Genomic DNA, 57,671 nt, shown 5'->3' on the forward strand with positions numbered 1-57,671 from the left:
GTTATGGAGGCGCAGGCGCTGGTGGCGCTCGGCGCGGTGCCGGTGTGGGACGCAACCGGGCGGCCGTCGTCGATCAGGCTGCTCGGCCCGGCCGAGCTGGGCCGGCCGCGCGTGGACGTGCTGCTGTCCATCACCGGCTCCTACCGCGACCAGTTCCCGGCCTTGATGAAGCTGCTCGACCAGGCGGTGGCCGCGGCGGCCGAGGCCGAGCCGGACAACGCCATCGCCAGCAACAACCGCGCGGTCGCGGCCGAGCTGCGCAAGGCCGGGCTCAAGCCGGCGCAGGCGCAGGCGCTGGCGCAGGCCCGCGTCTTCGGCAATCCGGCCGGCGACTACGGCACCGGCATCGCCGACGCGGTGCAGGACAACGGGCTCAAGGGCCAGGACGGCCAGACCGATCCGCGTCTGGGCCAGCTGTTCCTGACCACGATGAGCCAGCCCTATGTCGACGGCGAGCCGGTCAGCGTGCCGGCGGCGCAGGCGCGCGAGGCGCTGGGCGCGCACCTGCGCCACACCGACGCGGCGCTGATGTCGCGCAGCAGCCATCTCTACGCGATGGTCAGCAGCGACGATCCGTTCCAGTACCTGGGCGGGCTGGCGGCGGCGGCGAAGGTGGCCGGCAACACGCGCGGCGTGGCGCTGCACGTCAGCCAGCTGCAGGACGCCGCCGAGCAGCACACCGAGACCGCCTCGCAGGCGATCGCGCTGGAGATGCAGAGCCGCTACCTGCACCCGGGCTGGCTGCAGGCGCAGAAGGCCGAGGGCTGGGCGGGCGCGCTGCAGGTGCTCAAGGCGGTGCAATACAGCTTCGGCTGGCAGCACATCGCGCCGGGCACGGTGCGGGCGGATCACTGGCAGAGCTTCTTCGACGTGCTGGTCAAGGACAAGCACAGGCTCGGCCTGCCGGAGTGGCTCAAGCAGAACCCGCAGGCCTACGCGCAGGCGCTGGAGCGGCTGGTGCAAGCCGACCGGATGGGCTACTGGAAGCCGGACGCGTCCACGAGGCAGGAGCTGGCGACGCTGTACCGCGAGCTGACCGCGGCCGCGCCGCTCAGCAACGAGCTGGCCGCGGTGCGGCGCTGGACGGCGGACCAGTTGCCGTCGGCCGTGCCGGCGATGCGGCCCGCGGCGCCTGCCGCGGCAGCGCGTCCGTCGGCGAAGGCGCCGGCCCGCGCGACGCCGGCGACCCCGCCGGTGCCGACCGTGCGCGGTCTCGCGCTGCAGCGCGTGCCGGAGGCGCCCAAGCCGCCGCCGATCGCGATGTCGCCGCGCTCGCTCGAACAGGCGCTCGCCTGGGTCGCGATGGCGCTGCTGATGTGCGGCGGCGCGATGTGGCAGTCGCGTCGCGCGCCTTCCGATCAGAACAACAACAAGGACCTCGCCCTCGCTCAGGGAACCGCATGACCTCGAAGAACTCGAACGACACGAACCGCCGCAGGACCGCCCGCATCGGGCAGGTGCCGTCGCGCCTCGCCGCCATCGCCGGAGCGATGACGGTGTTCGCCGGCGCGGTCCAAGCCCAAGCCCAAGCACAGGCCCAAGCACAAGGACAGCCGCAGGCGCAGGCGCAGGACGCGCCCTCCGCGTCGGCCGACCCGGCGTCGTCCCGCACGCTCGACACCGTGCGCGTCAGCAGCCGCGCCCAGCTGGGCGAGGCCGCCAGCGCCTCCGAGGGCGAGGTCGGCGTCGAGCGCCTGGCGCTGCGTCCGCTGCTGCGCCCGGCCGAGCTGCTCGAGGCGATGCCCGGCATGACCGTCACGCAGCACAGCGGCGACGGCAAGGCCAACCAGTACTTCCTGCGCGGCTACAACCTCGACCACGGCAGCGACTTCGCGACCTTCGTGCTCGGCATGCCGGTCAACATGGCCAGCCACGCGCATGGCCAGGGCTACATGGACCTGAACTTCCTGGTCCCCGAGCTGGTCGACAGCCTGCGCTACCGCAAGGGCGCATTCGCGGCCGAGGACGGCGACTTCGCGACGACCGGCGCCTCGCGCATCGGCTACGCGAGCGAGATCGACCGGCCCTACGCGCAGTTGACCGCCGGCCCCTACGGCTACCAGCGCGCGCTGGCCGCGGGCAGCGTGAAGGTCGGCGCCGGCTGGACGCTGCTGGGCGCGGTCGAGGGCAGCCGCTACGACGGCCCCTGGGACCAGCCCGAGGACCTGCACCGCCGCAACGCGGTGCTGCGCCTGACGCGCGGCGACGAGCGCAACGGCGCGCACGTCGACCTGCTGAGCTACAGCGCCGGCTGGCGCGCCAGCGAGCATGTGCCCCAACGCGCGATCGACAGCGGCGAGATCGGCCGCTACGGCACGCTGTCGCCCAACGACGGCGGCCGCACGCACCGGCATTCGCTCAGCGGCGGCCTCGCCTACAACCAGGGCAGCGGCCAGTGGACGGCGGACGCCTGGGTGATCGACTACGCGCTGAACCTGTTCTCCGCGCCGTCGGGTTTCATCAACGGCCCGGGCGGCGACCAGCACGAGCAGGCCGACCACCGCACGCTGTGGGGCGGCTCGCTCAAGCACCAGCTGCCGGCCGCCTGGCTGCCGGCCGGCCAGCAACTCAGCTGGGGCCTGCAGTGGCGCCATGACCGCATCGGCACGCTCGGCCTGTACGACACCGTCGACCGCGTCCGCACCCACGCCGTGCGCGAGGACCGCGTCACGCAGGACAGCGCCGGCCTCTTCGTCGAGCTGGGCAGCCGCTGGACCGACTGGCTGCGCAGCACCGTCGGCGGGCGCTGGGACACGATGCGCGCCACGATCACGCCCACCGGCGGCGAGTTCAACCTGGACAACGGCGGCAAGGCGCGGCAATCGCAGTTCAGCCCGAAGCTGGGCCTGATCGCGCGCGTGGCGGCCGACACCGAGGTCTACCTGCACTGGGCGCGGGCCTTCCGCTCCAACGACGCGCGCGGCGCGACGACGAAGGTCAACCCGGCCGACGGCGGCGCCACCGATCCGCTGCCGCTGCTGGCGCGGACCAAGAGCGCGGAGCTGGGCCTGCGCACCAAGCCCGCGTCGAACTGGACGACCAGCCTGGCGCTGTGGCAGGCCAACCTGGCGTCGGAGCTGGTCTTCGTCGGCGACGAGGGCGTGACCGAGGCGCGCGGCGCGTCCCGGCGCGTCGGGCTGGAGTGGTCCAACGACGTGCAGGCCGGCCGCGACTGGCTGATCGACGCCGATGTCGCCTGGTCCCGCGCGCGCTTCGTCGACACGACGACCAACGACTTCGGCAGCGGCCGGCGCGTGCCCAACGCGGTGCCGCTGTCGGCGTCGATGTCGGCCAACTGGGCGCCGGCCGGGCGGTGGTCCAGCGGTTTCAAGCTGCGCTACCTCGGCGCCTACGCGCTCGAGGAGACCGGCACGCAGCAGTCCAAGGCCGTCTTCACCGCCAACTGGCGGCTGGGCTACCAGGTCAACGACCGCTGGCAGCTCGGCCTGGACGTGCTCAACGTCTTCGACACCAAGGCCAACGACATCGAGTACTGGGGAGCCGCCTGCACGCGCGCCGAGGGCGCGGGCTGCAACGGCGGCGCCGGCATCGACGGGCGGCTGGTCCACCCGATGGAACCGCGCACCTTCCGCCTCAGCCTGCGCGCGCGGATCTGAACCTGCTTCCGGAGCCAAGACATGGAAATCGAACAACCGCCCGTCGACCGCGAACGCATCATCCCCAGCGGCGAGCGCCGCGGCCTGGTGCTGGTGCACACCGGCAACGGCAAGGGCAAGAGCACGGCCGCCTTCGGGCTGGCGCTGCGCGCGCATGGGCGCGGCAAGAAGGTCCACATCTACCAGTTCATGAAGGTGCCCAGCGCGCGCTTCGGCGAGCACCGGCTGTTCGAGCAGATCGGCGTGCCGATCGAGGGGCTCGGGGACGGGTTCTCGTGGAAGAGCAAGGACCTGGAGGTGTCGGCGCAACTGGCCCGCGACGGCTGGGAGCGCGCGAGGGCCACGATCATGGGCGGGGAGCACTTCCTCGTCGTGCTCGATGAAATCATGTATCCGCTGCGGTACGGCTGGCTGTCGCTGGAGCCGGTGCTGGACACGCTGCGCGACCGGCCGCCGCACGTGCATGTCTGCCTCACCGGCCGCGGCGCGCCCCAGGAACTGATCGACCTGGCCGACACCGTGACCGAAATGACGATGGTGAAACACCACTTCAAAGCCGGTGTCCCAGCACAACGAGGAATCGAAGACTGACGCGGCCGCTCATGACGGCAGAATCCGCCCACTCGTCGTTGCAAATGCTCGCCGTAGCCCCGCTACGGCTGCGCTTTGCGCCTAGATTGGACGGATCCTGCCGCCCTGCTCGACCACGTCAGGTGGCTCACTTTTTCGCGCGATGACTCCCCTTTCCTGGCTCCCCGCCCTCGCGATTCCCGTCGCGCTGCTGCTCGATCGCCATTGCGGCGAGCCGCCAGCCGCCATGCATCCGGTCGTCGGCATGGGGCGCTTCCTGGCCCTCTTCGGGGATCGGCTGTGCGCGATGTCGGCCAAGGCCGCTTTTCTCGGCGGCGCGCTCGCGTGGACGCTGGGTGTCGTGCTCGTCGGCGCGGTCGCGGTGGCGATCGAACTGGCGGTGATCCATGGCGTCGAGCCCTGGCTCGGCGGCTGGCATCTCGCCGTCGCGGCGCTGCTGATGGGCGCGGCGCTCAAGCCGATGCTCGCGTGGCGCATGCTGCGCGACGAGGTCGGCGCCGTGGAGACCGCGCTCGCGCGCTCGCTCGACGACGGGCGCCAGCGCCTGTCCCGCCTCGTCAGCCGCGACACCCGCGCGCTCTCCGCCACCGAGGTCCGCGAGACCGCGATCGAAACGCTCGCCGAGAACCTCAACGATTCCGTCGTCGCGCCGCTGCTCTGGTTCATGGTGGCCGGCCTGCCAGGCGCGGCGATCTACCGCTTCGCCAACACCGCCGACGCGATGTGGGGCTACCGCGGCCGCTGGGAATGGGCCGGCAAGTGGGCCGCCCGCGCCGACGACGTGCTGTCCTGGATCCCGGCGCGGCTCACCGCCCTCGCGCTGCTGGCCATGCGGCCGGCCCTGCTCGCCCGGCTGCCGCGCGAAGCGGCGCGCACGCCCTCGCCCAACGGCGGCTGGCCGATGGGCGCGATGGCCCTGCGCCTGGACCGCGCGCTGAGCAAGCCCGGCGTCTACCGCCTGCACACGACGGGCGGCGAGGTCGTCGCCGGCGACATCGCCACCGCGCAACGCCTGGCCGGCAGCGCGCTGTTCGGCCTGGCCGTGCTGATCGCGCTCGGCGCCGCGGCCCTGCGCGGCGGATTCGCCGGCACGCTCGGCCTGCTGGGCGCGAGCCTCGGCCACGCGGTCGACCTGGCGCTCGCTCCCGCGCTGGCTGTCGGTCCCGGAGCCTCGCGATGAACCGCTTCCCTCACCTCCTGCCCCTGACCCACGGCGGCACCGACGCGGGACTGCCGGTGCGCCACGACTTCTCCACCAACGCGCACCCGCTGGGCCCGCCGCCGGCGGCGCTGGACGCGGTGCTGCGCGCCGACCGGCTGCGTTATCCCGATCCCGCCTACACGGCGCTGCGCGCGCGCCTGGGCGCCTGGCACGGCGTCGAGGCCGACCGCGTGCTGCCGGCCTCCGGCGGCTCCGAGGCGATCCGCCGGCTGACGCTGGCGGCGATGCTGTCCGGCGTCACCCGCGTGTGCGTGCCGCGGCCCGGCTTCGGCGACTACGCCGCCGCCGCGCACGCGCTCGGCCTGCAGGTGACCGGCTACGAGGACGCGTTCCAGCTGGCCGACGCGCTGACGCTGCCCTCGCTGGTCTGGGTCTGCGATCCCAACAACCCGACCGGCGGCAGCTTCGACCAGGCCGAATGGACCGCGGTGGCGCTGGCGCTCGGCCAGAGCGGCTCGCAGCTGGTCGTCGACCAGGCCTACGGCGCGATGCGGCTGGCCGGCGGCTGCGCGCTGCCGCGGCCGATCGCCGACGGCGCCTGGCGGCTCGTCTGCCCCAACAAGGCCTTCGGCCTGACCGGCGTGCGCGGCGCCTACCTGATCGGCCCGCGCGACGGCCTGTGGATCGACCGCGTCGCGGAACTCGCGCCGAGCTGGGTGCTGGCCGCCGAGGGCCAGGCCTTGCTCGAGGCCTGGACCACGCCGTCGATCCGCGACGAGCTCGACGCCTCGCTGCCGCTGCTGCGGGAATGGCGCGGCCGGCAGTGGGACCGCATGGCGGCGATGGGCTTCGACCAGATCGACGGCGGCGTCGCCAACTTCTGGCTGGCCGCCCTGCCGGCGCCGTGGCAATCGACGCCGGAACCGCTGCTCGAGGGCCTGCGCGCGCTGGGCATCAAGCTGCGCGACGCCACCTCCTTCGGCCTGCCGGGCCTGGTACGGGTGTCGGTGCAGGCGCCCGACGCGGTCGACGCGCTGGAGGCGGCGATGCGCACCTTCGGCGGCCGCGCGCCGATGCCGCCGCTGCCGTCGGCCCACGGCGCCTTCGACACCACCCATGCGCTGGGAGACACGCGATGACCCGCACGACCACCGGCCGCGGCAAGGCCGTCATGGTGCTCGGCACCACCAGCGGCGCGGGCAAGAGCTTCCTGACCACGGCGCTGTGCCGCTGGTACGCGCGCCAGGGGCTGCGCGTGGCGCCGTACAAGGCGCAGAACATGAGCAACAACGCGCGGGTCGTGCCCGGCCTGGCCGGGCGCCAGGGCGAGATCGGCTCCGCGCAGTACTTCCAGGCGCTGGCCGCGCGCGCGCGGCCGGAGGTGCGGATGAACCCGGTGCTGCTCAAGCCGGAGAAGGACACCGCGTCGCAGGTGGTGGTGCTGGGCGAGGTCGACGAGGCGCTCAGCCGCGCGCCGTGGCGCGAGCGCAGCGAGACGCTGTGGCAGCGCGCGCGGTTGGCGCTGCATGAGCTGCTGGACGAGAACGACGTCGTCGTCATCGAGGGCGCGGGCTCGCCGGCCGAGATCAACCTGCACAGCAGCGACTACGTGAACATGCGCACCGCGCGCGAGGCCGGCGCGGCCTGCCTGCTGGTCACCGACATCGACCGCGGCGGCGCCTTCGCGCACCTGTTCGGCACGCACCAGCTGCTGCCGGCGGACGAGCGCGCGCTGATCCGAGGCTTCGTGCTGAACCGCTTCCGCGGCGACGCGTCGCTGCTGGCGCCGGGGCCGGAGATGCTGGCCCGCATGACCGGCGTGCCGACGCTGGCGACGCTGCCGATGTGGCGCGGCCACGGCCTGCCCGAGGAGGACGGCGTCTTCGACGACCGCGCCAGCGGCGGCCTGGGCGCCGCGGGCGGCCTGACGCGGATCGCGATCGTCGCGTATCCGCGGCTGTCCAACCTCGACGAGTTCCAGCCGCTGCGCAACCTGCCGGGCGTGCGGCTGAGCTGGGCGCGCACGCCGGCGGAACTCGACGGCGTCGACTGGGTGGTGCTGCCGGGTTCGAAGGCGGTGGCGGCGGACCTGGCCTGGCTGCGCGCGCAGCGGATGGATGTCGCGATCGCGGCGCACGCGGCCGCGGGCCGGCCGGTGCTGGGCATCTGCGGCGGGCTGCAGATGCTGGGCGAGGCGCTGGTCGATCCGCATGGGCTGGACGGCAACGCGCCGGGCCTGGGCCTGCTGCCGCTGGTGACGCTGTTCGAGCGCGAGAAGCTGCTGCGCGCGGCCGAATGCCGCTTCGCGCCGACGCTGGACGCGCCGTGGTCGGCGCTGGGCGGCCGGCCGGGGCGCGGCTACGAGATCCACCACGGCCGCACCGCGCAGCATCCGGGGCTGCCGGCGGCGCGGCCGGTGCTGTTCGACGGCCTGGGCGAACCGCTGGGCTGGCAGCACGGGCCGGTGCTCGGCCATTACCTGCACGGCCTGTTCGAGGACGATCGCGTGCTGTCCGCGCTGTTCGACCGGCCGGTGCGTCCGCTGGACCAGGTCTTCGACGACCTGGCCGACTACATCGATCGTCATTTCGCGCCGGGCGCGCTGGCGGGGCTGCTGTCGCCGGCGGCGGCGCGCTGATTCACCCAACGCCTGCCCGACGGCCGCGAATCCCCTGTTCATCGCCCGCTCACCTCCGTAGTTCTCCGGCACGCTCCGGCCCGGTCCCTCCCCTCTTCCTTTTCACCCCTCTCCTTCCTTCCCGCAGTCCCCGTCCGAGACGTCCACCATGACCACCCAAGACCTGATCCCCGAGATCCCCTCGCTGCACGACGACACCCTGGCGGCGGCGCTGCGCCACCGCATCGACCGCAAGACCAAGCCGCTGGGGTCGCTCGGCCGGCTCGAGGGGCTGATGCTGCGGCTGGGACTGATCCAGGGCACGGAGCGTCCCCAGCTGATCGACGCGCAGATGATGGTCTTCGCGGCCGACCACGGGCTGGCGGCGCACGGCGTGTCGGCGTTCCCGTCGGACGTGACCTGGCAGATGGTCGAGAACTTCCTGGCCGGCGGCGCGGCGGTGTCGGTGCTGGCGCGCCAGCACGGCCTGACGCTGAGCGTCGTGGACGCCGGCGTGCGCCACAGCTTCGAGCCGCGTCCGGGGCTGCTGATCGCCAAGATCGCGATGGGCAGCCGCGACATGCTGGACGGTCCGGCGATGACGGTGGACGAATGCGCGACGGCGGTGGCCGCGGGCAAGACGCTGCTGCAACGGCGGCCGGGCAACGCGCTGCTGCTGGGCGAGATGGGCATCGGCAACACCTCGTCGGCGGCGCTGCTGCTGTCGCGGCTGGGCGGGCTGCCGCTGAAGGACTGCGTGGGCCGCGGCACCGGGCTGGACGACGCGCAGCTGCGTCACAAGCTGGACGTGCTGTCGCGGGCGCTGGACAAGCATCCGCGCGCGACGGAGCCGTTGTCGGCGCTGGCCGCGCTGGGCGGGCTGGAGATCGCGATGATGGTCGGCGCGGTGCTGCAGGCGGCGCTGGAGCGCCGGGTGATCGTCGTGGACGGTTTCATCACCGGCGCGGCGGTGCTGGTGGCGGCGCGGCTGCAGCCGGCGGTGCTGGAGCGCTGCGTCTTCGCGCACCGCTCCAACGAGCAGGGTCACCGGCTGATGCTGGACGCGCTGCAGGCGGAGCCGCTGCTGGACCTGGGCCTGCGGCTGGGCGAGGGCTCGGGCGCGGCGCTGGCGTGGCCGCTGCTGGAATCGGCCTGCCGGGTGCTCAACGAGATGGCGAGCTTCGATTCGGCCGGGGTGAGCGACAAGCATTGACGCGGCGTGGGCGGACGCGCGGCTGGCTATGCTCGCGGGTCCGCCTTCAGGGACCCGTCATGACCGATACCGATCGATCGCTGCTCGACACGCTCCGCGCGCTGGAAGTCGAGCTCCATCACCCCGGCGTGCGCTGCAGCGCCGAGCGCCTGTCGCAGCTGCTGCATCCCGACTTCCACGAGGTCGGCCGCTCGGGGCGGCAGTACGACCGCGAGACCATCATCCGTTGGCTCGCCGACGACCACGAGCCGCCGAAGGTGGTGCCGGACGATTTCCGCATCGCGCCGATCGCGCCGGACGCGGCGCTGCTGACCTACCGCTCGGCGCATCGGCAACAGGACGGGACGCTGGCGCATCACACGCTGCGCTCGTCGCTCTGGCTGAAGACGGCCGAGGGCTGGCAGATGCGTTACCACCAGGGCACGGCCGCCGCGCAGCCATGGTGAGGGGACATCGGGCCCCGACTGGACGAAGGTCACGTTGCCGTCACGCCGGTGAGCGCTAGATTGCCGCCGGCTCCGCCGCCGCGGGGCTGGCCGGGGTCCAGCCGGCCGGTGTCCTTGTTCCGCTCCTCCGATGATCGATCCGACCGACTACGCCGCCGTGTTCGGCGGCCTGCCCGTGCCTGCGCCGCTGCAGGCGTTGATGCGCTTCCAGAACGAACGCGGCGATGAGCCGTATTCGTCCGCGCTGCGGCTGGCCCGCTGCGACCGCGCCGGCCTGGCGCGCGGCTGGTGCAGCGACCAGGAATTCCTGTCACGCCTGATCCCGATCGCGCGAGCGGGCGCGTCGGCCTCGTTCTACGCGTTGTGGGATCCCGATCCGTCGCGGGAGCCGGCACCCGAGCGCTGGCCGGTGGTGGCCTTCGGCGAGGAAGGCGGCGAATGGGTGGTGGCGCGCGACGTGCGCGAACTGCTGCGGCTGAGCAGCTGCGATCTCGCGCCGCGCATTGACTTCGACCGCGTCCACTACGACCGCAGCGAGCATCACCATCGCAAGAGCGCGGGGCTGGAGGCGTATGTCGACTGGCTGCGGGTACAGCAGCAGCTGGCGCCGGTGGAGGACGCGGATCCGATCCTCAAGGCCGCGCAACTGCAATGGCAAAGCGACTTCGAGGCGTGGATTCATCGGTTCCTGCAAGGGTGAGGGTCGTCGCCCAAACCGGCGACTGACTCAGGCCCGCCGGTTGCTAGGCTTCGCTGTCCTGTCGCCGGAGCTTTCCTGATGCCGACCCGCCCGATCGCCGTCCTTGCCGCCTCGTTGTCCGTCGCCGGAGGGCTGACCGCCGCGTGGCCGGCCTGGGCGCAGCAGGAGGCGGCCGTGCCGATGTTCCAGACGCAGGTGGCCAAGAGCGTGCTCGACGCCACCGCGCGCGCCTTCCTCGATCCGGCGGCCGAGCGCCGCGAGACCACCGCGCCCGCCGGCGCGCCACTGCAGACCGCCTTCCGCCCCTCGCCAGAGATCACGCGCAAGATCCAGGGCCTGTTCGCCGACTTCGTCGCCAAGCGCGCCAGCGACGCCGACATCGCCAAGGTCGGCGCCGCGGTGACGCATGGCGACCCGGCCAAGGACTGGGCGCGCATCGCCGCCGTCCAGGGCCTCAAGCCCCACGACACGGCCGACGCGCTCGCCGCCTATTGGGTGCTGAGCTGGCAGGTCGCCAACGGCGCCGAGGCCACGCGCGCGCAGTCGCTCGGCGTGCGCGAGCAGGTGCTGGGCGTGCTCGCCCGCAATCCGGCCTATGGGCGTCTGGACGACGCGGGCCGGCAGGACTTCGCCGAGACGCTGATGCTCAACTTCCTGCTGCAGCACGGCGCCTTCGTCGACGCGACCCAACGCAAGGACGCGGCGGCGCTGCGCCCACTCGGCGACGCGGCGGCGACGCGGTTCAAGGCGGAAACCGGCGTCGACCTGCGCGCGCTCGCGCTGACGGACAAGGGGCTGGTGCCCAAGCGCTGAAGCGTCGCTCCGACAGGCTTCGCGCCGACAGGGCCGGCCGTCACCCACGGCCCCTAAGATCCGCGCCGATCGCGCGATCGAGACCGGCGGCATCGGGTCGTCGGCCGCGTCGCGGTCCAGAGGGAGCCTTCATGAACTTCAAACGCATCGCGACCGCCGCGGTCGCCAGCCTGGCGCTGGTCGCCTCGACCGCCCACGCCAACTACAGCTGCGGCGGCCCGGTCACCTACCTCGGCATCGACATGCTCGGCGACGTCACCGTCAGCATCGGCAGCTACCCGATCCACAAGATCTGCAACTTCAATGGCACCAACGGCCGCGCGTCCGCCGCGACCTGCAAGTCCGTCTACGCGACGCTGCTGACCGCCCGCGCCACGGGCAAGACCGCGGCCATCTACTACGACGAGAACGGCTACACCTGCAGCACGCTGCCGGGCTGGCAGTTCGTCCCGTCCGTCTACTTCGTCCAGGGCCCCGACAACTGATCGCCGCGGATCGGGCCGGGTCGGCTCGATAGAATCCCGCACCGTGTCACGCTGGCTCCGCCTCCTCGTCCTGACGATCCTCCTCCCCGCCTACGGCTTCGCGGCCGTCGGGGTGCCGATGCTCGCCACGGGCGTCGCGCAGGCGCAGCCGGCGGCGGTCGACGTCCCGTCGACCGCGCCCGCCATCGACACCTCCCACGACGAGCACGAGGCGGACATCGCCTCGCTGCTCCTCGAGCTCGGCGATACCTCGGACGACATGTCCGACCACTGCAAGCCTGACGCCGCGCCGATGCGGCTGGCCTCGCCCCGCTGCGCGCCGCTGCCGGCACCGCGCAGCCTCGAGCCGCAGAGATCGCCGCAGCCGCCGTTGCGGCCGCCGCGCGGCTGACGCGTCCACGCCCCTCCCAGCCTTCTCATCTCCGCCGCACGCCGCGCCTCGCGCCCGCGTGCGTCCGCGCCGTCCCTCGCCGGGACCGGTGCTCCCTTGACGTCGTCATCATGGAAATCGCCATACTCTTCGCCCTCATCCTACTCAACGGCCTCTTCGCCATGTCCGAGATCGGACTGGTGACCGCGCGCCGCGCGCGCCTGCAGAAGCTCATCGACGACGGCGACAGCGCCGCCGCCGCGGCCGTCAAGCTCGGCGAGGATCCGACCCGCTTCCTGTCCACCATCCAGATCGGCATCACGTCGATCGGCGTGCTCAACGGCATCGTCGGCGAGGCGGCGCTGGCCGGCCCGCTGGCGGTCTGGCTGACCACGAACGGCGTGCCCGCCGAGTACGCCAGCGCCGGCGCCACCGGGCTGGTGGTGCTGCTGATCACCTATTTCTCGATCGTGCTGGGCGAGCTCGTGCCCAAGCGGCTGGGCCAGTCCAACCCGGAGGCGGTGGCGCGGCTCGTCGCGCGTCCGATCGCGGCGCTGGCGGTGGCGACGAAGCCCTTCGTGCGGCTGCTCTCGGGATCGACGAACGCGCTGCTGCGCTTGCTCGGCGTGAAGCCGGGGGCCGCGTTCAACGTGACCGAGGAAGAGATCCACGCGGTGCTCGCCGAGGGCACCAGCGCCGGCGTGATCGAGTCCCACGAGCACGCGATGGTGCGCAACGTGTTCCGCCTGGACGATCGGCAGATCGGATCGCTGATGGTGCCGCGCGGCGACGTGGTGTGGCTCGACGTGAACGACCCGATGGAGACGACGCTGGCGCGCATCGAGGCATCGGACCACGTGTTGTTCCCGGTGGTGCGCGGCGGGCTGCACGACATCGTCGGCGTGGTGAACGCGCGGCAACTGCTGTCGGAGCTGCTGCGCCAGCGCCAGCCGCGGCTGGATGAGCGCCTGGCGCCGCCGCTGTACGTGCCGGAGACGATCACCGGCATGGAGTTGCTGGCCAACTTCCGCTCGTCGGCGGTGCACATGGCGTTCGTGATCGACGAGTACGGCGAGGTGCAGGGGCTGGTGACGCTGCATGACCTGGTGGAGGCGATCACCGGCGAATTCCAGCCGAGGGACCCGGCGTCGGCGTGGGCGGTGAAGCGCGAGGACGGGTCGTGGCTGCTGGACGGGCATATCCCGGTGCCGGAGCTGAAGGACAGCCTGGGGCTGGACGCGGTGCCCGAGGAGGACCGCGGCCGGTATCACACGCTGAGCGGAATGATGATGCTGCTCACCGGCCGGCTGCCGCGGGAGGCGGACAAGGTCGATTGGGAGGGGTGGCGGTTCGAGATCGTCGACATGGACGGGAAGACGATCGACAAGGTGCTGGTGTCGCGGATCCGGGAGGCGGGCGATGCGGTGGCGTGAGGCGGTCGTGCTGGTCGCGGTCGCGGGGGTGCTGGCGGGGTGCTCGGAGGGGTATCCCGGGGAGGACCGGGCGATCGTCAGCCCGTTCGACATGGGGAATGCGGAGCGGGTGGCGGAGTTGAACGTCGTCGGGAAGGACGCGCCGGGGGAGCGGTGGCGGTATGCGCTGAAGGACGGCTGCAGGCTGGAGGTGGAGCAAGGCAGCGGGAAGGAGAAGCGACGGATCGCGGTGACGCTCGCGCGGTCGATGGACGCGGAGGTGGTCTTCGACAACGCGACGAAGACCTATGACGTGGCGGTGATCGATCGATCCGGGGATACCGCGAGGCCGGTGGCCACGGTGCTCAAGAGCGACAAGTGGACGTATGCGACGCAGGGGGCGTTGTTGGTGGATTTGTTGATCCGCGACTGTGGAGTAAGTCGCCCCTAGCCTGGATCGCCCTGCCCTCACTCGGGCCAGTTGCGGCTGCCCTTATCGCTTGCGCGAACTGCTGCTGGCCAAGGCTTCGAGAACAGCCTTCGGGGCGGAGACGTTCCTGGCGTACTCCAGCGCGTCGGCCCCCCAATCGTTCTTGTGCCGCGGATCCGCACCGTGCTTGATCAGAAGCCTGATCACATCGGGATTCTTTCCGATCACCGCATTGATCAGCACCGAGCTCCCGTGATCTCCAACCGCGTGCAGGTCGGCTCCGTTGTCGATGAGCACGGCCACCGGCTCCAGTTCTCCCCAAGATGACACCGTGTGCAAAGGCGTGTCATTCATGAAGTTCCTTTGGGAGAGGTCGCTGATCAGTTCCCCATCCCAAGCGGCCGTCTTGCTGCATCGAAGCAGCACTTCTTCCAGTGTCATTCGGGAATCCCGCCCCATCTCGCTAGCCGAGTCACCCAGCACTCCGAGGTCTATGCCTCTCGGTGACGTTGAAGGAGATCTGCGATCTCCTTTGCCACGCCGCGGCAGTACCGCCGCGCACATGCCGCTTTTCCGACTATCCCATATGCATTTGGAGCACAAACGGCAGATATGGGGGTATTTTTGTTGGCACCCCAAGGTAGTTATTCTTGAAGCACTGCGCTTTCAAGCTATTCCACGCTTGAAATCGCGCGCTCAATGACGGCAAACTTCTCACCTTTCGAATGTGTGATGACGAGCATCAGGTCAACAGGCTCAGGTGATATCTGGTAGCAGCCGCCCTTTTCATCCAGATGAAAATGATTGTTGAACTGGGCGAATTCAACGGCATATGTTTGATATTCCGAACTATCTCTGCGCTTCAGCCAAATGGCTTCAGCATCAGCATAAAGCAGTGGCAGATCAGCCGCAAAGCTCACAACGGAAAACAAAAGGACAAGAAATAGTGACGCCTTAATCCGCATGGTTTAGCCTCCGTTTCAAATCAACCAAAGCATCCTCAACGGCAGCAGCGTCAAGCCACTCCAATCGCTTGATTCGACGCAGCCCGCGGTTCTGACAGATTCCGTTCAGACGTCATTACTCATCAGCATCTGAGTTCCCTCTGCGCTTGAAGATTCGCCAGATAAAGATCGTTATGGCAAAGACGACAACAGCGATGTCAATGATCTGCCGAACCGACCAAAATTCCTCAACGGTTGCCAGACAACCAAATATCAAGACTACAAGCAACAGCCAGACATTGAGAGGAATCTTCTCTAGTGGCAATAAAAATGGCCCCATGTCAGCTCCACGCACAAAGATAACGACGTCAATATCGGTACCGGCCTGCGGTAGTCCTAGAGCCAATCAATAAAGCCTCACTCGACGGCGTCGAGCCGTTGATTCTTGAAGCGAAACGCAATACCTTCCAGCACGATCTCATTGCTTTGAACGTCGCGCGTCAAGACGATCATTTTCGAAGGATTGGCATCTACATAGGCCTGCAGGCGCTTCATCACCGCATCTTCGCCTAGACCAATCCATTCGCTATGAATCAGGCCCTTGAGCAGTTCAATGCGCTGAGCGGAAGTCTCAATGCTTGCTCTGTTGTATGTTGCTGTCAGGCCTTGGTCGAGAAGGCGATTGGCGAGAAATGCGCATAATACCAACAGCGCTGCGGCAACGAATCTCCAAGAGACCAGACTAGCCATTATTTCGCCTCGGTTGTACGCGAACACTATATTTCGGACCGGCTGTTATCCACGATCGATTTCGCCCTCAGCGACGCGCAAAACGCGTCCTCCACGCCCGACGCATAATCAAGCAGCAAATGATGAACCGATGGGTATTGATCAGCCTCGACCAACTCCGCGCCATCAATGACCTGAATGGCATCAGAGCCAGGAGATACACAGATATCGCGACAGTCTGACCGACCAATCGTCAACAGCTCAGGTCGATAGCGAGATCGGCCCAGATGTTTCGCCCCCAGGCAATGAGCACCATTAGGGCTAATCAATTCCGTAGTCGACAACACGAAGGCGTGAGTCATTGGACCAAGCAACTGCTCGAAGTCAGGTGCAACGCCGGAAGTATTAATTCTCCTCTTCCAATTCAAGGTCAATTCTTCCGCTCGCCGCTGCGCTTCGCCAGCGGGGATCCGCTCAAGCTCCGCACGACGCTCCAAATATCCTTTGCGAGCAGCCGTCGTTTTAAAAATCGACTTTCCGAAGATCGAGGCGGCTGCAGCGAGCATGATGAGCCCGAGGTACCACACGCTCAGCATTCCTTGAATTGGTCATGCATATTCGCGGTTCATTTCATGAAGATCTGGATCGCTGCCCTGATCCCATCAGTCGATTGATCCCAACGCCGAAAGATGGACGCGGGAGATGACGAGAACTCGAGTGAGAACAGGCACCCATCGATTGCGAAAACTTCAAAACGCAATTGGTCTTCAGACGCCTTCACGATGCCATGGGCGATGCGATGTTCGGATACATCGCCTGCGATGCTCAGTCGATTGGAGAGTCTGATCACGCGCCATCGCCAGTCTCGATAGAGATTAACCTCTTCACCATCCTTGTGGCGTTGCACCATTCCTGTGCACTTCATTTGCCGCGCGAATCTCACCTGGTCCTGAGCAGAAAGCCGGGACATCAACTCGCTCAGAACTGCCTGCTCCCACGGGAAAAACTGCTCAAACTGCAGAAGTTGGCGGTCAACTGCACTTTCAATTAAACGCCTAAGAAACCCGTGCATCGTCGATATCCGCGGTGAGAAGAATATTTCGTATGCCGCATCCCTACTCTTCAATCTTTGCGCGCTTGGATAGCACTAGAACTGACCCGACCACGAAAAGGATGGCAGCGGTGCCCCCTTTGACAAGCTCGTCAATCCACGAGTGCTCCCTGGACATCAAGGGCAACACGCTTCCGTCAGGGTTAACGACGTATCGAAAGGAGCTGATGCGCGAATGCACGTCGTCACGCAGACGCAACTCCATGTCCCAGACGTTGCCTTCGCGTCTCACTGCTAGAAGGTCCCCACCGTCAAAGCCCTGGTGCACCAGTTCCGCGCGCCATCTTTCCATCGTTTCGCGGTTGTTGGCGGATGGGATCAGGGTGAACATGGCCGAAGAGAACTTGAGGTCCTGATCGGCCCGCACGACATTCACGGCACCTTCTCGCCATTCCTGGATTGAGACGTTTGCCGCCCGAGTCGGACATTGCGTGGCATTGCAGTCAGGCTTTGGGAAAACCAACACCTGAAACTGATCATCTGACTGCTTCTCCGCTCGCAAATTGGGTAGTTCATTCCCCGGAAATAAAAAAAGGGTGACCGAAACGATGACCAAAACTATTCCAACGAGTCGAAACTTCGCCACACCCATATAAATCGAAATTGGATTTCAAAGCCGCCACGATCAGGAACTCGATCGCCGGCATCGCATCGCGTGTCTAGCAGCGTCAGTCACATCTAAAGCTCAAGCTCAAGCTCCCCATGTTGCAGCCCGTAAGGTCCATCAATTGCCGCCTAGAGGAGATGTCTGGCCGCCCCAATTCATCCATCCATTCGAAGCTGGCATTATGGCACGTAGCTCCGCCGAAGCACCCATCCGCCATAGTTGCAGGCATTTTTCTGAGGCTTGGCGCGGAATTGCGAAGCGTTGAAGGAGGCCGCCCCCTTGGCTGAAATGTTTTCTCCAGAGGTCCATTTGGCCCAAAGCCCAGCCCCTCGATCAAAGGAATCAATATTCCCAAAATGGTTTGCCATTGCCATTTTCAGAGGCCTGAGAAAGAACATTCGTTAGATTTTCAAAAATATTAGGCGCACCTTTTATGGAAAGCCAGTTAATTTGACCGAATTGATCCATATCAAGTTTGATTTCCAGTCCATCGACCGAAACTGTGTAACTAACTTCCTCGACTAGTGGTGCCTTTTTCAAAGCATCCGTTGTCGGTCGCGGGTATGGAAACACCATGATTGAGAAATCTTCGGGACATCCACCAATCCGTTGCAACGGAATAATTACGCTTCGCAATTGACTCACCGCATCGACGTCGGCTACTTTCTCCAGTTCATCGGAGATTGCGGGCAACAGATCGGTGAGAATGTCTGATAACTGAATGTTTTGCATGACACTTCCTCACGATCCAGGACGATACGGGAATTCGATGGTTACACCCTTTGAATTGGTGGCCACAAAATGCGGACAATCGTGATTGAGACCTCCCGGCAAGTCTGGATGGCCAAAGGGATGCTCTTCAACGTAGCCTCCGCTTCCATAGCCTCCAAAATTCGGAGGGTTATATTTGCGGAAGAAATCAGCCCACACCGGGCCGTTTTTGAAACCGCTGCCGCCCGGTGGATTAAAGTTATTCTTCCAAGGAATGGGCGTCGTGTTCGCTGGCGTGAGCCCCGCCCACACATACGCGGCCGCCTGTGCACCCGCTCTGGAAGCGGTTGCTTTGCATTTAGAGCAATATTCTTCAACCGTGGTTGGCGCGCTTTTGGAAACATTTGGATCGACCGGCGTCGACTGTAGCGGCGGACTAACCGGATGCTGGCTCGCCCACCACACCGCTCCGACGAGCAGGGCCTCTCCCACATATGGCGCGGCAGGGATAAGACACATAGGGCAAAGCCCGCTGGCATCAGTCCCGCTGACTGGGTTTCCACCCACATAGGCGTAGGTATTGATGCCCCCATTCAGTCCGATGGGATCACTCTGAACATACCTCCCCGTCGTCCCGTCATAGTCCCGGAAGTAGTTGTAGTTCAGCCCGGATTCCTTGTCAGCGAATTGTCCGGGGAAGCGCAGGTTGAAGGCGATGGCGCCGAGGCCGCTGGGGTTCTCTTCCGCCGCCGTCGATCCGAACGGCTCGCTGATCCAGCGCCAGCGCAGCGCGCTGTTCTTGTCGATCAGCATGCGCGGCGCGCCGAGGTGGTCGGCGTAGACGTGCAGCACCTGCGGATCCGCCGCGGCGCCGTTGAGCACCGCCACCGGCAAACCGCCCAGCCACACGAATTCCTGGTTCGGCGCGGTCGTGCCGTACTCGCCCAGCAGTTGCCCGCCCTGGTCATAGACGAAATGCGTCGTCTGCGATCCGTTCTTCCGGATCCGCTGGCCGCCCGCGTCGTAGCTGTAGTACCAGGTCACCGCGCCCTTCGTGAGCGAGCCCATGCGGTTGTCGAGCCGGTACGTGGTCGTGTACGCCAAGCCGGTATCGCTCAGCGTGTTGCCCGTCGCGTCGTAGCCGAAGCTGCGCGTCGGGTTGCTGATGCTGTCCAGCCGGTTGCTCGTCGCGGACGTCGAGTAGCTCCGCGCGGTCCCGTTGAGCGTCACCCCCGTCCGATTCCCGTTGGCGTCGTAGCCGATGGTCCAGCTCGCTGACGGCGTGACGATGCCGGTCAGGCGGCCCATCTCGTCGTAGCTGAAGCTCTGGTTCATCGCCTGCGCCGCGGCCGTGGCTTGACCCGTCGCCGCATCCAGGTGCGTGTAGCTGACGATCCGATCCGCCGCGTCGTAGGTGATGTCGCGCACCACGCCCAGCAGCGGGTAGCGCACCAGGCGCCCGTACTGGTCGTAGACCCGCTCTTGCAGCTTCGTTCCGCTGGCCATGTGCATCAGCCAACTGCGCACGGCGCCGAAAGGCTCCCACTGGATCCCGCTGATCAGCGGCTGCGCGGGGCTCGCGGCGTCCTTGGCGATGCTCATCGCCGTCGGGTAACCCTCGGCGTAGGTGATCGTCAGCACACGGCCCGACGGGTACGTGATGCTGGTGATGTGATCCGCTCGGTCGTAGCCGTAGCGGGTCGTGAACGTCGCCGTGCCCACGGTCTGGATCACCGCGACCACCCGGCCGTTGCCGTCGTAGCCGTACTTCGTGTTCCCCGCCGAGCCCGTGGCCGTCGTGAGGCGGCCGATGCCGTAGCCGAAGTCGCCGCCGGTCTGGTCGTAGGTCCACGTGTATGGCAACGACTGCCCGCTGAGCGTGTACGTCGCCGACGTCATCCGGTTGAGGTCGTCGTAGACGTAGGTACCGAGCACGCCACGGCTGTCCGTTCGCGTGAGCAGGTTGCCGTTGGGGTCGAAGGTACTGTTGGCGGTGCCGGTGTCGGGGCTGACCAGTTGCGTGAGGTCACCCAGCCCGTTGCGCTGGTACGAGGTCACCAGGCTCCGGGGATCGGTGACCTGCTTCAGCTGGTCGAGACCGTCGTAGCCCAACGCCGTCACGCCGTTGCGGGCGTCGGTGTTGGTCTTCACCCGGTCCAGCGCGTCGTACGCATTGGTCGTCGAGAAGCCGAATCCCGAGACCCCCTTGGCCTTGATGACCTTGGTCGGATTGCCCTTGGCGTCGTACTCGTAGTCGGTGACCGGCGCCGGAGAGACCGGCGGAGGCGGCAGCGCGGCGTGCGCCGTCATCGCCGCCAGCAACGTGGAGACGCCCACCGCCGTGGCTGCCGTGATCGAAATGATCGAGTCCTTCGCGGACGCGATCCCGCCCCGGCGCTGCTCGCGCCTGCCGATGCTGTGCTTCATGGCTTACTCCCTGCCCGTCGTCTGTTGCGCGCGACCCAGCGCGTCGAACACGCGGTTCATCGACCGCTTGAGCGTTCCTTGCGGGTCCTTCACGATTTCCTGTGTCCGCTGCCCGCTCGCATCGAGCGTGTACTCGATGCGGTTGCCCAGCGAGTCCGACACCGCCGTCAAGCGGCGCACGTCGTCGTACTCGTAGTTCACCGCGCCGCCGTCGGACTGCGTCGTCCGCTTCAGCTCCCCGGTGGGCCAGTACTCGTAGCCGGTCGTCGCTCCCGCCGTGGTGACGGTCGCGATCCGCTGCCGCGCGCCGTAGGTGTACACCGTGCTCACCGCGTTGGCGTCGACCATCTCCAGCGGCTGGCCGTACCCGTTGTAGCGCGGGAAGGTCGTCTTGTGCCCCAACGCGTTGGTCGTCGACTTCAGGTCGCCCTTCGTGTAGTCGACCGTTGTCGTCGTGTAGTACTCGCTCGTCTGGACCAGCTTGCCGCGCGGGTCGCGCTCGGTCAGCACCTGCCCCACGCTGTTGTAGGTCCAGGTCCGGGTGCGCACCGCCACGCCGGGCGCCGGCGTCGCGGCGAAGCCCAGCGATCCGTCGACGTCCGAGGTCGCCTGCTCGGCCCGCTTGCACAGCACGACGAGCGACGAGCCGTCCGGCAGCGTCGTGCCCGACGCCTCGCACCCCACCATCGCGTTGCCGTTCAGCGGATCCTGCTGTCCGTTGTAGACCAGCGTCGTGATGCGGCCCGGTTCGGCGATCCGCACCGGCAGGCGCCACACCGGATGCCACTTCGTGCTCACCTTGCGAGCACCCGCGGGCAGCGTGCCGGCCAGCACGGACGCGCAGTCCGCCGTCGTGCCCAGCCCCTCGACCCGCACCGTCTCCAGGTTGCGATCCGTCTCGTAGCTCATGCAGCTGCGGTTGCCGTTGTAGTCGTCCAGCCGCGTGACGTTGCCGCGCGCGTCGAAGGCCCGGCTGGTCGTCGCCGCCGGCGATCCCGCGCCGGCCTGCTGCGTCTTCATCGACCACTGCACCGCATCCAGCGACGAGGTCGCGTCGATCGACTCCGTCTTCCCGTTCGGGTAGGTCACCACCGCGCCGCTGGCGGGCTGCAGCTGATGGACGCGCAGCACCTTGCCGGTCGTCGCGTCGTAGACCTCGCTCCATTTCCAGAGCGCCGGTTGCGCCCACGTCACCGAGTGCGCATCCTGTCCGCCGGCGCGCGACGAGCCCGTCGCCCGTCCCTGCGCGTCATAGGTGTAGGTCCCCGCGCGCGTGCCGTTCTCGTTCTGGAAGCCGGTCAGGGCCCAGGTGGCATTCGCGCTCTCGTAGAAGAACTGGGTCGTCGTGCTGTCGCTGTGCACGATCTCCGTCGGCCTCGGACTCGTGGCCGTGTAGTGCAGCGACGTCACCGCGCCCGCCGGATCGATGACCTGCGTCAGCACGGGAATCCCATTGGGGTCAGGCCGTGCGTACCGCAACTGCACCACGCGGCCGTCCTGGTCGGTCAGCTGGATCGGCAGGTCCGGCTGCGGCGCCACGTTCGCCGGCGTGCTCGCCACGCTGCGCACCACCGTCAGCTTCTTGCCGGCGATCGACTGCTGGCTCACCAGCAGCCCGTTGGCGTCGTAGACCTCCATCACGCCGGCCGCCGCATCCCGGTAGTACCAGCCACCGAACGGCTTGACCGCGACCGACTCCAGGGAGTTGGGCTGCATCGGCAGGTAGAGGCCGTTGCTCTTGAGCTGGAAGACCGTCGAGAAGCCGCCGCCCCGTGCGACCGTCAGGCGCGGGCTCACGCCGCTGGCATCGCTGCGGACGATCTTGCGGTCGAGGTTGATCGTCCAGGCGTCGCCCAAGGTCGTCGGATCCGCCGGGGCCATCGACGGCCCGCCCAGCGTCTCGTCATAGGGAATCCGCCGCGTCGAGTTGAACGTCGCGCTCAGCCCGTACCACGGCTGCCAGCCCAGGTCGAAGCGCTGCACCGTCGCGCCGATGGCCGGATAGACGGCGCTGCCGACGCAGGTATCGCAGTGCGGAATCCACAGCACGTCCTTGGTCTCCACGCACCGGCCCCGCTCCGGAACGAACACGGTGCCCGCGCCGCAGTAGCAGTTGCGGGTGGTCGCGTCGAACAGGCCGTTGGAGTCGATGTTCTGGCAGTGCTTGCCCGTCTGGAGCGTGTAGTCCTTCAGTTCGTCGGTACGCTCCAAGGCCCCGCAGACGCCGCCCACCGAGGCGTAGGTCTTCATCGTCACGCCATAAGGACACTTGACGGTGCCCACCGCGCTGCCGTCCCCCGTGACGACGCAGGCGCCCAGGCTGTTCCAGCCGCTCAACTCCTGGCAGGCCCCGACACCGTTGCCCCGTCCGACGCAGGCTCCATTGCCCAAGGCCAGCAGCTGGTCGCGAGAGCGCTCCGGAAAGTCGTAGCCCCGGTCGCTGCCAGGCTCGTAGCGGATGTATTGGGAATCCACCCCGGCGCCGCTGCAGCTCGACGGGGTCAGACGCCCGACGGCGGCGAGCCACGGATTCGTCGTGATCCACTTGTCGTAAGCCGCCGCCGGGCCGCACAGGCCCAGCCAAAGCATCAGCAGCGCGCAGGCGCCGAACAGGCCACGCCACAGCGGTGACCGGCGGGTCGACATCGGACGGGAGCCGCCTTGCGGGCGGCGCGGAACTTGAGCACGAGACATCGAGGAACGCTCCCTGAAAACACGTCAGGAAGCCGCGCGTGCCCCGATGGCCGCGTCACCCGATCGGCCAGCGTCTGTCGCGCCCGGTGCCGGTCAGTCTCACCCCCTGATGAACGGCGGCGATTCTGCACGATCGATGTGACGTCTGCAGGCCCTCTTGGGGCGCTCCGCGGTGCCAATGCAGACACCGGATGGCAGGAAGGACAGCCGCTCATGCCTTCATGAAAAACGGGCGCCGAAGCGCCCGTTCGCATGTCCGGTCCGCGCGCCGAGGCGCGGGCCCGTTGCCCTGCCTTTACGGCTTCGCCGCCGACGCCGGCATCGACGGCGCGGTCACGCCGACCGGCGCGCCCTGCGGATCGCGGATCTCCAGCGGCTGGCGGCCGAAGGCCTCCAGCTGCGGCAGCACCTTCGCCTTGTCGCCCACCGCGACGACGATCAGCGACGCCGGCTCGACGTAGGTCTTCGTCGCCTTGTAGGCGCTGTTGGCCGTCACCGCGCCGTACTTGCGCGGCAGCGAGGTGATGCTGTCCGCCGGCATGCCGACCGCCCACTCGCTGGCGTAGCTCGAGGCCACGACGCGGTTGGTGTCGAACAGGCCCGGCAGCGCCAGCAACTGCGCGTTGCGCACGCGGTTCAGCTCGTCGGCGCCCATCGGCTTGGCGCGCATGCCGTCGATCTCCTTGAACATGTCGCTCAGCGCCGGACCGGTCACGTCGGTGCGCACGCTGCCGCGGATGCCGAACTGGCCGCTGTCGCGGTTCATCGCGTAGCCCGAGTAGATGCCGTAGGTGTAGCCCTTGACCTCACGCAGCTGCGTGTTGATGCGCGACGTGAACAGGCCGCCCATCGCGGCATTCATCACCTTGATGTCCTCCGCGTCCGGCGTGCCGGCCTTCGGGCCGGTGGCGACCACGCTCAGCGCAGTCTGCGGCGCGTTGGGCTTGTCCACCAGCACCACCCGTGCGGCCACCGGCTTGGGCGGCGTCGCGTCGACCACCGGCGCGGCGGTCTTCGGACGCTCCCAGCCGCCGAACAGGCGCTCGGCCAGCGCCTTCAGTTCGTCGGCCGAGATGTCGCCCGCCACCACCAGCGCGGCCTGGTCCGGCCGGTAGTACGTCGACCAGAACTGGCGCAGCGCGGCCGCGTCGGTCGCCTTGATCGAGGCCTCGTCGCCGATCGCGGCCTTGGCCAGCGGATGGCCCTCGCCGTAGATCACGCGGTTGGACACGACGGCGGCCACCGCCGGCGCCTGCTCGCGTTGCTGCTGCAGCGCGGCCAGGCGCTGGTTCTGCTGGCGCGCGATCTCGCCGGCGTCGAAGGCCGGATGCAGCGCCACGTCGGCCATCAACGCCAGCGTCTGCGCGAAGTTGCGCTTCAGGCTGCTGGCTTCGACGCGGGCCTCGTCCTTGCCCGAGCCGGTGCTGATCGCGGCGCCCAGCGCGGCGGCCTCGTCGGCGATCTGCTGCGCGGTGCGCGTCTGCGTGCCCTGCTGCAGCATGCCGGCGGTGAAGCTCGACAGGCCCGGCTGCTGCGCCGGATTGGCGGTCTGGCCGGCGCGCACGACCAGCGTCGCGCTCACCAGCGGCAGGCCCGGGTTGGGCACGTGGATCAGCGTCAGGCCGTTGGCCAGCACGGTCCGCCGGCCTTCCGGCAGCGACAGCGCCTTGGCCTTGCCGCCCTTGGGCTGGGTCTTGCGCCAGGCGACGTCGGCGTTCATCGACTCGCGCTCGCCCTTGCCGGCCTTCTGCGGCGCCGGCGGCGTCGGCACCTCGGCCGCGAGCTTCTGCTCGCCCGGCGTGGCCAGCACGACCACGCGGGCGTTCTTCTTCAGCTGCTGCGCGACGACGTCACGCACCTTCTCCGGCGTCACCGCCTGGTAGCGGGCCAGGTCCTTGCCGATGAAGTTGGGATCGCCGGCCTGCTGGTTGTAGTAGTTGATCTGGTCGGCCAGCGCCTGGACCTTCTCCAGCCGGGCCAGCGTGGTGGTCTCGATGGTGGCGCGGGCGCGGGCCATCTCCTCGGGGGTGGGCGGGTTGACCGAGAGCTCGGCCACCGCGTCGTCGACGATCTTCTGGATCTCGTCGAGCGACTTGCCCGGACGCGCCACGACCTCGATCGAGAACACCGAGCCCAGCGACAGCGAGTACTGCGACACCGCCACCGACTGCGCCAGCTGCTTGTCGTAGACCAGCGTCTTGTAGAGCCGGCTGGACTTGCCGCCGCCCAGCACGTGCGAGGCGATGTCCAGTTCCGCGTCGCCGGGCTGGAACACGGCCGGCGTGTGCCAGGCGATGTCCAGGCGCGAGAGCTCGACGCGGTCGGTCACCTCGATGCGCTTCTCCTCGGTCAGCTTGGGCTGCGTGACGTTGACCGGCGGCACCGGGTCGCCGGCCTTGAGCGCGCCGAAGTACTTCTCCACCAGCTGCCGCGCCTGCTTCGGATCGAAGTCGCCGGCCAGCACCAGCGTGGCGTTGTTGGGCCGGTAGTAGCTGCGGGCGAAGGCCTTGACGTCGTTGAGCTTGATCGACTGGATGTCGGCGTGCGAGCCGATCACCGTCGCGCGGTACGGGTGGCCTTCGGGGAACAGGCCCTGGTAGAGCGCTTCCTCGACGATGCCGTAGGGACGGTTCTCGACCGACTGCCGGCGCTCGTTGCGCACGACGTCCTGCTGGTTGGCCAGCGACACCGAATCGACCTCGTCGATCATGTAGCCCAGCATGTCCGACTTCAGCCACAGGCCCAGTTCCAGCTGGTTGGAGGGCAAGGTGAAGAAGTAGTTGGTGCGGTCGAAGTCGGTGGAGCCGTTGGAGTCGGTGCCGCCGGCGGCGTCGATGATCTTGTCGGCCTGGCCGCGCGGGATGTGGCGGGTGCCGGCGAACATCAGGTGCTCGAACAGGTGGGCGAAGCCGGTCTGGCCGACGGCCTCGTTGCGCGGGCCGGCGTGCACCCACAGGTTGAAGGCCACCAGCGGCAGGCGATGGTCCTCGACCAGGATCACCTCGAAGCCGTTGGCCAGCTTCACCTTCTCCAGCTTCACGTTGAGCGTGCCGCCGACGGCGGACACGGCGCTGGTGCCGGCCGCGGCCGGCGCGGCGAGCGCGCTCTGGGACAGGGCGCCGCCGAGGGCGGTCAGGACGGCCAAGGTGATGGCGGCGGGCGCCGAAGGCATGAATCGCATGGTGGGACGCTTCCCTTCAAAGTTGGTGCGGGGCACGCTATCGAAAGCGGGCGGCCGTCACAAGTGCCGGAACTCCGAAACATCAAGGTCTGGAGAGGTCGAACCAACCGCGCGGTGGCGGCGACGTGAAGGCGCCGTCAACGCGGTCGGGGGAGTCGCCGCGAACGCCGCGGCGGTGGTCATGGGCAGCCCCGAGGAGGCGCTCAAAGCGGCCGCAGCATCAGCTGCTGATGCAAGGGCTGCGGCGCGGCGCCGAGCGCGCGCAACGCGGCGCCGCCGAGGTCCTCGCGCTGCAGCTGCGGCACGCGCAGACGGCGGTCGGGGTAGATCGCGGCCAGCGCCTGGACGAGGGCGCGGGCGTCGGCGTCGCGCGGCGCCACCAGGCTGTGGACCATGACGGTCTCGTCGGGCAGGCTGAAGACGATCTGCGCGGTCGGCGGCTCGCCGCCGGGGCCATCGGTATCGATCTGCCACGCGTGGTAGTCGACGCCGTGGCGCAGCGTCGCGGCGGTCACCTGCAGCGGGAGGTCGGGGATCTGGCGCTCGACCGCGTCGAGCCAGGCCAGCGCGACCGGCATCTCGATCGCGCGCGGCGCGCGGTGCTCGGCCGCGTCGACGGCGGGGGCGATCGTGCCGGGCTCGGCCAGGTAGCCGAACAGGTCGTGGCGCTTGTCGAAGCCGCGGCCCTCGTAGAGCCGGCGGGCCCGGTCGTTTTGGGCGAAGACCTCGAGCTCCACCGCGTGAAGGCCGGCAGCGGCGGCGCGCGCGACGACGTCGTCGAGCAGCGCAGGCGCCGCACCGGTGCCGCGCGCCGAGGGCAGGGCGCCCATCGTCGCCAGGCGCCAGCGGCCGGCCGCCGGCCGCGGCGCGACGAACGCGAAGGCCAACGGCGCGCCCGCGGCGTCCAGCGCGACGCGCGACAACGCGAGGTCCACGCCCTGCCGGGCGAGGAACATCGGCCACTGCGCGGCGGGGATCTGGAACGGGCCGATCAGGTAGTCGGCGAACGCGGCGGTGAAGGCCGCGTGGAGCGCGTCCGGGGCGAGGGCGTCGCCGGGGACGAAGGAGAACGAGGAAGCCGGGTGCGGGGAGGGCGTCGAGTCCGTCATGTCGTCTGGTCGTCCCTGGGAGGAAGAGGAGCCGGTCAGTCTAGCCAGGCCGGCACCGCCAACCAGATCGGCGCGGTCGCGGCGAACAGGATGGTGCCGAGCACGATGGCGCCGGAGGCTTCGGCCTCCAGGGTCCGATAGCGTTGCGCGAACATCATCGCGTTGGAGCCCGGCGGCAGCGCGGCCATCATGACGATCACGGCCAGCGGCATGCCCGACAGGCCGAAGCCCCAATGCGCGATGCCCAGCACCAGCGCCGGCAGCACCAGCAGCTTGAGCGCCGCCAGGCCCAGCAGCGACCGGATCGCGCCGCGCGGCAGGCCGTAGTACGACAGCGACATGCCGATCAGCACCAGGCACAGCGGCACGACCGCGCTGCCCAGCATCTGCAGCACCTCGTCGAGCACCGGCGGCAGCGGCAGGCCGGTCAGGTGCCAGGCGAAGCCGCACAGCACCGGCAGCACCACCGGGTGGATGACCGTGTTGCGCATCGTCGTGACGATCGTGCGCCGCAGCGTGGCGCCGCTGGCGCCGCCGACCGCATGGCGGGCGATGTCCATCTCCACCAGGACGGTGGCGATGGTCAGCAGCGTCAGCGCGTGCAGGCTGACCACGGTGATGTGCACGGCCAGGCCGTCGGTGCCGAAGACGCCGGCCACCAGCGGGACGCCGACCTGCAGCGTGTTGCCGAAGCTGGCGGTGATCGAGCGCACCGCCGGGGCGGCGGGGCTGTCGGGATGGCGCTTGCGTTCGTAGGCGTAGACGGCGACCAGCATCAGGATCACCGGCGCGAAGAACGCGGCGACGGTGAGCCAGGGCAGCTGGGAGAGCTCGATGCGCGCGGTGGTGCGGAACATCAGCGCCGGCACGAACAGGTAGAACGCGACGTTCGAGAGGATGCGCGCCGGATCGTTCTCGCCGCCGGCCTTGCCCAGCCACCGCATGTGGCCGACGAACCAGCCCATGCCGGCGGCGATGAAGATCGCCAGCAGCTTGTAGAACAGGACGGCAGTCATGGCGGGGCAGTATGCCGCCGCACCCCTGGCCACGGGGCGCCGCCCGCACACCTGCCTCCGTCCGACGCGAAGTCAGTAATCGTGCCTGGGGCCGGGAGGGGGCGGAGGGTTCCCGGAGAGAGGCCCTTCGCATCGTGGAGCGCCCGCGCCTGGCGACCCGAAGGATGGAACCCCGCTCAGGAGGCCAGCGGCAATTCCAGCGCGAAGCTGAACCGGCTGCCCTCGTCGGGCGAGGTCTCGACGGTGATTTCCCCGCCCATGAGGCGCACCAGTTGCTGGCTGATCGCCAGCCCCAGCCCGGTGCCGCCGGCGCGGCGGGACAGGTCGGCGACCTGTTCGAAGGGCTGGAACAGCCGCTCCATCTGCTCGCGCGCCATGCCGATGCCGGTATCGGACACCGTGAAGCGCAGCATCAGGCTGCTCGGCCCCTGCGCGACGACATCGACGACCAACCCGATGCGGCCGTGGTCGGTGAACTTCACGGCGTTGGACAGCAGGTTCAGCAGCACCTGCCGCAGCCGCTGCCCGTCGGCCCGCACCCGCGTCGGCAGCTGGGGATCGAGGTGGACATCGAAGGACAGGCCCTTCTCCGCGGCCCGCGGCCGCATCGATTCGCTGCAGATCTCCAGCAGCGCGCGCAGGTCCAGCGGATTGAGCTGCAGCGTCAACTTGCCGGCCTCGATGCTGGCGACGTCGAGCAGGTCGGTGATCAGCACCAGCAGGTGCTCGCCCGATTCCCGCATCAGGCGGATCCGCTGCTGCTGCGCCTCGTTGAGCGAGCTGTCCATCTGCAGCAGCTGCGCGAAACCCAGGATCGCGTTGAGCGGCGTGCGGAACTCATGGCTCATCGTCGCCAGGAAGCGGCTCTTGGCCTGGTTCGCCGACTCCGCCCGCTGCTTGGCCTGCGACAGCTCCACCGTGCGGTCGGTGACCAGTTCCTCCAGGTGGTCGCGGTGCTGCGTCAGCTCCTGCTCCGCCTGGCGGCGCAGCGTGATGTCGCTGACCAAGCCCTCGATGCGCGGCGCGCCGTCCAGCACCAGGTGCAAACTCAGTTCGACCCACAGGTCGCGCCCGTCGCGCGTTGTCACCAGCAGCGGCACCTGCTGCAGCAGCCGATGCCGCTCCAGCGCCCGCGCCAGCCGGCGGTACTCGTCATGCTCGATCCGCACCACCCGCCGCAGCGATACGCCTTGCGCGTCCTCCGGCCGGTTCAGGCCCAGCATCTGCGCCAGCGCCTTGTTCACGCGCAGCAGCCGCCCGTGGCCATCGGCCTGGAAAATGCCCTCGGCGGCGTTCTCGAACAGGCTGCGGTAACGCTGCTCGCTGCTGCGCAGCCCCTCGGCGAAGTCCTGCAGCTTCGCGCTCATCGCATTGAGCTGGTCCGTCAGGTCGCCGATCTCGTCCGCATGCTCCGGCACGATGTGCGCGCCCAACTCGCCGTTGGCCACCCGCTGCGCCAACCAGCGCAGCCGCGACACCGGCCGCTCCACCAGCCGCCGCACCAGGAAATAACTCGTCAGCGCGATCGCGATCAGCACCGTCGCCAGCAGGCTCGCCACCAGCCGCCGCGTCTCGCCCAGCGTCTGGTCGATGTAGGTCCGCGTGTACACCAGCGTCGCCCGCCCCAGCGCCCCCGCCGGACCCTGCGCCCCCGCCCGGTGGCTCAGCTCGAACTCCAGCGTCAGCGGCCTCACCGCCGGCGACGCCCGCGCCCGCTGCAAGGTCTCCAGCCCCGGCGCCGCCAACGTGATCGACTGGACCTCCGGATCCGCCATCACCGCATCCAGCAGCTCCGACAGCGCCGCACTGTCCAGGTTCCACACCGGCTCCGCGAAACCCCGCGCCACCAGCTGCGCCATGCGCTGCTGGCGCTCCACCAGCGCCTCGTTCAACTCATGCTCGTGCCGATCCACCCAGTACAGGCCGATCAAGCCCACCAGCACCGTCGCGCTCAGGCTCAGCGCAGCCACCAGCCGCGTCTGGATGCTCAGCGTCGATCGACCCATGACTGCATGCCCTCTCCTGGCTCGCCCATTTGTTTGCGGCCGAGTGTCGCGCAATTGCACGGCGCCTCAGAGGGTTCGGATTGGGGGAAGGACCCCAGGAATTCACGGGTTGCGGAGTGGGGGGCTGGGGGAGGGGGAGGGGGCTTGGCGTTGGGGTGGGGGGTGGGCGTCCATCGATCGAAGCCGGGGGGCCCGGTGCCCCCTTGCGCTCAATTTCCTCCTCGCCGCTCGGAATTCGCTCCAGGTGGCACCGGGCCCCCCGGCTTCTCCAAGCCGCTCACTGCCACCAGACCGCGCGGCGTCACGTAGGGCTCGGAACCACGAACTGCGGCGCGAGGCGCGCCTCGCTCCAGCGCCAAGGCAAGGCGCTCGGGCGTCGTAACGCCGCGGTGACGCGCAGGCGCACCTCGCGCTCGTCGTCGCCCGTCCACACCACCTCGGCCTCCGCGGCCAGATGCAGCAACTCGCCGGTGGCGTAGTCCGGAATCAGCAGCCCCGCGCGCGGATGCCGCATCAGATTGCCCAAGGTCATGAAGAACCGATTGCCCGGGAAGTCCGGCAGGCGCAACTCGATGCCGCCATCCAACCGACGATGCGCCCTCACGAATCCCGGCGGGCCGCCACGGTGCGACACGTCGACGCCCTCCGCGCGACCGTCACCCGGCACTGGGGCCGACGCGCTGGCGATGAAGACCGTGTCCGCCGCGGCGATCCGCGCCAGCGCCGGGTCGTCGAGCGCCGCATCCAGCGCCCTCGCAAGGCCCGGCGGCGTGTCGTCCCACGCCAGTGGATCGCGCGCCTGGATGTACTTCGGGCAGTTGCCGAAGCTCTGCACGACATCGACCCGCAACCCGTCATCCGACAGCGCCGCGAGCCGCCCATTCATCCGGTTGCGGCGCCGCGTGTGCGGCTCCAGGCCGAGCAGGCCCACCGGCGCGCCCAGGCCGTGCGCCCGCAGCGCGGCCAGCGCCGGGTCCTGGCCATCGAGCGGCGCGGCGATCGCCATCGTCCGCGCATCCGGCGTGGTGACGAACCCCGGCGGCCCGGCCAGCATCGTCGCCCACGGCTGCCCCGCCGCGTCGAGCGCGCCCAGCAGCATCGTCGGCAGCTTGCCGAACAGCTCGCGGTGCTGGTCCGGCATGTGGTCGCGGATCACCTGCGCGCCGATCTCGGCCAGGCGCTCGCGCATGCCGATGCGCGCCTGCATCGCCTGTTCGCCCTCATGCCAGCTCGCGTCCATGGCGGCGGCCTCAGAGCGTGTCAGGCAGCGGCACGAAGCCCGGCAGCGCCTCGATGCGCCTGAGCCAGCCGCGCAGCCTCGGATAGTCGCTCAGCGACACGCCGCCGATCGGCGCCTGCGCCGTGTAGCCGTAGAACGAGAGGTCGGCCAGCATCGGCCGGTCCGCGACCAGGAAGGCGGTGCGGGACAACTGCTCCTCGACCCGCGCGAACAGCGTGTGCCCGAGCGCCTGCGACGCCGGATCGACCGGCAGCCCGGTCAACGCGCGGTAGCGCGGCGACGCCGCGCCCGGCCCCAGCAGGCTGACCGACAGGCTGAACCAGCGCTGCTGCCACGCGGCCTCGAGCGCGTCGCGCGGCAGCCAGCCGGCGTCCGGCGCGTACCGCGACGCCAGGTAGACCAGGATCGCATTGCTCTCCGGCAGCACGAGCTCGCCATCCTCGATCACCGGCACCTGGCCCAGCGCGTTCAGCGCCAGGAAGGCCGGCTGCTTGTGCTCGCCACCCGGCAGGTCGATCTCGACCACGGTGTAAGGCAGGTCCAGCATCGACAGCAGCAGCTCGACGCGGTGGCAATGTCCCGACGCCGCGAGGCGGTGCAGGCGCAGCGGGGCGGACGGACGGGGGGCGGCGTTCATGGAGGCTCCAGCGGGGGAATCGAAGGCCTCTACCGTATCTCTTGCAGTCGACGATTGGAATGATGGTTGCCGATCATTCAGAATTGCAGTCATCGAAATAATGAGGCGCGACCGCGCCGCCCGGCCCATGGACCACCTCGACCGCCTGCGCTGTTTCATCGCCGTCGCGGACACGCAGAGCTTCGCCGCCGCGGCGCGCCGCCTGGGGTGTTCGGCGCCGGCCGCCACGCGCGCGATCGCGGCGCTGGAGCAGCGGCTGGGCGTGCAGCTGTTCCAGCGCAGCACGCGCTCGGTGCGACTGACCGAGGCCGGCGAGCGCTTCGTCGTCGACTGCCGGCGCATCCTGGCCGACCTGGACGAATCGGAAGCCACCGCCGCCGGCGCGCAGGCCGAGCCCGCCGGGCTGCTGGCGCTGACGGCGCCCTCGATGTTCGGCCGGCTGCATGTCGCGCCGATCGCGGCGGAGTTCCTGCACCGCCATCCCCGCATCCGGATGAAGCTGCTGCTGGTGGACCGCGTCGTGTCGCTGGTGGACGAGGCGCAGGACCTGGCCGTGCGGATCGCCCATCTGCCCGATTCCGGCCTGACCGCGGTGCCGGTGGGCGCGATGCGGCGGGTGATCGTGGCGGCGCCGGACTACCTCGCTCGCGTTGGCGAACCGGCGTCGCCGCGGGACCTGGTGGGGCATCGGATCGTCGGCGGCTATTTCGACGGACAGGGCATGACGCCGTGGCGTTTCCGCGAGGGATCGCAGGCGCTGACGCCGACGTTGATGGTCAACGACAGCGCTGCGGCGATCGCGGCCGCGGTGGCTGGCGTGGGGCTGGTGCGCTGCCAGCTGTACCAGGCGGTGGACGCGGTGCTGGACGGCCGCCTGCGCATCGTGCTGGCGGACCACGAGATCCCCGCCGCGCCGGTGCATCTGGTGCACGCGGCGGGCCGGCGGGTGCCGGCCACGCTGCGCCTGCTGATCGACTTCCTGGCCGAGCGGCTGCGTGCCCAGCCGGTGCTGGGGGGTGAGGCTTACCTGCGCGATGCGTGAGGCGCGCCCGCCGGGGCCCGGTCAGCGGGGTCCGACGGACCGGGCTGCGGGGCCTTCCGCGCGGCCGGATACGGTTGGGCCTGCTGCCGGAGGGAGAGACGCGCGCGCGCGGAGATCGCCGTCGGGCCCGGAGACGTCTCCTCGACCAGGCGCTTGAGCGCCTGCAGCCAGATGTCGAAGAGGGGCAGGGTGCTGGCCTTGTCGAGCTCGAAGAGCACGTCGTTGATGGCGTCCTGGTGGGGCGAGCGTGGCGCGCTCGAGGCGCTCATGACCGGATTCAGGCGCCGATGCCGTTCGAGCAGCGCATGTTCCCGGTTCAGCCGTTCCGCGAAGGCCACCGGCTCATCGCGGCACAGGCGTTCGAGCGCCTGGCAGGCCGCGGCGTGATGCGCGAGCGAGCGCCGCAGGAGTTCCTGTTCGATCGCGCTGAGCCGCTCCTGGCCGAGCAGCTCCTCCACCTTCACCTCCATCCGGTGCAGCCGCTGCAGGCGCTCCGGCAGCCGCGCCGACTGCCTCAGCAGCCGCGACAGGAGCGGACGCGGCGTGGCCGCGTCGCCGTGCTCCAGCACGTCGAGCCGATGCCTGGCGGCCCGCAGCTTCTCCTTGAAGCAGGCACGCTGCTGTTCGGCGATCGACACAGGATCGGGCGGACGGGGCTCGACGGCCTCGGCCTCGGCCTCGGGCTCGTCCGGGAACCATTGGTCGTACAGCGACCAGGCAGTGCCGGGCGCATCGGGCGCGCCGCCGGCGGGGGAGGGAAAGGGAAGGTTCATCTCAGGGACCCGCGGAAACCGAAGGGCCCCTGAGTCGGGCGATCAGCCCTTCGCGGTCGCCTTCTTCGCGGCGACCTTCTTGGCCGCCGGCTTCGCGCCGGGCTTGGCGGCGCGGGGTTCGAACTCGAACACCACCTTGCCTTCCTTGCGGTCGTAGGTCAGGAAGGCCTTGAACTTGCGGCGGGTCTTGTTGGAGACGAAGTTCTCCAGCAGGCCGGTCTTGCCGGTCTCCAGCAGCTTGCCCATCTGCTCGGGCTCGATGGGCTGCTGCAGGATGATCTTGCCGCTCTTGAAGTCGCAGGTGATCTTGTCGCCGACCGCGTGCTCGCAGACGTAGTTGCTGCCGAAGTCGAAGACGCGGCCATTGCACTTGGGGCAGCGGCCCAGCGGCGTGTGGCCGCTGAAGTCCACCGGCTCGCCGTTCTCCTCGGCCTTCTTGGCGTCCTCGCCGAAGTCGAACTCCAGCTTCCAGTTGTCGATCTCGGGATCGAACACCAGCGCCAGCTCGGCGGTGAAGGGCCAGCCCGCCTTGGAGCGGAAACCCTCCAGCGGACCGACCTTCTTGTCGCGCAGGAAGGCCTCGACCTCGTGCAGCTCGAAGCTGCGGCCGCCCGGGATCTTGGGGATCGAGAAGCCGCAGCCTTCCGCGTCGCCGCCCTTGCCGGTGCAGGTGAAGCGGCGGTAGTTCTCCTTGACCACGCCGCCGCACTTCGGGCACGGCGTCTTCAGCGTCGCGTAGTCGCCGGGGATGGTGTCGCGGTCGTATTCCTTGGCCTTGCGCACGACCTTCTCGGTCATCGCGGCGATCTCGGCCATGAAGTCCTCGCGCTTGAGGCGGCCCTTCTCCATCTCGGACAGCTGGAACTCCCAGTTGCCGGTCAGCTCGGGCTTGGACAGCTCGTCCACGCCCAGGCCGCGCAGCAGCGTCATCAGTTGGAAGGCCTTGGCGGTGGGGATCAGCTCGCGGCCCTCGCGCAGCATGTACTTCTCGGCCAGCAGGCCTTCGATGATCGCGGCGCGCGTGGCTGGCGTGCCCAGGCCCTTCTCGGCCATCGCCTCGCGCAGCTCGTCGTCGTCGACCAGCTTGCCCGCGCCTTCCATCGCCGACAGCAGCGTCGCTTCGGTGTAGCGCGCCGGCGGCTTGGTCACCAGCGCCTTGACGTCGGTGCCCTCGGTGCGCACGACCTCGCCGGTCTTGACCGGCACCAGCATCGCGCCGCTGGTGCCCGGCTCGGCGTTCTCGTCGGTCGCCTCCTTGCCGTAGACCGCCTGCCAGCCCGGCTTGACCAGCACCTTGCCGTTGGTCTGGAACGCATAGGACCTCGCCGGCGTCTTCACCGTCGAGATCCGCGTCGTGACCTGGAATTCCGCCGGCGGGAAGAACACCGCCAGGAAGCGCTTGACGACCATGTCGTAGAGCTTGGCCTCGGCCTCGGTGAGGCTGCGCGGCGCCTGCAGCGTCGGGATGATCGCGAAGTGGTCCGACACCTTCGTGTTGTCGAAGACCTTCTTGGTCGGCTTGATGTAGCCGTTGTCCAGCGCGGTGCGCGCATGCGGCGCCAGCGCCTGCAGCGGACCGGGCAGGTCCTCGTTGGCGATCATCCGCGCCGTTTCCTTGGCGACGTTGAGGTAGTCCTCGGGCAGGTAGCGCGAGTCCGTCCGCGGGTAGGTCAGCACCTTGTGCTTCTCGTACAGCGCCTGCGCCAGGCCCAGCGTCGTCTTGGCCGAGAAGCCGAAGCGCGAGTTCGCCTCGCGCTGCAGCGTCGTCAGGTCGTACAGCCCCGGGCTGGCCGTGGTGCTGGGCTTGGACTCCTCGGTCACCGTGGCCGGCTGGCCCTTGGCGGCCGCGGCGATCGCATCGGCCTCGGCCTGCGTCCAGACGCGGTCGGCGCGCTGTTCGGGGTCCTCGGCGTTCTTCTTGAAGGCGGGATCGAACCACTTGCCCTCGTACTGGCCGGCCTCGGCGTCGAAGGTGCCGCGGATCTCCCAGTAATCGCGGTAGACGTGCTTGCGGATCTTCTCCTCGCGCTCGACCACGATGGACAGCGTGGGCGTCTGCACGCGGCCGACGGTGGTCAGGAAGAAACCGCCGTCGCGCGAGTTGAACGCGGTCATCGCCCGCGTGCCGTTGATGCCCACCAGCCAGTCGGCCTCGGAGCGGCAGCGCGCGGCGTCGGCCAGCGGCAGCATCTGCTGGTCGGTGCGCAGGCGCTCGAAGCCCTCGCGGATCGCCTGCGGCGTCATCGACTGCAGCCACAGCCGGCTCACCGGCTTGTTGACCTGCGCCTTGGCCGTGCCGGCGTACTGGACGATCAGGCGGAAGATCAGTTCCCCTTCGCGCCCCGCGTCGCAGGCGTTGATCAGCGAGGTCACGTCCTTGCGCTTGATCAGCTTGACCAGCGCGTTGAGCCGGCCCTTGCTCTTGTCGATCGGATTGAGGTCGAAGTGCGGCGGGATCACCGGCAGGTGGGCGAAGCTCCACTTGCCGCGCTTCACGTCGAATTCCTCCGGCGCCTTGATCTCCACCAGGTGGCCGACGGCCGAGCTGACGACGTACTCGTCGTTCTCGAAATACTCGTCGTGCTTCTCGAACTTGCCCGACTGCGCGGTCAGCGCCTTGACGATGTCCTGCGCCACCGACGGCTTCTCCGCGATCACCAATGCCTTGCTCATTGCGCTTGCTTCTTTCGTCTTCGCTTGTCTTCGTTCAGGCGTGCCGAAACGACACGGTCGCCTGCCTACAATCCGGCCTCGCGCGCGCCCACGCACCTACGTACGTGTACACGCGCGCGCACCCATGAATTCAATGTACCGGACTCGCTCCATGCCGCAACAGCGTCCCGCCAGTGCCCCCGCGCCCGCCGACAAACCCGCGCAGGCCGGCAAGCCCGGTGCCCAGGCCACCGCCGCCGACTCCCCCCGCCGCGGCCCCCGCATCCAGGTCCGCGCCTCCGGCGTGCACGGCCGCGGCGTCTACGCGCTGGTGCCGCTGCAGGCCGGCGAGAAGCTCATCGAGTACAAGGGCGAACGCATCGACTGGGACGAGGCGCTGCGCCGCCATCCGCACGATCCGTCGCAGCCGGACCATACCTTCTACTTCCACCTCGAGACCGGCGGGGTCATCGACGCCGCCCACGACGGCAACAAGGCCCGCTGGATCAACCACGCCTGCAGCCCCAACTGCGAGGCCCGCGAGCGCGACGGCCGCGTGTTCATCCACGCGCTGACCGACATCTCGCCGGGCGAAGAACTCTTCTATGACTACGGCCTGGTGATCGACGAACGCTATACGCCCAAGCTGAAGAAGCGGTTCGAATGCCGCTGCGGCACCCCGGGCTGCCGCGGCACGATGCTCGCGCCCAAGGGCCGCTGAGGCGCCGAGGGGCGCACAGGGGGTCGCCGGGCCGCCGCGGCGCCGGGGGACCCTGTCAGGTCCTACAGCCACCGATTCATGGTGGCGACGGGCCGGGGGCGTGCTTCTCCCTCTAGACTCCGACCATTCACGACCACCGGGCCGCCAGGCCCGGGAAGACCAAGACGGGATCGCAAGATCACATTCGCGGCGATGCAAGAACATCAGAACTGGGGCGCCGAAGCCCTCTGGCAAGACCTGGAGCCGCTGCTCCCGGGGCTCAGCATCGAGGTGCTGGCGCGGGTCGAATCGACCAACGCGACCTTGATCGAGCGCGTGCGGCGCGACGAAGGCATCGCCGCGGCCGGTGGCCGCGCGGGCGACCGTCCCTACGGCCGCCGCCAGCACGACCTCCACCCCTGCCTGCTGATCGCCGAGCACCAGACCCACGGCCGCGGCCGACAGGGCCGCAGCTGGCACAGCACCGCCGGCGCGTCGCTGACGTTCTCGCTGTCGCTGCCGCTGGAGATGACGGACTGGTCCGGGCTGTCGCTGGTCGTGGGCGCGGCGATCGCCGAGGGGCTGGACCCCGACGGCCGCCGCCTCGGCCTGAAGTGGCCCAACGACCTGTGGCTCGACGACCGCAAGCTCGGCGGCATCCTGATCGAGACGGTGCCCGCCGGCTCGTCGCGCATGGCCGTGGTGGGCGTGGGCCTGAACGTGTCGGACCGGGCGCGGGTGGCGGATTCGCAGCTCAACACCGGCTTCGCCTGCCTGCAGGAACTGATCCCGGACATCACCCCGCCGCAGGCGCTGGCGCGGCTGGCGCCGTCGCTGGTGAAGGCGCTCGCCGCCTTCGCGGCCGACGGCTTCGGCGCCTGGCGCGAGCGCTTCGCCCGGCGCGACCTGCTGCAGGGCAAGGCGATCACCGCCGGCCTGCTGGAAGGCATCGCCGCCGGCGTCAACGAGCGCGGCGAACTGCTGATCGACACCGCCCAGGGCCGCCAGGTCGTCAGCGGCGGCGAGGTCAGCGTGCGGCTGGGCGGCACGTCCGCCGGCGCGCAGGGATAAGGCCCGATGCTGCGCGCCGCGGTCATCCTGCTGTTCGTCGCCAACGTGCTGGTGTTCGCGTGGAACAAGGGCTGGGTCGCCGGCGCGGCGCCCGGCGCGCCGCGGCTGGAGCAGCAGCTGCATCCCGAGCGGCTGTCGCTGCTGAACCAGAAGGCGGTCACGCAGCTGGCCACGCGGTCCTGCGTCGAGCTCGGCCCGCTGATCGGCGACGAACTGCTCAAGCGCGCCAACGCGGTGCTGGCGTCGGCCGGCGTGCCGGCCTCGTCGATCGAGTCCCGCGCCGTCGACACCGGCGGCGTCTGGGCGATGGCCACGATCAAGATGCCCAGCAAGGACTTCCGCGAACGCAAGGAAGAGACCTACCGCAACGCCAAGATCGCGTTCGAGCCGCTGCAGGGCTTCCCCGACGAGCAGCCGACGCTGGTGCTGAGCAAGCACGACAGCGAGGCGGCCGCGCAGGCGGCGCTCGACGCGATGACCAAGCGCAACTACAAGGGCCTGCGCGTGCTGCGGCTGCAGGAGCCGCTGCAGCAGACGACGCTGCGCCTGGCGCGCCTGGACGGCGTCCAGGTCGGCAAGCTCAACGCCCTGGCGAATCCGCCCTGGGGCGAGAAGCGCAAGGATTGCGCCCTGGAGGCGCCGGCCGCGTCCTCCGCGGCCAGTTCGCCCAACGGCGGCGGCTCGGCGGCGAGCCGCTAGACGGCCCCGGTTCCTCGACGCTCGGAGCTTGCAGGCCTTCCAGGCCCTGCGAGGTCGTCGGGGCCACCCCCGAACCTGACTGACGCGACGCGCTCAGGCCCGCTTGGGCCAGCGCAGCGCAAGGGCCGCCAGCGCCAGCGCGGCCAGCCACCAGGCGCTCATCGCGCCGCCACCGCCACCGCCGCCACCCGAGGTCGGCTCGACCGGCGTCGTCGGGGTGGTGGGCGGCGTCGTGGGCGTGGTCGCCGGCGTCACGGCCGCGATCGCGGCGTTCGCGTCCAGCATGCCGGCGCCGCAGGTGGCGGTCGTGCAGTTGCACTCCTGCTGCGGCTGCGCGCTGTTGCCGGCCACGCACTGGGCGACCCCCGCGACCGCCACGAAGGGCCGGGCGGAGGACCGCAGCGCCGCCTTGATCTTGTCCGGCGTCAGCGTCGGGTCCACCTGCAGCATCAGCGCCACCGTGGCGCTCACCAGCGGCGTGGAGAAGCTCGTCCCGGTGCCGTAGGTGTAGGCGTTGCTGGCCGCCACCGGGACCGTCGTGCCGCTGTTGGTCGTCGACAGGATCGGATACAGGCAGGGGCTGCCCGCGGCCGTGTTGACGCAATTGCCGCCCGGGGCGCTGATCGTCACCTGCGGGCCGAGGTTGGAGAAGCCCACCTTGGAGCCCGCGTGCCGCAGGCCCGCCACCGCGATGACGTTGGCGCAGTTGGCCGGCGTGCCCACGGCGATGCCGCCCGACTTGGTCTCGTCGTCCTTGTTGTCGACGCCGTTGCCCGCCGCGACGACGACGGTCACGCCCGCGTTGTAGGCCGCAGTGATCGCGCTCTGGTACGGATCGGTGCAGGCGCCGTCGCCGCCCAGGCTCATGTTGATGATCTTGGCGGGGTTGGGGTTGTCCGGCAGCCCCGGCACCGACAGGCCCGCCGCCCACCGCATGCCGGCGGCGATGTCCGAGGCCCAGCCGCCGCACTTGCCCAGCACCCGCACCGGCAGGATCTTGGCGTTGTAGGCCAGGCCGGCCATGCCCAGGCCGTTGTTGGCGACCGCGGCGATCAGGCCCGACACCCGCGTGCCGTGCCAGGAGCTGTTGGCGATGTCGTCCTTGGTGCAGCTGTTGCCCAGGCGATTGGCGTCGATGTCGGACTGGCTCACCCAGTCGCCGGGGTCGCTCGGGTCGTTGTCCGGGCCGTCGCCGTCGTTGGCGGTCGCCAGCGAGGTGCTGCCGTTGCCGACGCCGATCATGTCGTAGCCCGGCTTGAACTGGTTGGCCAGGTCGGGATGGTCCATCCGCGCGCCGGTGTCCAGCACCGCGACGACGACGCCGCTGCCGGTCGCCTTGTCCCAGGCCGCCGGCGCGTTGATCGACGAGACCACCGTCGCGTCCGGCGCCTTCAGGTACCACTGGCCGGCGTCGACGTTCAGCGCGGGCGCGGTCGCGTACAGCGGATCGTTGGGCACCGCGAAATGCCGCCACCAGCGGTCGACCTGGACCGACTCGACCTCGCCGTCGGCGGCCAGTCGGCGGGCCAGTTCGGCCGAGCTCACGCCGCTGGCGACGTAGACATGGGTGCGCTCGTCCAGGCTGACGCGCGCCTGCAGCGCCGCCGCGTGGCGCATGCCCAGCGTCGTGCCGCGCACCTGCGCGATGTCGCGGGCCTCGGCCGAGGTCGCGCGCATCGCCAGCGGGCGGGCGCGCACCGCGTCCGCCTGGGGCTTGAAGCGCACGATCACCCGGGCGAAGTCGGCCTGCTGGTCCGGCTTCACGGCCGTCGCGGTGGCCGCGCCGGCCATGCCGGTGCCGAACACCCCCATGACCGCCACGGCAACCGCCAGGCGCGCCACGGTCGTCGGCAGGAACCTGGGCAAAGACAGCACGGACATGCGAGAGCTCCACAAATCTGGGCTAGCCAGTTTAAGGAGGTCATCGCTAAGAAACTGCTAATCCGGCCGACTCATTCGCAGCAAAGCATCACTCCGATGGGGGTTCCTGCACGGCGGGCGGGAGGGCTTTGAAGCAAGGGGTGACGCTTGTATCCGGGCGTGTGCCGGCACGGCAATGAAAAAGCCCCGCCGGGGCGGGGCTTTCGGGAGGGGGCAGGGCCGCTTACTTGGCGACGACCTTGACCATCTCGAGCACCTTGTTCGAGTAGCCCCACTCGTTGTCGTACCAGGACACCAGCTTGACGAAGGTGCCGTCCAGGGCGATGCCGGCCTCGGCGTCGAAGATCGAGGTGCGGGGGTCGCCGCGGAAGTCGGTGGCGACGACCTTGTCCTCGGTGTAGCCCAGCACGCCCTTGAGGGCGCCTTCGCTCTGGGCCTTCATCTCGGCGCAGATCTCCTTGTAGGAGGCCTCGTTGTTGAGCTCGACGGTCAGGTCGACGACCGAGACGTCGGAGGTCGGCACGCGGAAGGACATGCCGGTCAGCTTCTTGTTGAGCTCGGGGATCACCACGCCCACGGCCTTGGCGGCGCCGGTGGAGGACGGGATGATGTTCTCGAGGATGCCGCGGCCGCCGCGCCAGTCCTTGTTGGACGGGCCGTCGACGGTCTTCTGGGTGGCGGTGGTGGCGTGCACGGTGGTCATCAGGCCGCGCTTGATGCCCCACTTGTCGTTGAGCACCTTGGCCAGCGGGGCCAGGCAGTTCGTCGTGCAGCTGGCGTTGGAGATGATGGCCTGGCCGGCGTAGGTGGCGTGGTTGACGCCGTAGACGAACATCGGGGTGTCGTCCTTGGACGGGGCCGACATGATGACCTTCTTGGCGCCGGCGGCCAGGTGCTTCTCGCCGGTTTCCTTGGTCAGGAACAGGCCGGTGGCCTCGACGACGATGTCGGCGCCGACCTCGTTCCACTTCAGCTCGGCGGGGTCCTTGACCTGGGTCAGGCGGATGCGCTGGCCGTTGACGATCAGGGTGTTGCCGTCGACCGCGACCTCGCCGTCGAAGCGGCCGTGCACGCTGTCGTACTTCAGCATGTAGGCCAGGTAGTCCGGCTCCAGCAGGTCGTTGATGCCGACGATCTGGATGTCCTTGAAGTTCGCCACGGCGGCGCGGAACACCATGCGGCCGATGCGACCGAAGCCGTTGATACCGATCTTGATGGTCATGAGGAAAGTCTCCTGCGAGTGAAATGAAAGCGGTGCGCCTGGGCCCGCCGTCCATCCTGTGGACGCCGCGCCTCACGAATGTCGGGTCCGGCCGCCGGGGCCGGAAACGGTCGATTTGAACAGATCGGCGCTGCCCGGCGTTTCGAGCGGGTTACCGGGTTACGGCGAGGGAACCGACCTGGTTTCAGCGCCGCGGCGGCTCAGTCGTCCGACAGGTTGAGCGAGTCGCATCAGCGCGAGTGCCCCGCCCAGCAGCGCGCGCTTCGTGTTCGTGGCGACCATTGCCACCTCCCTCTTCGATGCCGGACATGAAAAGAGGTGGCCAGGCCACCTCTTTCATCGTCTGCGCGGAACGGCTCAGCCCTTCAGGCGCGCCTTGCCCAGGACGACCTTGACGGTGTCGACGACGTTCTCCGGCGTGAAGCCGAAGTGCTTGAACAGCACGTTGGCAGGCGCCGATTCGCCGTAGGTGTCCAGGCCGACGACGGCCGACACGCCGTACTTCCACCACAGGTCGGTCACGCCGGCCTCGATGGCCACGCGCGGCAGGCCTTCCGGCAGCACGCTCTTCTTGTACTTCGCGTCCTGGCGGTCGAACAGGCTCGTGCAGGGCATCGAGACCACGCGCACCGGGATGCCGGCCACCGCCAGCTGCTGCTGCGCCGCGATGGCCAGCTGCACTTCCGAACCGGTGGCGATCAGCACCGCCTTGGCCTTCTTCTTCAGGCCGACATCGGCCGGCTCGCTCAGCACGTAGCCGCCGCTGGTGATCGCGTCGACGGCCTCGCCCGACTTCTTCAGGTAGGGCAGGTTCTGGCGGCTCAGCGCCAGCACGCTCGGGCGCTGGCTGTTGGCCAGGGCCAGCGTCCAGGCCACCGCGGTTTCCGCCGTGTCGGCCGGACGCCAGACGTCCAGGCCGGGGATCAGGCGCAGGCTGGAGACATGCTCCACCGACTGGTGGGTCGGGCCGTCCTCGCCCAGGCCGATGGAGTCATGCGTGAACACATGGATCACGCGCTGCTTCATCAGCGCGGCCATGCGGATGGCGTTGCGGCTGTAGTCGCTGAAGGTCAGGAAGGTGCCGCCGTAGGGAATGAAGCCGCCATGCAGCGCGACGCCGTTCATGATCGCGGCCATGCCGAACTCGCGCACGCCGTAGTTGATGTGGCGGCCGCCGTTGGAGCTGCCGTCCGCTTCCAGGCGGAAGGCGGGCGTGCTCTTGGTGTTGGTCAGGTTGGAGCCGGTCAGGTCGGCCGAGCCGCCCAGCATCTCCGGCAGCGCGGCGGTGAAGGCTTCCAGCGCGATCTGGCTGGCCTTGCGGGAGGCGACGGTCTCGGCCTTGTCGTGCGCGCCGATGACGGCCTGCGCCGCGACGTCGGCGAAGTTGGCCGGCAGCACGCCGGCGATGCGGCGCGAGAACTCGGCGGCCAGCTCGGGGAACTGCGTCGCGTAGGCGTCGAACTTGTCGTCCCAGGCGGTCTCGAAGCCGGTGCCGGCGGCCTTGCCGTCCCAGTCGGCATAGACCTCGGCGGGCAGCGCGAAGGGCTCGTGCGACCAGCCCAGCGCCTCGCGGGTCAGCTTGATCTCCTCGGCGCCGAGCGGCTCGCCGTGCGCCTTGGAGGTGTTGGCGCGGTTCGGGCTGCCCTTGCCGATGTGGGTCTTGGCGATGATCAGCGAGGGCTTGTCCTTGCTGGTCTTGGCCAGCGCGATGGCGGCGTCGACGGCGTCGACGTCATGGCCGTCGACCGGGCCGATCACGTTCCAGCCATAGGCCTCGAAGCGCTTGGCGGTGTCGTCGCCGAACCAGGGGCCGACCTGGCCGTCGATGGAGATGCCGTTGTCGTCGTAGATGGCGATCAGCTTGTTCAGCTTCCAGGAGCCGGCCAGCGAGCAGGCTTCATGGCTGATGCCTTCCATCAGGCAGCCGTCGCCCAGGAACACGTAGGTGTGGTGGTCGACGATGGCGTGGCCATCCTTGTTGAATTCCTTGGCGAGCTGCTTCTCGGCCAGCGCCAGGCCGACGGCGTTGGTGATGCCCTGGCCGAGCGGGCCGGTGGTGGTCTCCACGCCCGGGGTGATGCCCACTTCCGGGTGGCCCGGCGTCTTGGAGTGCATCTGGCGGAAGGCCTTGAGCTCGGCGATCGGCAGGTCGTAGCCGGTCAGGTGCAGCAGCGCGTAGATCAGCATCGAGCCGTGGCCGTTGGACAGCACGAAGCGGTCGCGGTCGGCCCACTGCGGGTTGGCCGGGTTGTGGCGCAGGTGGCGCTTCCACAGCGCCACGGCGATCTCGGCCATGCCCATCGGGGCGCCCGGGTGGCCGGAGTTGGCCTGCTGGACGGCGTCCATCGCCAGGGCACGGATGGCGTTGGCCATCTGGGTGGTGTTCGGGGTGACGACGGCAGCGCTGGTCTCGGCCATGGTGTGCTCAGGAGTAGGGGCAAACCCCGGATTCTAGTGACCCTCCGCGAACCCGCTTTGGGCGCACGGCGTTGTTGCGAATCCTCGCCATAGCCGCGCTATGGCTCCGGTTCGCGCCTAGCCGTGCATCCCAAAGCGGGTCCGCGGCGGGTCACTAGAGGGGATCGCTAAACTCGCGGGCTCAATTTCCTTGGTAGATCGATGCGAGCCATGATCCTCGCGGCCGGGCGCGGCGAGCGCATGCGGCCCCTCACCGACCACACGCCCAAACCCCTGCTCAACGTCCGCGGCAAGCCGCTGATCGAATGGCACATCGAGGCGTTCGCGCGCGCGGGCATCCGGGACATCGTGATCAACACCGCCTGGCTGGCCGAGCAGTTCGAGGCGACGCTCGGCGATGGCGCCCGCTTCGGGGTGAGGCTGCATTACAGCCATGAGGGCGAACGCTACGGCCGCGCGCTGGAAACCGGCGGCGGCATCGCGACCGCCCTCGACCTGCTGTGCGCCGACGGCGACGACGCGTTCTGGGCGGTGTCGGCGGACATCTTCATCCCCGAGTTCGACTTCGATCCGGCCCAAGCCGCGGCCTTCGCGGCGAGCCCGCTGCTGGCGCACCTGTGGTTCGTGCCCAAGCAGCCGCGACATCCGAAGGGGGACTTCGGCATCGATGCCCAGGGCTTCGCGACGATCGACGGCGACCTCGAGGTCTACAGCAACATCGGCCTGTACAAGCGCGCCTTCTTCGACGGCGTGCCCCCTGGCGAGCACCAGCGCATCCGCTCCAGCCTCGATCGCGCGATCCACGCGCGGGCCGTGACCGCCGAGCACTACACGGGACCATGGGCGAACGTGGGATCGCCGGAGCAACTGGACGAGTTGAACGCGAAGGATTGAGCGCACCACCCGGTCGAGACCATCGGCTGACGTCGCGCTGACAAGACCTGGCACCTTCCCACCGAGGGACGAACCGCCGGAAGTCTTTGATCCAGATCAGAGTTTGTTCACGCCGATGCGCACAGCATCCGGGCTCGTGATTCCAATGGCCGCCTCGGTGATGCCGAGTCGCCATCGGCGATCGCGACCGCCCCCGTGTCGAATCGATCTGGAGAAGTCCTCGTGTCCATTTTTCACCGCACCGAGCTCGCCAAGGAGCTCACCTCATTGATCCTCCATGACTCGCCCATCCTGGCATCAAGCCCCGGGCTGTTCCTCGCGGCACGGCGCCGCACCGGCAAGTCGACCTTCCTGACCTCGGACCTGCAGCCCGAGCTCGAGCGCCAAGGCGCCGTCGTGCTCCATGCCGACCTGTGGGGCAACCGCTTCACGGATCCCGCCGACGTCATCACCAAGGTCATCCGGGCCGCCATCGAGCCCTACAACAGCGCGATGCTGCGACTGGCGCGGTCGGCCGGCCTGGAGAAGGTCTCCGTCGCCGGCTTCTCCTTCGCGCTGGACCAGATCGGCGCCGACGACGGCGTGTCGATCAGCGACGCGCTCGCCGCGCTGTCCGACGACTGTCAGCGCAAGATCGTCCTGATCCTGGACGAGGCGCAGCAGTGCATCACCACCGAGCGCGGCAACAACACGTTGTTCGCCCTCAAGGCGGCGCGTGACCGGCTGAACCTGCGGCACCATGGCCTGCGCGTGGTCGCGACGGGATCGAGCCGGGACAAGCTGTCCATGCTGTGCGATGCCCACAGCCAGGCCTTCTTCGGCGCGCCGATGATGGACTTCCCGACCTTGGATCGCGACTACGTGGCCTGGGTCTGCCGCCAGTTGCCGCCCGTCCTGGCCGCGGATGTCGACGAGGTGATGGCGCTGTTCCAGCGCACCGGCTGCAGGCCGGAGTGGCTGGGCGCCGCGGCCAAGGTCGTTCACGCGCGGCCGGAGCTCTCCGCGCCGGAACTCAAGGCGCTGTTCACGCAGGCCGTCGAGTCCCGCATCCAGACCCGGAATCACGGGCTGCTGAAGGTCGTGAGGACCCTGCGCCCGCTTCAATCGGTCGTGCTGCGCGTGCTCGTGACCCAAGGGCACGACTACGCGCCCTACATGCCGGCGACGATGACCTTGTACCGGACCGTGCTCGATCACATCGGAGCAGCGTCGGACCTGCCGATCGACGAAGACGGCGTGCAGGCCACGCTCGACTCGCTGAAGGACCTTGGTCTTCTCTGGCGTTCCGCGCACGGCGTCTATGCGCTGGAGGAGTCCGGCCTTCGGGAACTGCTTGAAGACTGCGGGCTGACGTCCATTCCGGAAGTGCCAAGCGAGCGGCGCTTGCTTGCGGAGGCTTGATCCAGCCTGTTCGTCAGACGGTGGGGGCAGCGTTCAGCGAGCGTTCGCCACCGGCCGCCCGGCCCAGCGCTCGCACTGCTGCCGCACCAGCTCGTTGAGCAGCTGTTCCTTCTCGACCACGCCGCGCGCCCAGGTCGCGTCGTTGCCCTGCCAGCGCATCTCCTCGCGGACGTAACGCAGCGCCGGCTCCGCCTTCAGCGCCACCGCATGCGGCTCCAGCGCATGCAGCGTGACGTTCAGGTCCTCGCGCAGGCTGCGGTGCTCGCCGCTCTTCGGATCGACGAAGGTCCCGTCCAGCCCGAAGCGGCAAGCCTGGAAGCGGTTGAAGGTGTAGGGCAGGTAGTCGTCCTCGTGCAGCTCGAACGGCTTGTCGTGCGAGATCCACCGCGCCAGGCACTGGATCAGCGCCGCCAGCGCCGACGCCTTCTCGATCGTCAGCGGCGTGTCCAGCACGCGCACCTCGATCGTCCCGTACTCGGGCTTGGGCCGGATGTCCCAGTAGAAGTCCTTCATGCTCTTGACGACGCCGGTGTGGGTCATCTTCTCGAAGAACACCAGGAAGTCGTCCCAGGTCAGCACGAATGGCGCGCGCCCCGACAGCGGGAACGCGAACACCGAGTTCAGCCGCGCCGAATGGAAGCCGGTGTCGTTGCCCTGCACGTACGGCGAGGACGCCGACAGCGCGATCAGGTGCGGAATGAAGCGCGACAGCCCGTGCAGCAGCCGCAGCGCCTGGTCCGGGCCTTCGCAGCCGATGTGCACGTGCTGGCCGAAGATCGTGAACTGCTTGCTCAGGTAGCCGTAGAGCGACGAGATCTCCTGGAAGCGCGGCTTGTCGAAGATCCGCTGCTTGCTCCAGTGCTGGTACGGGTGCGTGCCGCCGCCCGACAGGCCCAGGTTGAGCCGGTCGGCGCTGCGCACCAGCGCGTCGCGCGTGACCGTCAGCTGCTCCAGCACCTGCTCGTAGTTCGTGCACACGTTGGTGCAGAGCTCGATCATCGAATCGGTGATCTCCGGCGTCACGTCGCCGGGCACCGTCTCGCCCTTCATGACCCGCAGCAGATCCTTCGATCCCGGCATCAGGTCGTAGTCGTGGCGGTTGACGATCTGGAGTTCGAGTTCCACGCCCATCGTCAGGGGCTTGGACATCGCAAAGGGTTCGAGGCTCATGTTTGCTCCCTCGGCTTCGCCGGTCCCTCCGAGAGGGACGGAGCACCGCCTTCGGGCGGCCGTGCGGCTGTGCTCATCGTTTCGCAGCCTCCTTGACTGGCGTTTCAGGGTGATGTTCGCCGGCCAGGCGCAGGCCCCACTGCACGGCGATCGGGCCGACCAGTTCCATCAGCGCGATCGTGGACAGGACGACCGGCGCGAGCATCGAGGCGATCTGGGGATGGTGCAGCTGCACCTCGCTGAACAGGACCAGCATCGTGCCGGACACCGGGCTCAGGCAGACCGCCAGCGCGATGCCCTGGCGCGCGTCGATGCCGCTGAGCCGGGCCATGCCGGTCAGCGCCAGCGCCTTGGCCACCAGGCGCAGCAGCAGCAGCGCCAGCGCCAGCACCGCGCCCGCGGCCAGCGCCTGCAGCGTCCACGCGGAACCGACCGCGACGAACAGCATCAGCACCAGCACGCCGCCGGCCGTGCCGAAGTGGCGCGGCCAGACCCAGGGACGTTCGGTCGTGTTGCGCAGGATCATCCCGGCCAGCAGCGGCACCAGCAGCGTCGACAGGTTCAGCACCCGCGCCGCGCTCAGCGCCACCAGCACCAGGCCCAGCAGCATCAGCACCGAGTTCTCGTTGCGCAGGTCCAGCCGGCGCATCAGGCCGGCGGTCAGCCGCGCGAGCAGCGCCGCCACGATGATCGAGCCGATGAACGCGTACAGCGGCTGCGCGATCGCCTCGAGCCAGTCGCCCTTCTGGTCCAGCGCCAGCCAGCCCAGCAGCAGCTTGTGCGCGAGCACGCCGTAGATCGTGTTAAGCGAGGTCAGCGCCAGCATGCGCTCGCTGACCTGGCCGGCCGCGCGCAGCTCCGCGCCGACACGGCCGACCACCGCGGCGCTGGAGGCCATCGTCAACACCGCGCAGCTGATCGAGACCAGCGGGCTCACGCCCAGCAGGGTCAGGCCGTAACCGACGACGACGAAGCTCGCGAGCGCCTCGGCCGCGCTCGCGCCCAGCAGCGCCTTGTTGTTGCGCAGCCAGCGCAGGTTCACGCGGGAACCCATCTCGAACAGCAGCAGCGCGAGCGCGAGATCGACCACCAGCCGCAGCCGCGCGTCGAGCGCGCCGTTGGCGAAGATGCCGTGTCCGAGCGCCGCCAGGATCATGCCGACGACGCTGTAGCCGACGACGCGCGGCAGGCCGAGCCGGCGATTGACGAACTCGCCGAGCACGCCGGCGGCCACCATCGTCAGCGAGGCCCAGAACAGCCAGTCGGGCCGGGGCGGCCAGCTGCTGAACTGCAGGAAGTTCGCAAGGTCGTTCATCAAGACGAAGGTTCTCCTCGAATCGTGGACGGCGGCCGATTCTAGGCCGCGAGGGGCCCTCGATCATCGTGCCAATCCGGCGCCGTGGCGGCGTTCCAGGACAGGCGTTGGCAGCCTTTACTTGTCGGCTTTACCGATTGCCGGTCATCGGCGACCGGGCGGGAGCGCCATTTGCCGCGCCCGCGCCGTTCTCGTCACACGTGGGGCAATCGGCGGTCCGCGAAGCGGGGCGTCGTGCCACGGGGTCAGGACTTGCCGGCGGAGTCGTTCGCGAACGCGCGGATCAGGACTCGGCCAGCGACGAAGAGCGCACGATCATCAGGTCGCCGCTCGCCAGCCAGTCTGCCATCGATTCGCGCGCGCGGCGGCGCAATGCGCCCTCGCGGCCGTGTTCGCCGAAGACGCCGCCCGCGACGTCGCCGGACACCTCGCCGGGATCGCCCTCGGCGGCGGCATCGTCGGCGCCGTCGATGCCCGCGATGCCGACGACACCTTGCCAGCCGTTGCGCCCGCCGCGCTTGACCACGTAGAGCGCCTCATCGGCCATCGCGACCGTCGCGGCCCAGTCCAGCGCCCGCGGCAGCGCCGGCGACAACGGGAACGCCGCGAAGCCCACCGAGCAGGTCACCTCGACCTGCCGGCCCTCGCCGAGCTCGAAGGGCGCGTCGCTGACCTGGCGCCGCGCGCGTTCCGCCAGATCCGCCGCATGCGCGCGCGAGGTGCCGCGCGCGACGATCAGGAACTCCTCGCCGCCCCAGCGCACGAGGTAGTCGGCCTCGCGGAACACGGCCGTCAGGCGCGCGCGCATCTGCTGCAGCACCGCGTCGCCGGCCGCGTGGCCGAGGCGGTCGTTCAGCGCCTTGAAGAGGTCCAGGTCGAGCAGGAAGAAGATCAGGTCGCCGTCGTCCGGCGGCGGCGCGCCGTCGCCGCGCGCCTGCTCGTGGCGGCGCACGGCGAGCGCCACGTCGCCGTCGATGTGCTGGGTCAGGAAGCGGCGGTTGCGCAGGCCGGTCAGCGGATCGGACAGGCTCGATTCCTCCAGCGCCACCGTCTTGGCCCGCAGGTCGGCGGACAGCCGCTCCAGCTCGGCGGTGCGCGCGCGCACCTTCAGCTCCAGCGCCAGCTGCGAGCGCCGCAGGTAGGCGGTGCGCATCGCCACCAGCGCGTAGACCCCGGCGATCAGCGCGGCGCCGCCGAGCGTGCGCGCCCACCAGGTCTGCCACCAGTCGGGCAGCACGCGCACCGGGATGCTGAGCTCGCGCGGGCTCCACACGCCGTTGCGGTTGGTGCCGCGCACGCGCAGCCGGTAGCGGCCCGGATCGAGGTTGGTGTAGACCGCCACGCGCAGGTCGGCGCCGGTGCTGATCCACTCGGGGTCGAAGCCCTCGAGCTGGTAGCTGTAGCGGTTGCGTTCAGGCTCGCTGAAGTCGAGCGCGGCGAACTCGATGCTGAAGCTGCGGTTGTTCGCGCCCAGCGTCAGACCCTCCTGCGGCAGCCGGCCGGCGGCCAGGCGCTGGCCGTCGACCCGCAACTCGGTGGCCACCAGCGCGGGCTGGTAGGCCCAGGCCTCGAAGCGTTCCGGCGTCACCACCAGCACGCCCTTGCTGCCGCCGAACAGCAGCCGGCCGTCGCGCGTCTTCAGGTAGGAGCGGAACCAGCCGGTGCCGATGTCGACGCCGTCGGCATTGGTCAGCTCGTAGTAGCTGTCCTTGGCCGGGTCGTAGACGTAGCTCTGCGTCCAGATGCGGCCGTCGCGGTCCTCGAGCAGGTTGGCGCCGAAGGAACGCCCGACGACGCCGTGTTTCTCGCTGATGCGGTCGAACTCGGCGTCGCGGCCGTCCCAGCGCGTGAGCAGGTGCAGGCCCGACGCGGTGTCGACCCACAGCCGCCGCTTCGAGTCGATCAGCAGGCCGACGATGGAGTGGTGGCTCAGGTCGCGGCCGGGACGCGCGCGGGCGGCGATCAACTCGTTGCCGCCGGGCTCGACGCGGTACAAGCCCTTCTCGGTGCCGACCCACAGGCCGCCGTCGTCGGTCTCGGACAGCGCGTTGACGTCGCCGGTCAGCGCCTGGCCGCCGTCCTGCATCAGCCGGACCGGTTGCGACGCCTGCGGCGGGAGGCGGTACAGGCCGTCCTGCGTGCCGATCCACAAGGTGCCGTCCCGTCCGGCGAGCAGCCGTCGCGCGCGTCCGGCGCCGACCTGCAGCACGCGCATCAACTGGCGGTCGCGGGTGTACTGGTGCAGGCCGCCGTCGCTGCCCAGCCAGACGCTGCCGTCCTTCATCTGGACCAGGCTCGAGATGCGGCCGCCCGACAGCCCGCCGCGCTGGCCCGGCGAGGGCCGCAGCGTGGCGGTCGAGCGCAGCTGCTCGTCGAGCACGGTGACGCCGCTTTCGTTGCTACCGATCCAGATCTCGCCGCTGTCGAGCTGCACCATCGCGCGCGTGCTCGGATCGATCAGCTGCGGCTGCTTGCCCGGATCGCGGCCGCGCACCCAGGTGCTGGTGTTGAGCGGGTTGTGGCGCTGCAGGCCGCCGCCGTAGCCGCCGGTCCAGATCCAACCGGCGCTGTCGCGCATCAGCGCGCGGACCTCGTTGCCGGCCAGGCTGGCGCGGTTCAGCGGGTCGTGCTTCATGACGCGCAGCAGCTCGCCGCTGGCGACGTCGCGCAGCTCCAGCCCGCCGTTGCGGCCGAGCCAGAGATGCCGGTCATCCAGCGCGACGAAGGTATTCACCGAGCCGTTGCCGGCGTCCTCGGCGCGCTCGAGCAGGGTGCCGGCGCCGGTCTTCGGATCGACCAGCGCCAGGTCGCCCTGCTGCGTGCCGGCCCACAGGCGACCATCGGGCGCCACGAACAGGCTCAGCACGATCTTGCCGGCCAGGCCCGGCTGGCCCGGCGTGGAGAACACCGGCTCGAACCGGTCGCTGCCGGCGCGCTTGCGCGCCAGGCCCTTCCAGGTGCCGACCCACAGGCTGCCCTCGCCGTCCACCGCGAGGGCCTGCACCCGGTCGTCGGGCAGGCTGCCCGTCGGCGCGTCGCCGTGCCGGAAATGCTGGAAGCGACCCTCGACCGGGTCGTAGCGGTCCAGGCCATGACCGATCGTGCCGATCCACAACTGCCCGTCGCGGTCCTCCGCCAACGCCCGGATCGTGCCCGCGGCGACCGCGCCGCGCGGCAGCTGCGGACTGGCGTCGGAACGGAACAGCGACAGCTTCTCGCTCTGCGGGTCATAGGCCGCCAGGCCGTCGGCCTCGGTGCCGATCCACAGGCGCCCATCCCGCGCCACCAGCAGCGCCCGGATGAAGCCCAGGCTGCGCGCCGAACGCACGCCGTTCTCCAATGGAGCGCCCGGCTGGCGGAAGTTGTAGCCGTCGAAACGCACCAGGCCCGCGCCGGTGCCAATCCACAAGAAACCGGCGCGGTCCTGCGCCAGCGCCGAAATCACGTTCAACGGAACTGGCGCGTCAATGCCAACCGTCTCGAACCGCGGCTCCGCCAGCGCCGCCACCTCGGCACCAGGCGCTCGAGCCTCGTCCGGCAACGCCGCGACACCGCACGGCACGATGGCCAGAACAGCCAAGGCGACAGCGGCACACAAACTCGGCAACAGGGAAACAGCACGTCGTCGCAGCATCGCCGGGGATGCTAGCGGTCATGCTTGGTTCGTATGCAGCACGGGCGCGACAGCCAGCCCCGTCAATGAGGGGCTTGGCGGGCGGTGTGCGGATAAACCCCGACAGTTGCTGGCGCCTGCGCCGTCAGCGAAAGCCGGGGCGGGGACTCCTCATACTTGTCGCAGGCTCCAAAAATCGTCGCCCCCGCCCCGGCTTCCGCTGACTCGAACCGAGCAGCGCCACGACCACGCGCGGCGCGAGACCCCGGGCACAGGGCACAGGGCTTAAGGCCTGGGCACGGGGCGTGGGTGGAGGGCCTTACTTCGCCAGGGGGAGCGTGATCGCGTCGATGCGCGCCAGGATCTCCGGCGTCAGCTTCGGCGTGACCGCCAGGGCGCCCAGGTTGTCCTGCAGCTGCGACAGCTTGCTCGCGCCCAGGATCACCGTCGAGACGCGTGGGTTGCGGTTGATCCACGCGATCGCCAGCTGCGCCAGCGAGCAACCCAGCACCTTCGCGATCGCGTCCAGTTCGCCGACCGCCGCGTTGCGCTGCGGCTCCTGCAGCTGCTCGCGGATCCAGGACATGCTCTCCAGCGACGCGCGGCTGCCCTCCGGAATGCCGTTGCGGTACTTGCCGGTCAGCAGGCCCGAGGCCAGCGGACTCCACGTCGTCAGGCCCAGGCCGATGTCCTCGTACAGCCGCGCGTACTCCTTCTCGACGCGCTGGCGATGGAACAGGTGGTACTGCGGCTGCTCCATCACCGGCTTGTGCAGGTGATGGCGCTCGGCGATCTCCCAGGCGGCGCGGATCTCGTCGGCGCTCCACTCGCTGGTGCCCCAGTACAGCGCCTTGCCCTGCGTGATCATGTCGCTCATCGCGCGCACCGTCTCCTCGATCGGCGTGTGCGGATCGGGACGGTGGCAATAGACCAGGTCGATCTCGTCCAGCCCGAAGCGCTTGAGCGAGCCGTCGATGGCCTGCATCAGGTACTTGCGGTTGAGCGTGTCCTTGTAGTTGACGGTGGTGCCCGACTTGTCGATGCCCCAATAGAACTTGGTCGAGACGACGTAGGTGTGGCGGCCCCAGCCCAGCTGCCTGAAGACCTGGCCCATGATCTCCTCGCTGCGGCCGAGCGCGTAGGCCTCGGCGTTGTCGAAGAAGTTGACGCCGGCATCGCGCGCGGCGGCCATCAGCTCGACCGCCGAGCCGGTATCGACCTGGTTGTGATACGTCACCCAGGACCCCAGGGACAGTTCGGACACCTGCAGGCCGCTGCGGCCGAGTCGACGGTATTGCATGCGCTTCTCCTTTTTCGAGGCGCGCAGCGTAGCGGAGGTCGCGCCGGCTGTCAGTCGGCATGCCGAATGCCCCCGTCGGCGCTGTCGTCGTGATGTCACCGTCCACGCGAACACTGCGCGACGCCCGCGCCCTCACAGGCGCTTCACCCCGACCGCGCCAGCCCGTCGCCCGCATGCCATGAACAAGAAGCCACGCCTGAACCTGCTCAAGAACGAGGACGCCGCCACGCCGGCCGAGACCGTCGACCACACCCGACGCCACCTGGTGCGCGGCGCGCTCGCCGCCGGGGCGCTGGCCGGCCTGCCGCTGGCGGGCTGCGGCAGCGACGACGACGACGCGCCGCAGGTCGCGGTCGCGTTCAGCCACGGCGTGGCCAGCGGCGATCCGCTGAGCGACCGCGTCATCCTGTGGACCCGCGTGCTGGCCCAGGACAGCGCCGACACCCGCGACGTGCCGCTGCGCTGGGAGGTGTCGACCGACGCCAACTTCACCGCGATCGCCGCCAGCGGCACCGCGACCGCGCGCGCCGCCAGCGACTTCTGCGTCAAGGTCGACGCCACCGGCCTGCTGGCCAACACCCGCTACTGGTATCGCTTCAAGGCCTACGCGGCGACCTCCGCGGCGGGCCGGACGAAGACGCTGCCCACCGGCAGCGTGTCGCAGGTGAAGCTGGCGGTGTTCTCGTGCTCGAACTACCCGACCGGCTACTTCAACGTCTATGCCGAGGCCGCCAAGCGCGCCGAGGCCGACGGCTACGACGTCGCCGTGCACCTGGGCGACTACATCTACGAATACGGCCCGGGCCAGTACGCGAGCGACAACGCCACGGCGCTGAACCGCGTCGTCGACCCGCAGAAGGAGATCCTCGCGCTGGCCGACTACCGCCGTCGTTATGCGCAGTACCGCTCGGACGCCGACCTGCAGAAGCTGCACGCGCTGGTGCCGATGATCGCGGTGTGGGACGACCACGAGGTCGCCAACGACACCTGGAAGAACGGCGCCCAGAACCACCAGCCGGCGACCGAGGGCGAGTTCGCCGCGCGCAAGGCGGCCGCGGTGCAGGCGTGGCACGAGTGGCTGCCGGTGCGCGACGGCACCAATCCGCTGACGATCTATCGCAGCTTCAACTTCGGTTCGCTGATGGCGCTGCACATGCTCGACACCCGCGTGCTGGCGCGCGACGAGCAGCTGGACTACGCCGACTACATCACCGCGACCGGGCTGGACGCCGCGAAGTTCCAGGCCGACATGGCCCGCGCCGACCGCACGCTGATGGGCGCGACGCAGGGCCAGTGGCTGCAGGCGCAGATGCAGGCGTCGACGGCGACCTGGCAGGTGCTCGGCCAGCAGGTGCTGATGGGCCGGATGAACATCCCCGCGCCGATCCTGTTCGAGGCGAACGCGCCGGGCACCGGCGTGTCGGTGTCGCAGTACGCCGCCATCGTGGCCAAGGCGCAGAGCAATCCGGCGGGCCTGACGGCGCAGGAGCGGGCGGTGCTCGCCGCGCCGAGCATCCCCTACAACCTGGACGCGTGGGACGGCTACCCGGTCGCGCGCGAGACGCTGCTGGGCACCGCGCGCCAGCTCGACAAGAACCTGGTCGTGCTGGCCGGCGACACGCACAACGCCTGGGCCAACGACCTGCTGGACGCGTCGGGCAACCAGGTCGGCGTGGAGTTCGCGACCTCGTCGGTGACCTCGCCGGGCTTCGAGGACTACCTGCCCAAGGAGAACCCGCAGCAGCTCGCCGGCGCGCTGACGCAACTGATCGGGCCGCTGGTCTACGCGGACACGTCGCGCCGCGGCTACCTGACCGTGACCGCGACGCCGACCGAGTGCCGCTGCGACTGGATCTTCGTCAGCACGATCCTGAGCCGCGACTACACCGCGACGGTGGCGCAGTCGCTGCGCACGCTGCCCGGCGCGGGGCAGCGCAAGCTGGTCGGGGTCTGATCGCTGATCGCGGACCCTCACCCCAACCCTCTCCCGCGGTGCGGGAGAGGGAGTGTCGGGAGAGTCGCTCGGTCCTTCATGGCTCCCTCGCCCGCACTGCGGGAGAGGGCGGGGGGTGAGGGTCGCACGCACGCCGCGGTCGCGAAAATGCTGGCGCTATAGTCCTTCGCATCCGGCCGCCTGACGCGGCCGGCGCAGTTTCACGAGGCGATGCCATGACCCAGCCGCCAGAGTCCCCGCTCCATCTCCCCCACGCCGCGGACGCGGCCACCGACGCCTTCGATGCCGCCTTCGACGGCCATGCGCCGCCGCTGCGGCTGGCGGTGATCGGCGCGGGCCCGGCGGGCCTGGCGCTGGCGCTGCTGGCGGCGCGTTACCTGCCGCAGGCGCAGATCAGCCTCTTCGACGCGCGCCCGATCGAGCGCGACGTCTCCGGCGATCCCCGCACGCTGGCGCTGTCGCTGGGCAGCATGCAGTTGCTGCAGCGCCTGCGCGTGTGGCCCGGCGCTCACGCGCAACCGATCCGCGAGGTCCACGTGAGCCAGGCGCCGCCGACCTTGTCGAGCCCCTGGTTCGGCGCGTCGGGCGAGCCCGAGGTCCACCTCAGCGCGGCCGAGCAGCGGGTGCCGCAACTGGGCGCGGTGTTGGCCTACGGGCAACTGGTGGCGCCGCTGCAGGCGGCCTGGCAGCAGGCGAGCGCGCTGGAGCCCCGGCGGCTGATCAGCCGCTTTGGCCAGGCGGTCGACGGCATCAAGCAGGACCGCCCCGACGAGGTCGAGATCGACGCCGGCATCGCCGAGCGCTTCGACCTGGCGGTCGTCGCCGAAGGCGGTGTGTTCTCCGACCAGGCGCGCAAGGCGCTGACGCACGATTACCGGCAGAACGCCTGGGTGGGCACGGTGACGCTGTCGCCGGACAGCCCGGTGGGCGTGGCCTACGAGCGCTTCACGCGCCGCGGGCCGCTGGCCTTGCTGCCCTTGCCGGACCGCGACGGGCAGCGCCGCGCCGCGCTGGTCTGGTGCCAGCCGCAGGACGAGGACGAGGTCGACGGCCTGACCGATGCGCAGCGGCTGGCGGTGATCCAGCAGCAACTGCCGGATCGCGTCGGCCGGCTGCTCGGCATCAGCCCGCTGAAGTGTTTCCCGCTGGGCCTGAACGCCGAGCGCACGCTGGTCGAAGGCCGGCGCATCCGCATCGGCAATGCCGCGCAGACGCTGCATCCGGTGGCGGGGCAGGGCCTGAACCTGGGTCTGCGCGACGGGTTCGCGCTGGTCGAGGCGCTGCGGCGCGACCCGCAG

Annotated in this window: 46 protein-coding genes (2 of these 46 cut by a window edge); 22 read left to right on the forward strand and 24 right to left on the reverse strand. The window is 69.3% G+C overall.

The window, feature by feature from the left end; genetic code table 11:
- From cobN to N5D62_RS03300, 14 genes are all read left to right on the forward strand, one after another.
- Nucleotides 1–1,404: the final stretch of a cobaltochelatase subunit CobN gene (gene cobN / locus N5D62_RS03235; protein ID WP_279756066.1), read on the forward strand. The gene continues 2,640 nt to the left of window position 1, outside the view; only the last 1,404 of its 4,044 coding nucleotides appear in the window; the start codon falls outside the window, past its left edge; it ends in the stop codon at nt 1,402–1,404.
- On the forward strand, nt 1,401–3,617 hold the full coding sequence (locus tag N5D62_RS03240; RefSeq protein WP_279756067.1) for a TonB-dependent receptor: 2,217 nt from the start codon (nt 1,401–1,403) through the stop codon (nt 3,615–3,617). Before cobN ends, N5D62_RS03240 begins: the two co-directional genes overlap by 4 nt.
- Nucleotides 3,618–3,638: 21 nt before the next feature.
- Nucleotides 3,639–4,208, forward strand: a complete 570-nt coding sequence (cobO, locus tag N5D62_RS03245) for a cob(I)yrinic acid a,c-diamide adenosyltransferase (protein ID WP_279756069.1) — start codon at nt 3,639–3,641, stop codon at nt 4,206–4,208.
- Between the two features lie 142 nt (nt 4,209–4,350).
- Nucleotides 4,351–5,388, forward strand: a complete 1,038-nt coding sequence (gene cbiB / locus N5D62_RS03250) for an adenosylcobinamide-phosphate synthase CbiB (RefSeq protein ID WP_279756070.1) — start codon at nt 4,351–4,353, stop codon at nt 5,386–5,388.
- Nucleotides 5,385–6,509 carry an aminotransferase class I/II-fold pyridoxal phosphate-dependent enzyme gene (locus N5D62_RS03255; protein ID WP_279756071.1) on the forward strand — a complete coding sequence of 375 codons (1,125 nt, stop codon included), beginning with the start codon at nt 5,385–5,387 and terminating at the stop codon, nt 6,507–6,509. Before cbiB ends, N5D62_RS03255 begins: the two co-directional genes overlap by 4 nt.
- Complete coding sequence (locus N5D62_RS03260; protein ID WP_279756072.1) at nt 6,506–8,008, forward strand: cobyric acid synthase; 1,503 nt, start codon at nt 6,506–6,508, stop codon at nt 8,006–8,008. Before N5D62_RS03255 ends, N5D62_RS03260 begins: the two co-directional genes overlap by 4 nt.
- Before the next feature lie 148 nt (nt 8,009–8,156).
- On the forward strand, nt 8,157–9,200 hold the full coding sequence (gene cobT / locus N5D62_RS03265) for a nicotinate-nucleotide--dimethylbenzimidazole phosphoribosyltransferase (protein ID WP_279756073.1): 1,044 nt from the start codon (nt 8,157–8,159) through the stop codon (nt 9,198–9,200).
- A 59-nt stretch (nt 9,201–9,259) separates the two neighbouring features.
- On the forward strand, nt 9,260–9,646 hold the full coding sequence (locus N5D62_RS03270) for a DUF4440 domain-containing protein (protein WP_279756074.1): 387 nt from the start codon (nt 9,260–9,262) through the stop codon (nt 9,644–9,646).
- A gap of 130 nt (nt 9,647–9,776) precedes the next feature.
- Nucleotides 9,777–10,346: a hypothetical protein gene (locus tag N5D62_RS03275; protein ID WP_279756076.1), complete on the forward strand. Its 570-nt coding sequence runs from the start codon at nt 9,777–9,779 to the stop codon at nt 10,344–10,346.
- Nucleotides 10,347–10,424: 78 nt separating this feature from the next.
- A complete protein-coding gene (locus N5D62_RS03280; RefSeq protein WP_279756079.1) occupies nt 10,425–11,159 on the forward strand; it encodes a DUF6683 family protein in 735 nt (244 codons plus the stop codon).
- A 131-nt stretch (nt 11,160–11,290) separates the two neighbouring features.
- Nucleotides 11,291–11,644 carry a hypothetical protein gene (locus tag N5D62_RS03285; protein WP_279756081.1) on the forward strand — a complete coding sequence of 118 codons (354 nt, stop codon included), beginning with the start codon at nt 11,291–11,293 and terminating at the stop codon, nt 11,642–11,644.
- 43 nt (nt 11,645–11,687) lie between these two features.
- On the forward strand, nt 11,688–12,035 hold the full coding sequence (locus tag N5D62_RS03290) for a hypothetical protein (protein WP_279756083.1): 348 nt from the start codon (nt 11,688–11,690) through the stop codon (nt 12,033–12,035).
- A gap of 110 nt (nt 12,036–12,145) precedes the next feature.
- Nucleotides 12,146–13,447, forward strand: a complete 1,302-nt coding sequence (locus N5D62_RS03295) for a hemolysin family protein (protein ID WP_279756085.1) — start codon at nt 12,146–12,148, stop codon at nt 13,445–13,447.
- Nucleotides 13,434–13,877, forward strand: a complete 444-nt coding sequence (locus tag N5D62_RS03300; protein WP_279756087.1) for a hypothetical protein — start codon at nt 13,434–13,436, stop codon at nt 13,875–13,877. Before N5D62_RS03295 ends, N5D62_RS03300 begins: the two co-directional genes overlap by 14 nt.
- A gap of 42 nt (nt 13,878–13,919) precedes the next feature.
- Here the strand turns inward: N5D62_RS03300 and N5D62_RS03305 are convergent, their stop codons facing one another.
- The 15 genes from N5D62_RS03305 to N5D62_RS03375 form a co-directional block, all read right to left on the reverse strand.
- On the reverse strand, nt 13,920–14,297 hold the full coding sequence (locus tag N5D62_RS03305; RefSeq protein ID WP_279756089.1) for an ankyrin repeat domain-containing protein: 378 nt from the start codon (nt 14,295–14,297) through the stop codon (nt 13,920–13,922).
- 230 nt (nt 14,298–14,527) lie between these two features.
- Nucleotides 14,528–14,821: a hypothetical protein gene (locus N5D62_RS03310; RefSeq protein WP_279756091.1), complete on the reverse strand. Its 294-nt coding sequence runs from the start codon at nt 14,819–14,821 to the stop codon at nt 14,528–14,530.
- A gap of 396 nt (nt 14,822–15,217) precedes the next feature.
- Nucleotides 15,218–15,550 (reverse strand): Imm58 family immunity protein, encoded by a 333-nt coding sequence (locus N5D62_RS03315; protein ID WP_279756093.1) that lies wholly within the window; start codon nt 15,548–15,550, stop codon nt 15,218–15,220.
- A 26-nt stretch (nt 15,551–15,576) separates the two neighbouring features.
- A complete protein-coding gene (locus N5D62_RS03320; RefSeq protein WP_279756094.1) occupies nt 15,577–16,116 on the reverse strand; it encodes a hypothetical protein in 540 nt (179 codons plus the stop codon).
- A gap of 38 nt (nt 16,117–16,154) precedes the next feature.
- Nucleotides 16,155–16,601: a hypothetical protein gene (locus N5D62_RS03325; protein ID WP_279756095.1), complete on the reverse strand. Its 447-nt coding sequence runs from the start codon at nt 16,599–16,601 to the stop codon at nt 16,155–16,157.
- A 43-nt stretch (nt 16,602–16,644) separates the two neighbouring features.
- The gene (locus tag N5D62_RS03330) at nt 16,645–17,232 is read right to left on the reverse strand and encodes a hypothetical protein (protein ID WP_279756097.1); all 588 of its coding nucleotides are present in this window, start codon (nt 17,230–17,232) and stop codon (nt 16,645–16,647) included.
- Nucleotides 17,233–17,589: 357 nt separating this feature from the next.
- Nucleotides 17,590–17,979 carry a hypothetical protein gene (locus tag N5D62_RS03335; protein ID WP_279756098.1) on the reverse strand — a complete coding sequence of 130 codons (390 nt, stop codon included), beginning with the start codon at nt 17,977–17,979 and terminating at the stop codon, nt 17,590–17,592.
- A gap of 9 nt (nt 17,980–17,988) precedes the next feature.
- A complete protein-coding gene (locus N5D62_RS03340) occupies nt 17,989–20,385 on the reverse strand; it encodes an RHS repeat-associated core domain-containing protein (protein ID WP_279756099.1) in 2,397 nt (798 codons plus the stop codon).
- Nucleotides 20,386–20,388: 3 nt separating this feature from the next.
- Nucleotides 20,389–23,031, reverse strand: a complete 2,643-nt coding sequence (locus N5D62_RS03345; protein ID WP_279756101.1) for a hypothetical protein — start codon at nt 23,029–23,031, stop codon at nt 20,389–20,391.
- 343 nt (nt 23,032–23,374) lie between these two features.
- Nucleotides 23,375–26,260, reverse strand: coding sequence for a pitrilysin family protein (locus N5D62_RS03350; protein ID WP_279756102.1), 2,886 nt, complete (start codon nt 26,258–26,260; stop codon nt 23,375–23,377).
- A gap of 203 nt (nt 26,261–26,463) precedes the next feature.
- The gene (locus tag N5D62_RS03355) at nt 26,464–27,369 is read right to left on the reverse strand and encodes a GNAT family N-acetyltransferase (protein ID WP_279756103.1); all 906 of its coding nucleotides are present in this window, start codon (nt 27,367–27,369) and stop codon (nt 26,464–26,466) included.
- Nucleotides 27,370–27,404: 35 nt separating this feature from the next.
- Complete coding sequence (locus tag N5D62_RS03360) at nt 27,405–28,385, reverse strand: AEC family transporter (RefSeq protein ID WP_279756105.1); 981 nt, start codon at nt 28,383–28,385, stop codon at nt 27,405–27,407.
- A 176-nt stretch (nt 28,386–28,561) separates the two neighbouring features.
- Nucleotides 28,562–30,391 carry an ATP-binding protein gene (locus N5D62_RS03365; RefSeq protein WP_279756107.1) on the reverse strand — a complete coding sequence of 610 codons (1,830 nt, stop codon included), beginning with the start codon at nt 30,389–30,391 and terminating at the stop codon, nt 28,562–28,564.
- A 301-nt stretch (nt 30,392–30,692) separates the two neighbouring features.
- Entirely contained in the window at nt 30,693–31,631 is a 939-nt protein-coding gene (locus N5D62_RS03370) for a pyridoxamine 5'-phosphate oxidase family protein (RefSeq protein WP_279756109.1), read from the reverse strand.
- A 10-nt stretch (nt 31,632–31,641) separates the two neighbouring features.
- On the reverse strand, nt 31,642–32,268 hold the full coding sequence (locus tag N5D62_RS03375; protein WP_279756112.1) for a glutathione S-transferase: 627 nt from the start codon (nt 32,266–32,268) through the stop codon (nt 31,642–31,644).
- A 127-nt stretch (nt 32,269–32,395) separates the two neighbouring features.
- Between N5D62_RS03375 and N5D62_RS03380 the strand changes: the two genes are divergently transcribed.
- Nucleotides 32,396–33,310, forward strand: coding sequence for a LysR substrate-binding domain-containing protein (locus N5D62_RS03380; RefSeq protein ID WP_279756114.1), 915 nt, complete (start codon nt 32,396–32,398; stop codon nt 33,308–33,310).
- On the opposite strand, the gene N5D62_RS03385 is transcribed toward N5D62_RS03380, so the two are convergent.
- Both N5D62_RS03385 and N5D62_RS03390 read right to left on the reverse strand, forming a co-directional pair.
- A complete protein-coding gene (locus N5D62_RS03385; RefSeq protein ID WP_279756115.1) occupies nt 33,292–34,083 on the reverse strand; it encodes a hypothetical protein in 792 nt (263 codons plus the stop codon). The genes N5D62_RS03380 and N5D62_RS03385 overlap by 19 nt on opposite strands.
- A 42-nt stretch (nt 34,084–34,125) precedes the next feature.
- A complete protein-coding gene (locus N5D62_RS03390) occupies nt 34,126–36,756 on the reverse strand; it encodes a DNA topoisomerase III (RefSeq protein WP_279756116.1) in 2,631 nt (876 codons plus the stop codon).
- Nucleotides 36,757–36,907: 151 nt separating this feature from the next.
- Here N5D62_RS03390 and N5D62_RS03395 point away from each other — a divergent pair, with 151 nt between their 5' ends.
- The 3 genes from N5D62_RS03395 to N5D62_RS03405 all read left to right on the forward strand — a co-directional run bounded on the left by N5D62_RS03395 (nt 36,908) and on the right by N5D62_RS03405 (nt 39,205).
- Entirely contained in the window at nt 36,908–37,456 is a 549-nt protein-coding gene (locus N5D62_RS03395) for an SET domain-containing protein (RefSeq protein WP_279756118.1), read from the forward strand.
- Nucleotides 37,457–37,648: 192 nt separating this feature from the next.
- Nucleotides 37,649–38,506 (forward strand): biotin--[acetyl-CoA-carboxylase] ligase, encoded by an 858-nt coding sequence (locus N5D62_RS03400; RefSeq protein WP_279756119.1) that lies wholly within the window; start codon nt 37,649–37,651, stop codon nt 38,504–38,506.
- A 6-nt stretch (nt 38,507–38,512) separates the two neighbouring features.
- The gene (locus N5D62_RS03405; RefSeq protein WP_279756120.1) at nt 38,513–39,205 is read left to right on the forward strand and encodes a hypothetical protein; all 693 of its coding nucleotides are present in this window, start codon (nt 38,513–38,515) and stop codon (nt 39,203–39,205) included.
- A gap of 93 nt (nt 39,206–39,298) precedes the next feature.
- Here the strand turns inward: N5D62_RS03405 and N5D62_RS03410 are convergent, their stop codons facing one another.
- The 3 genes from N5D62_RS03410 to tkt all read right to left on the reverse strand — a co-directional run bounded on the left by N5D62_RS03410 (nt 39,299) and on the right by tkt (nt 44,726).
- Nucleotides 39,299–41,086 carry a S8 family peptidase gene (locus tag N5D62_RS03410; RefSeq protein WP_279756122.1) on the reverse strand — a complete coding sequence of 596 codons (1,788 nt, stop codon included), beginning with the start codon at nt 41,084–41,086 and terminating at the stop codon, nt 39,299–39,301.
- Nucleotides 41,087–41,309: 223 nt separating this feature from the next.
- The gene (gene gap, locus N5D62_RS03415; RefSeq protein WP_279756125.1) at nt 41,310–42,308 is read right to left on the reverse strand and encodes a type I glyceraldehyde-3-phosphate dehydrogenase; all 999 of its coding nucleotides are present in this window, start codon (nt 42,306–42,308) and stop codon (nt 41,310–41,312) included.
- A gap of 357 nt (nt 42,309–42,665) precedes the next feature.
- Nucleotides 42,666–44,726, reverse strand: a complete 2,061-nt coding sequence (gene tkt / locus N5D62_RS03420) for a transketolase (RefSeq protein ID WP_279756127.1) — start codon at nt 44,724–44,726, stop codon at nt 42,666–42,668.
- 210 nt (nt 44,727–44,936) lie between these two features.
- Here tkt and N5D62_RS03425 point away from each other — a divergent pair, with 210 nt between their 5' ends.
- Both N5D62_RS03425 and N5D62_RS03430 read left to right on the forward strand, forming a co-directional pair.
- Nucleotides 44,937–45,620 carry a nucleotidyltransferase family protein gene (locus N5D62_RS03425; RefSeq protein WP_279756128.1) on the forward strand — a complete coding sequence of 228 codons (684 nt, stop codon included), beginning with the start codon at nt 44,937–44,939 and terminating at the stop codon, nt 45,618–45,620.
- 222 nt (nt 45,621–45,842) lie between these two features.
- Nucleotides 45,843–47,021: an ATP-binding protein gene (locus tag N5D62_RS03430; protein ID WP_279756129.1), complete on the forward strand. Its 1,179-nt coding sequence runs from the start codon at nt 45,843–45,845 to the stop codon at nt 47,019–47,021.
- 33 nt (nt 47,022–47,054) lie between these two features.
- On the opposite strand, the gene N5D62_RS03435 is transcribed toward N5D62_RS03430, so the two are convergent.
- The 4 genes from N5D62_RS03435 to N5D62_RS03450 form a co-directional block, all read right to left on the reverse strand.
- Nucleotides 47,055–48,191 (reverse strand): YbdK family carboxylate-amine ligase, encoded by a 1,137-nt coding sequence (locus tag N5D62_RS03435; RefSeq protein WP_279756130.1) that lies wholly within the window; start codon nt 48,189–48,191, stop codon nt 47,055–47,057.
- A 73-nt stretch (nt 48,192–48,264) separates the two neighbouring features.
- Nucleotides 48,265–49,506 (reverse strand): cation:proton antiporter, encoded by a 1,242-nt coding sequence (locus N5D62_RS03440; RefSeq protein WP_279756131.1) that lies wholly within the window; start codon nt 49,504–49,506, stop codon nt 48,265–48,267.
- A 283-nt stretch (nt 49,507–49,789) separates the two neighbouring features.
- Nucleotides 49,790–52,957, reverse strand: coding sequence for a two-component regulator propeller domain-containing protein (locus N5D62_RS03445; RefSeq protein ID WP_347881798.1), 3,168 nt, complete (start codon nt 52,955–52,957; stop codon nt 49,790–49,792).
- A gap of 481 nt (nt 52,958–53,438) precedes the next feature.
- Complete coding sequence (locus N5D62_RS03450; protein ID WP_279756132.1) at nt 53,439–54,419, reverse strand: aldo/keto reductase; 981 nt, start codon at nt 54,417–54,419, stop codon at nt 53,439–53,441.
- Between the two features lie 178 nt (nt 54,420–54,597).
- Between N5D62_RS03450 and N5D62_RS03455 the strand changes: the two genes are divergently transcribed.
- A complete protein-coding gene (locus N5D62_RS03455; RefSeq protein WP_279756133.1) occupies nt 54,598–56,373 on the forward strand; it encodes an alkaline phosphatase D family protein in 1,776 nt (591 codons plus the stop codon).
- A 215-nt stretch (nt 56,374–56,588) separates the two neighbouring features.
- A protein-coding gene (locus N5D62_RS03460; RefSeq protein WP_279756135.1) for an FAD-dependent monooxygenase crosses the window boundary here: on the forward strand, nt 56,589–57,671 show its 5' portion. The gene runs 204 nt beyond the window's last position; the window shows 1,083 of its 1,287 coding nt (coding positions 1–1,083); its start codon is at nt 56,589–56,591; its stop codon lies beyond the right edge, outside the window.

Source organism: Mitsuaria sp. GD03876 (assembly GCF_029840635.1).
In the GTDB taxonomy this organism is placed as follows: domain Bacteria; phylum Pseudomonadota; class Gammaproteobacteria; order Burkholderiales; family Burkholderiaceae_C; genus Roseateles.

Excerpts from the sequence above, each read along its gene's own strand:
- N5D62_RS03240 (WP_279756067.1), top strand. The coding sequence starts at position 1,401 with ATGACCTCGAAGAACTCGAACGACACGAACCGCCGCAGGACCGCCCGC.
- cobO (WP_279756069.1), top strand. The coding sequence starts at position 3,639 with ATGGAAATCGAACAACCGCCCGTCGACCGCGAACGCATCATCCCCAGC.
- cbiB (WP_279756070.1), top strand. The coding sequence starts at position 4,351 with ATGACTCCCCTTTCCTGGCTCCCCGCCCTCGCGATTCCCGTCGCGCTG.
- N5D62_RS03255 (WP_279756071.1), top strand. The coding sequence starts at position 5,385 with ATGAACCGCTTCCCTCACCTCCTGCCCCTGACCCACGGCGGCACCGAC.
- N5D62_RS03260 (WP_279756072.1), top strand. The coding sequence starts at position 6,506 with ATGACCCGCACGACCACCGGCCGCGGCAAGGCCGTCATGGTGCTCGGC.
- cobT (WP_279756073.1), top strand. The coding sequence starts at position 8,157 with ATGACCACCCAAGACCTGATCCCCGAGATCCCCTCGCTGCACGACGAC.
- N5D62_RS03270 (WP_279756074.1), top strand. The coding sequence starts at position 9,260 with ATGACCGATACCGATCGATCGCTGCTCGACACGCTCCGCGCGCTGGAA.
- N5D62_RS03275 (WP_279756076.1), top strand. The coding sequence starts at position 9,777 with ATGATCGATCCGACCGACTACGCCGCCGTGTTCGGCGGCCTGCCCGTG.
- N5D62_RS03280 (WP_279756079.1), top strand. The coding sequence starts at position 10,425 with ATGCCGACCCGCCCGATCGCCGTCCTTGCCGCCTCGTTGTCCGTCGCC.
- N5D62_RS03285 (WP_279756081.1), top strand. The coding sequence starts at position 11,291 with ATGAACTTCAAACGCATCGCGACCGCCGCGGTCGCCAGCCTGGCGCTG.
- N5D62_RS03295 (WP_279756085.1), top strand. The coding sequence starts at position 12,146 with ATGGAAATCGCCATACTCTTCGCCCTCATCCTACTCAACGGCCTCTTC.
- N5D62_RS03300 (WP_279756087.1), top strand. The coding sequence starts at position 13,434 with ATGCGGTGGCGTGAGGCGGTCGTGCTGGTCGCGGTCGCGGGGGTGCTG.
- N5D62_RS03305 (WP_279756089.1), bottom strand. The coding sequence starts at position 14,297 with ATGACACTGGAAGAAGTGCTGCTTCGATGCAGCAAGACGGCCGCTTGG.
- N5D62_RS03310 (WP_279756091.1), bottom strand. The coding sequence starts at position 14,821 with ATGCGGATTAAGGCGTCACTATTTCTTGTCCTTTTGTTTTCCGTTGTG.
- N5D62_RS03315 (WP_279756093.1), bottom strand. The coding sequence starts at position 15,550 with ATGGCTAGTCTGGTCTCTTGGAGATTCGTTGCCGCAGCGCTGTTGGTA.
- N5D62_RS03325 (WP_279756095.1), bottom strand. The coding sequence starts at position 16,601 with ATGCACGGGTTTCTTAGGCGTTTAATTGAAAGTGCAGTTGACCGCCAA.
- N5D62_RS03330 (WP_279756097.1), bottom strand. The coding sequence starts at position 17,232 with ATGGGTGTGGCGAAGTTTCGACTCGTTGGAATAGTTTTGGTCATCGTT.
- N5D62_RS03335 (WP_279756098.1), bottom strand. The coding sequence starts at position 17,979 with ATGCAAAACATTCAGTTATCAGACATTCTCACCGATCTGTTGCCCGCA.
- N5D62_RS03340 (WP_279756099.1), bottom strand. The coding sequence starts at position 20,385 with ATGAAGCACAGCATCGGCAGGCGCGAGCAGCGCCGGGGCGGGATCGCG.
- N5D62_RS03345 (WP_279756101.1), bottom strand. The coding sequence starts at position 23,031 with ATGTCGACCCGCCGGTCACCGCTGTGGCGTGGCCTGTTCGGCGCCTGC.
- N5D62_RS03350 (WP_279756102.1), bottom strand. The coding sequence starts at position 26,260 with ATGCGATTCATGCCTTCGGCGCCCGCCGCCATCACCTTGGCCGTCCTG.
- N5D62_RS03355 (WP_279756103.1), bottom strand. The coding sequence starts at position 27,369 with ATGACGGACTCGACGCCCTCCCCGCACCCGGCTTCCTCGTTCTCCTTC.
- N5D62_RS03360 (WP_279756105.1), bottom strand. The coding sequence starts at position 28,385 with ATGACTGCCGTCCTGTTCTACAAGCTGCTGGCGATCTTCATCGCCGCC.
- N5D62_RS03365 (WP_279756107.1), bottom strand. The coding sequence starts at position 30,391 with ATGGGTCGATCGACGCTGAGCATCCAGACGCGGCTGGTGGCTGCGCTG.
- N5D62_RS03370 (WP_279756109.1), bottom strand. The coding sequence starts at position 31,631 with ATGGACGCGAGCTGGCATGAGGGCGAACAGGCGATGCAGGCGCGCATC.
- N5D62_RS03375 (WP_279756112.1), bottom strand. The coding sequence starts at position 32,268 with ATGAACGCCGCCCCCCGTCCGTCCGCCCCGCTGCGCCTGCACCGCCTC.
- N5D62_RS03380 (WP_279756114.1), top strand. The coding sequence starts at position 32,396 with ATGGACCACCTCGACCGCCTGCGCTGTTTCATCGCCGTCGCGGACACG.
- N5D62_RS03385 (WP_279756115.1), bottom strand. The coding sequence starts at position 34,083 with ATGAACCTTCCCTTTCCCTCCCCCGCCGGCGGCGCGCCCGATGCGCCC.
- N5D62_RS03390 (WP_279756116.1), bottom strand. The coding sequence starts at position 36,756 with ATGAGCAAGGCATTGGTGATCGCGGAGAAGCCGTCGGTGGCGCAGGAC.
- N5D62_RS03395 (WP_279756118.1), top strand. The coding sequence starts at position 36,908 with ATGCCGCAACAGCGTCCCGCCAGTGCCCCCGCGCCCGCCGACAAACCC.
- N5D62_RS03400 (WP_279756119.1), top strand. The coding sequence starts at position 37,649 with ATGCAAGAACATCAGAACTGGGGCGCCGAAGCCCTCTGGCAAGACCTG.
- N5D62_RS03405 (WP_279756120.1), top strand. The coding sequence starts at position 38,513 with ATGCTGCGCGCCGCGGTCATCCTGCTGTTCGTCGCCAACGTGCTGGTG.
- N5D62_RS03410 (WP_279756122.1), bottom strand. The coding sequence starts at position 41,086 with ATGTCCGTGCTGTCTTTGCCCAGGTTCCTGCCGACGACCGTGGCGCGC.
- gap (WP_279756125.1), bottom strand. The coding sequence starts at position 42,308 with ATGACCATCAAGATCGGTATCAACGGCTTCGGTCGCATCGGCCGCATG.
- tkt (WP_279756127.1), bottom strand. The coding sequence starts at position 44,726 with ATGGCCGAGACCAGCGCTGCCGTCGTCACCCCGAACACCACCCAGATG.
- N5D62_RS03425 (WP_279756128.1), top strand. The coding sequence starts at position 44,937 with ATGATCCTCGCGGCCGGGCGCGGCGAGCGCATGCGGCCCCTCACCGAC.
- N5D62_RS03435 (WP_279756130.1), bottom strand. The coding sequence starts at position 48,191 with ATGAGCCTCGAACCCTTTGCGATGTCCAAGCCCCTGACGATGGGCGTG.
- N5D62_RS03440 (WP_279756131.1), bottom strand. The coding sequence starts at position 49,506 with ATGAACGACCTTGCGAACTTCCTGCAGTTCAGCAGCTGGCCGCCCCGG.
- N5D62_RS03450 (WP_279756132.1), bottom strand. The coding sequence starts at position 54,419 with ATGCAATACCGTCGACTCGGCCGCAGCGGCCTGCAGGTGTCCGAACTG.
- N5D62_RS03455 (WP_279756133.1), top strand. The coding sequence starts at position 54,598 with ATGAACAAGAAGCCACGCCTGAACCTGCTCAAGAACGAGGACGCCGCC.